Source organism: Gilliamella sp. wkB7, from assembly GCF_001693435.1.
GTDB lineage: Bacteria > Pseudomonadota > Gammaproteobacteria > Enterobacterales > Orbaceae > Gilliamella > Gilliamella apicola_N.
This window is the reverse complement of sequence record NZ_CM004509.1, coordinates 2,249,185-2,306,855: the sequence shown is the minus strand read 5'-3', so window position 1 is coordinate 2,306,855 and position 57,671 is coordinate 2,249,185. Positions and strand designations below refer to the sequence as shown.

Sequence of the window (57,671 nt, the reverse complement as noted above, 5' to 3'; positions counted from 1 at the left end):
TAGGGTTTGTTAAAACCGTTGATAAAGTTTCTCTGGCTGGTTCAGCAACAATTGCCCCTAAATAAAAGAGTGCAATTAGTGTTAAAAGCATGGATAAATGTGCAGTAAAACCGATAATGATAAAAGCAAATGACATCAAGAACAGACCGAATTTAAGACGTTGATCCAATCTAAAATATTTTTCACTTAAACGCGCAAGTGGATAAAGTAATACCAGTGAAATACCAGCTTGAATTGCATACATCCATTTTACATAACTAGGGCTACCAGATACTTGGGTTATAGTGAGCGGTAACATCAACATTATCTGTACCCATAACACATAATAACCAGTTAAAGTAAGCACATAACGGGTAAATTTTTTATCTTTAACAACCATTTTCATACCATTGATAATTGGCGTTTTACCTATGGCTATGTGGTAAGCAGGCAAAAAGAAAATATTAAAAATACCACACAAGAAGAAAATAAAAGCCCCACACCAACAGACTAAATGGAAGTCATAATCAATTAAAATCCCACCAATAAGCGCACCAATAACTGCACCTGCATTATCTTGTATCATTAATAGCGAAATAAATTTACCTCGCTCATGTGGACGAGTGAATTTAATGGTCAATCCCATACGAGGAGGATCAAAAAGTAATCCTCCTAATGCAGAAAGCAAACAAGAAAGTAACAATAGCCAAGGTTCACTAGCAACCGCCATCGAAATAAATCCGACGCAACGCAAAAACATTCCAGTAACAATCATCGGTTTTGCACCAAAACGATCAGCTATCGCGCCACCAATAATTCCAAAACCTTGTTGCACAAATTGTCGAAAACCTAAAGCAAAACCGACAAATAGAGCACTCCATCCGACTTGACTTACAAAATGAGTCGAAACCAGAGGAAAAACGACGTAAAAACCTAAGACAATAAACAAATTATCCAACAACAGTATTTGTCTGCCAGTCTTGCGAATTTGGGATGGTATTGGCATTTACTCAACTCTTTCGGCTAAATAACTTTGATAATCAGGAATTTCGATATCAACTTCTTGCTTAAAAATCGCCGATTGAATTAATGCATTGGCAGTAGCTTGGTTGGTTGCAACTGGAATATTCCAAACTGTTGATAACCGTAATAACGCTTTAACATCTGGATCGTGTGGGACAGCGTTAAGTGGATCCCAAAAGAAGATAAGAATATCAATTTTACCTTCCGCAATTAATGCGCCTATTTGCTGATCACCTCCCATCGGACCACTAAGCATTGGGGTAATATTTAATCCTGTTTCTTTTTTAATTAAGGTGCCCGTTGTCCCTGTTCCACATAAATTATGATGGGCAAGTTCTTCTCGGTTTTTTTGACACCAATTTAATAGTGATTCTTTCAAGTGATCATGCGCAACTAATGCAATATTTTTTTTTGCTGGTAATTTACGAATGGTATAACGCATTTTTGTTGTCCTAATTCTTTATAATTTTTTTAATTTTTTAACAGAGTATGAATTAAAGTGCAAGGGATATTTATTGATCAATTGATAATAAAAAAGGCACCGAAGTGCCTTTTTAGAATTTAACAAGTTACAACCAATTAGAATTGATAGATTAAACCAAGTGCAACGGTATCTTTAGTTGTAGCTTTAATTTGTGATTTAGTAAATGCACCGTCTTCGTAAAGAGCACGACGTGCACCAATATCATCTTTATCTAACAAGTTGATTTTGTAATCAATGATAGCTTGTAGGTTTTTGTTGAAATCATAAGTTAGACCAACATCAACATATTTAGCTAGGTCATTACCTTTAAGGCCTGCATCACTTGTTAAGCTAGATGCATCTTTAACTTTATGTTGGATATAAGCTAAAGATGGAGTTAAACGACCAACTTCAAAGTCGATACCATATTGTGCTACAAACTCAAAACCTTTAGTTTTTAAATCATCCGCACGACGCTCTGTTGTAGCATTGTCCCAACCATATTTTTGTTTGCCTTCAATATATAGTGCAGCTAAATAAACATTATTGTTGTCGTATTTAACACCTGCTGACCATGATTTAGCATCTCTATGACCGCCTGTTTGTGCATAACCAGCACCAACAGATAGACCAGTGTCAAGCACATCCCAATCTACTACAGAACCCCATGCTTCGGCACTGTTGTGACCATTTCGAGCATGTTCATTGAAATGACTAGTTGAACTATTATCACCATTGTCAGCATATTGGACAGCAAAGCGTAAACCATTAACTAGACCGAAGAAATCTGAGTTACGGTAAGTTGCTACAGCTTTAGTACGTGCAGTTAAAGCATAAAGATCATTATCTGATGCATCGCCACCAAATTCAGGTAAAACATCGGTATATGAAGTTAAGGTTTTTAACACGCCATCATTACGACCATAATCGAATGAACCGAAATCACCAAAGTTCAAACCTGCAAATGCATAACGAGTTTCGTTATCTGCATTTTTGCCAGTTTTTGCTTCATATTCCCAACGACCATAACCCGTTAAACTATCAGTAACTTGAGTTTGTCCTGACATGCCTAAACGAGCGGTAGTTTTGTCACCTTCGCCTGTTTGGTTGTCGCGATCAGTAATATAGTTTAAAGCATAAACTCGACCATAGAAGTCAACTTTATTACCATCTTTGTTCCATACTTCAATAGAAGCGTTAGCTGTACCTGCAATTAAAAGCGCAGGGATTGCGATTGCTAATAGATTACGTTTCATTTTGTTACCCTCGTAGGTATATTTTATTATTAAAGAAGCAAACTACTTTGCTCTGGATTTAATAATTAACTACTAAAAATAGCAATTATATTATTAAGGTGATATCTATTTTAATTTTTATAAAATAGATTTTAATCGTATACACTATCTATTTAACAATGTTCTTAAGATTAAATCTGAGTTTTTGCGATTATTTTAATATTTAATATTAAATTTTTTAAACATTAAATGTTTTTTGCTCAAAAAGAAATTTTTTAGGTATTAAAAAAGGCACCTAAGTGCCTTTTTATAAGAGGTAAGAGATTAGAATTGGTAAATTAAACCAACGCCTAACACATCTTTTGTACCTGGTTTGTTCCCGTGTTTACCACGTGGAGTTTCAGTATTCCAATCCGCACCGATATCTTTATGATCTAATAAATTGAATTTATATTCAACAATTGCACTAAAGTTTTTGTTTAAATCGTAAGTTGCACCTAAAGACACATATTTAGCTACAGGTGAATTAAATCCTGATTCATAATCATGGATATTACCAGTATAGTCATGCACAGAATCTGCTTTAAGTTTATGTTGAACATAAGCTAAAGATGGAGTTAAACGACCCACTTCTAAATCGATACCATATTGAGCAACTAATTCAAAGCCTCTGAGTTTAAGATCACGATCTTTATCAATACCATTTACTGTTACAGTATCGCCTCTTTTTAATTTACTTTGGAAGTAGTTAGCACCTAAATATAAATCATAGTTTTCATATTTAAGACCAGCCGCCCAAGTATTATGACGAGTATTGCTCTGAGTCGATTGAGCATAACCTGCTCCAGCAGTCAAACCTGTATCAAAAATACGCCATTGCAAGTTTGCGCCGTAAGCTTCTCTTGAATTACCTTTGATACCGTCTACAGTAGTAGAATTATCACCATTATCTGCATATTGTAAAGCAAAGCTGATGTCATCAGTTAAACCAAAGAAGTTGTTGTTACGATAAGTTGCTACCGCTTTAGTACGTGAAGAAAGTACGTTCCAAGCGTTATTTGCTGCGTCACCACCAAATTGTGGTAATACGTCAGTATAAGCAGTGATTGCTTTTAACACACCATCGTTACGACCATAATCGAATGAACCTAAGTCACCAAAATTTAAACCTGCAAATGCATAACGAACTTCATTATCAGAATTTTTACCTGCTTTCGCTTCATACTCCCAACGACCGTAGCCTACTAGGCTATCAGTGATTTGAGTTTGACCAGACATACCTAGACGAGCTGAAGTATCATCACCTTCATCTTTTTGACCACGGTCAGTGATGTTGTTCGCTGCTTTTACTCGACCATAAAAGTCAACTTTGTTGCCGTCTTTGTTCCATACTTCAATAGAAGCGTTTGCACCAGCTGCAACTAAAAGTGCAGGGATTGCGATTGCTAATAGATTACGTTTCATTTTTTACCCTCATGGTTATTTTAATACTGACACAGTCCATAGGATTTGAGTCAATTTCAACTACAATGATTATTCATCCAAAAATAATATTTTTATCTATTATTTTTATCTAATTTTCATAGTAGTGTAAATTATGTATAAATTTTACTTAAAATCAAGTGAACTTTTCGTTAAACAGGATGTCTAAGACTAAAAGAGGGTTCGTTTGGATAATTTTTGTACTTTTTTTGAATTTCGATTAAGCTTTATTCATCTAAACCAACTTAATATCGGTTTAGATGAATAAAATACAATCAGTTTAGAAATTTGCGTTACGCGGTGTTCTTGGGAATGGAATAACATCTCGGACATTTTGTACACCGGTGACATAGACAATTAAGCGTTCAAACCCCAGACCAAAACCAGAGTGAGGGACTGTGCCATAGCGACGTAAATCACGATACCACCAGTAATCTTCTTTTTTAAGGCCCATTTCGTCCATTCGTTTATCTAGCATATCTAAGCGTTCTTCACGTTGTGAACCACCAATAATTTCGCCAATGCCTGGGGCTAACACATCCATTGCTGCCACAGTTTTACCATCGTCATTCATACGCATATAAAATGCTTTGATATCTTTAGGGTAGTTTTTAACAACAACAGGCGCTTTAAAATGTTGCTCAGCTAAATAACGTTCATGTTCTGAAGCTAAATCAATACCCCAACTCACTGGATTTTCAAATTTGGCATCACAATTTTGTAAAATAGTAATTGCATCAGTATAATCAACTTGTGCAAAATCGGCACTTATAAAATTTTCTAGCCGAGTAATCGCATCTTTATCAATATGCTGAGCAAAAAATTGCATATCGTCAGCACGTTTTTCAAGTACTGTCTTAAATACATATTTCAGCATGTCTTCAGCTAGCTTGGCGTTGTCATCAAGATCAGCAAATGCAACTTCAGGCTCCATCATCCAGAATTCGGCTAAATGACGCGTAGTATTTGAGTTTTCAGCTCTAAACGTTGGACCAAAAGTATAGACTTTAGAAAGCGCACATGCATAAGTTTCAGCATTTAATTGACCTGATACTGTTAAAAACGCTTCTTTACCAAAAAAGTCTTTATCGTAATCAATTTTATCATTATCGTTTTTTGGCAGATTCAGCATATCAAGCGTTGAAACTCGAAACATCTCGCCTGCACCTTCAGTATCCGATGCCGTAATAATTGGCGTAGAAAGCCAAAAAAAGCCACGTTCATCAAAAAATTGATGAATAGCTTGAGCAAGCGTATGACGAACACGTGTAATTGCACCCACAATATTGGTTCTTGCACGTAAGTGGGCAACTTCACGCAGATATTCTATTGAGTGACGTTTAGCCGCCATAGGATAAGTTTCAGGATCATCCACAAAGCCATACACATCAACCTGTGTTGCTTGTAATTCGTATTTTTGCCCCTGTCCTGGTGATTCGACAACTTTACCTGTAACTTTAACCGAACAACCAGCAGTTAAGCGCAAAATATCTTGTTCATAATTAGGTAAATTATTTTCGATAACAGCTTGAATCGGCGAAAAGCAAGAGCCATCATAAACTGCTAGAAATGAAATACCTGCTTTAGAATCACGGCGAGTTCTCACCCAACCTTGAACGGAAATGGTGCTTCCAACGGCGATTTTGCCTTGTAACACATCAACAATAGGTGCAACTGAATTCATTTTAATTATCCATCTCTACATTAATTTGTTTAAATAAATTTTAAGTAATACTGATATATTTTAATGATTTCCCATAATAAAATGGAATCAATACCCAATTAAAAAATTTTTATACGGATTTACTTTTATAAGATTAATAATAATTTATTATTAATATTTAACATTGAAAGTTCGTTTTAACTCATCAATAAAATCTAAATCTTGAGATATTGTTTTACCTGGACTATCAGATAATTTAGCCACTGATTGATTATTGCATTGCGTTAATTTAATCACAATATTCAAAGCTTTGGTATTCGCTTCAGTTGAAGGAATATCACACGCCAAAAAGCCACCAATACCGAATGACAGTTTTACTCGATGATTAAAATGGTTATAAATTTTAATAGCCTTATCAAAATTTAAACTATCAGAAAAAACGAGTAATTTAGTTTTAGGATCTATTCCTAACTGCTGATAATGCGCTATAGCTTTTTCACCCCATTCAATAGAATCACCTGAATCATGGCGAAGTCCTTGATAACAAGAAGCAAAATGATGATCGAAATCACGCAAAAAAGCATCCATGGTAATACAATCAGTTAATGCAATATCTAAATCATGAGGGTACTCGTCTAACCAAACTCGAAGCGCATCTTTTTGACAATCTTTCAAAATTGGACTTAATCGTTGATGCGCTTGGAACCATTCATGAGCTTGTGTGCCAACGGGATTTAATCCCAAACGATAAGCAAGTAAATAGTTGCTAGTGCTATTAAAATTTTGAAAATTATCTTTCAAATAGCTGACAACAGCTTCTTGTACCGCAAACGAATAACGCCGACGCGTACCAAAATCCATTAAATTAAAACCAGACATATCCATATTAGCCGTTTTTTCATTAAATAGAGCTAATTTATCTTTTAGCCTAGCGATTGCTTCTGGCACACCGATTTGTGGTGAACGATCCTTATGTACAATTTCACTGATTACCGCAAGCAGAGGGACTTCCCATAAGATAACATCTAACCATTTACCTTCAATCGAAATTTCAAGTACACCATCTTCGTTTTTAATGGTGAGTAAATCACTATTGAAGCGCCAATCTTTAAGCCAATTTAAATAGTCGGATTTAAAAAATGGAATACCAGATAAATAGTTAAATTCATCATCTGTAAGCGATAACGATTCCATTAATTTAACTTGATACAATATTTCATCAGCATAATGCCCTAATAAATCATCACTTCGACAACGGAACTGCGCAACAACGGTTGCATCTGGGTAATGATGAAAAACGGCTTGTTGCATATGCAATTTATATGCATCAGTATCTAAAATTGATGTAATTATTGCTGGTAACATATGTATCTATTATTACTACTATAAAGAAAATTCCTCAGATTATAGCAGAATAATAGTGAAGATATAGATTAATTATGTAATAAGATTATTTTTAATCAGCTATAATACTATCTAAATAGGATAAAGATTGAATACCAACTAAAAAGGTTACGACAAAAATGAATACCAAAACAGCTGAATTACAACCCATTGCTAAATATCGTCTCGATTATAAAACACCAGATTTTACCATTACAGACATTGATCTTGATTTTGATTTGGCGCCAGAAACAACTACAGTCACTGCTCGTAGCCGTGTTGTGCAAAAAAACCAGCAAGCAAACGATCTCATTTTAGATGGCGAAGACCTTAAGCTCATTTCGATCAACATTAATGAACAACCTTGGCAAGATTATCAAATCACTGAAACAGGTCTAATCATTCAGAATGTTCCAAGCGAATTCACCCTTACCATTGTTAACGAAATTAAGCCAATTGATAATACAGCGCTAGAAGGATTATACGTTTCAGGTGAAGCACTATGCACTCAATGCGAAGCAGAAGGATTTAGACATATCACCTATTATCTTGATCGTCCAGATGTTCTTGCTCGCTTTTCAACTCGAATCACTGCCAATAAACAACAATATCCTTATCTACTTTCTAATGGTAACCGTATTGCACAAGGTGAACTTGCTGACGGTCGTCATTGGGTTCAATGGCAAGACCCTTTCCCTAAACCAGCCTATCTATTTGCATTAGTTGCAGGTGATTTTGACATATTGAGAGATCAATTTACCACTCTATCTAATCGTAAAGTTGATTTAGAAATTTATGTTGATAAAGGTAATTTAGACCGTTCACATTGGGCTATGACGAGCTTAAAAAATTCAATGCGCTGGGATGAAACACGCTTTGGTTTAGAATACGATTTAGATATCTTCATGATTGTTGCGGTTGATTTTTTCAATATGGGCGCAATGGAAAATAAAGGTCTGAATATCTTTAACTCCAAATATGTATTAGCCAAACCAGAAACCGCAACCGATACAGACTATTTGGGTATTGAGGGAGTAATTGGTCACGAATATTTTCACAATTGGACTGGCGATCGGGTCACTTGTCGAGATTGGTTCCAACTTAGCTTAAAAGAAGGATTAACGGTGTTTCGAGATCAAGAATTCAGTTCTGACATGGGTTCAAGAGCCGTTAAACGTATTGATGACGTTAAATTAATGCGCACTGTACAGTTTGCCGAAGATGCAAGTCCGATGTCACACCCTATTCGCCCTGACCAAGTTATTGAGATGAATAATTTTTACACGGTAACCGTGTATGAGAAAGGCGCAGAAGTGATTCGTATGATGCATACTCTATTAGGCGAAGACAAATTCCAAGCGGGTATGAAGCTCTATTTTGAACGTCATGACGGTAGCGCAGCAACATGTGATGATTTTGTAGCAGCAATGCAAGATGCATCAGGAATCGATTTAACTCAATTCAAATTATGGTATAGTCAATCAGGAACACCAGAATTAACTGTTACTGATAGTTATGACTCCAAAAATCAGCAATATACTTTAACAGTCGAGCAACATACTCCTGCAACTCAAGATCAAGCGAAAAAACAAGCACTGCATATTCCGCTAAATATTGAATTATATCAACACAATGGTCAAGTGATTACACTACAATATCAAGGTAAACCTATTCACCATGTTTTAAATTTAACTCAGTCTAAACAGCAATTTATTTTTGACCATGTTAATGAAAAACCAATTATTTCACTGTTACGGGATTTTTCAGCACCTGTTAAATTAACTTATGATTATCAAGATGATGATCTTATTTTCTTGATGCAACATGCGACTAATGCTTTTAGTCGTTATGATGCCGCACAAATGTTGTTAGCAAAATATGTACGCTTAAATGTAGCAAATTTCCAAGAAAATCGTGAATTAACACTGCCAGAATCAGTATTAGATGCCTTTAGAGCAGTATTATTATCAGAAACAGCTGATCCAGCTTTAATTGCACAAATTTTGACTTTACCGTCTGAAAACGAATTAGCCAATTTATTTAAGGTCATCGATCCAACAGCTATTTATCAAGTTCGTCAGTTTTTACTAAGTCGTTTTGCCAATGAACTGAACGACGAATTAAATGCTGTTTATTTTAATAATAAAGTCGTTGACTATCATATTGAACATAAAGATATCGCTAAGCGATCACTTAAAAACTGCTGTTTAACTTTATTAGCCTATGCAGATAATAAATCCCATGCCAACACATTAGTAAGTCAGCAATACTATCACGCTAATAACATGACGGATTGCTTAGCTGCTCTAACTGCAGCAGTTAAAGCGCAACTTGATTGTTACAATGAATTGTTAACTGATTTTGATAATAAATGGCATCAAGATGGCTTGGTAATGGATAAATGGTTATCCCTTAATGCAACAAGTCCAGATACCCATGTGCTATCAACCGTGAAGAAATTATTAACTCACCGTTCATTCTCAATGAGTAATCCAAATCGCATTCGTGCATTAATTGGAGCTTTTGTAAATAATAACCCTGTTGCTTTTCATGCTGAAGATGGAAGTGGTTATCATTTCTTAGTTGAAATCTTGACTGAGTTGAACCAAAAAAATCCACAAGTTGCTGCTAGATTAATCGATCCACTGATTCGGTTGAAACGTTATGATGAAAAACGTCAACAACTGATGCGAACAGCGCTTGAAAGATTACTAAAACTTGATAATCTCTCTAAAGATTTATATGAAAAAATTAGTAAAGCTTTAGCAGCATAATCAATAAAACATATCATCCTACATAATTATAGTAGGATGATATGACTTTATTATTCGATGTTTTTTACTAAAACGTATAGGTAACCTCAAACTTTTTGACATTTCTACCTTTTAAAAAATAAGATAACGGACTTTAAATGACAATTACCATAAAAGAAATAACACCTGCTGAGCTAGCACAAAAAATAGAGGCATCTGATAAGTTATTCTTACTTGATGTCCGTGAACCTAATGAAGTTGCCATTTGTAGTATTAATGGATCAACACATATTCCAATGAATCTTATCCCATTATATTTAGATGAAATTCCAGATGGAATTGATATCGTTATTTACTGCCACCGCGGTGTTAGAAGCTTAAATGTGGCTAACTATTTAGCCGAAAATGGTTTTGATAGCGAATATTTATATAATCTCACGGGTGGAATAGACGCTTGGGCGCTCACTATTGATGAACAGATGACAAGGTATTAAAAAGCCCATGACTACATGGGCTGTATGCAACTATATATACTTTATCCTAATGAGAATTTTGATCTATTCCTGAGGCATTACCCAATAACCATTTTGATTATGCTCTTTCATATAATCTTTAAACTGCTGGGATTGATAAATGCGCTTAATATCTTGAGCCCACTGACTGTTTTCATTACCGCCATTCACAACAACCATAATTTCTAAATCAGGAATAATGGTTTCTAAAAGTAACGCTTTATTTGAGTCAATGTTAGCTGAGTAAACGATACTTCCTGGTATCACCGCAAAATCTACTTCGTTCATGACACGAGGTATATTAGCTGAATCCATTTCAACAATATCAATGCCTGCAATATTTTGAGCGATATCATTTTTACTAACGATGATTGGATTAGCATTTTCTTTCAATTTTATCCAACCTGCTTTTTCGAGTAAGTTATAAGAACGGGCTGCATTTGACGCATCTTGTGGAATCGCGACTTTAGCCCCCGCAAACACTTGCTGCAATGAGGTATATTTATTCGAAAATATGGCTGCTGGTACAGACGGCACATGAACCACTGGCTTTAAATTAGCTTTGCGTTGACTATTAAAAACATCCATATAAGCAGTATGCTGAGCGACAGTTAAATCAATACTACCTTCACTTAAAGCCACATCTGATTCAAGTAAATGAGGAAAATTAACTAACTTAACCTTATATCCTTCTGATTCTAATATTGGCTTAACAGCATCTTTAAAAAGATCATTATAGGGACCAGGTGACACACCCATACTAATCTCTTTTTTGGTTTGATTATTAGCTTGCTTGGATGAATCGTTACAAGCATTTATAAAAAATGCAGAACATACGATTAATGCTAATGATAGGTATTTAAATAATTTTTGTTTGATAAAACATATTTTCATGTGAGCTACCCTTTGTAAGCTAGAAACATTAGATACACTCTAACATAGAAAAAATAGTTCATTTATTCCATGTAATTCTATCTTATAACTTTTTGGAATAAGATATAAAAAACGATTATTAGAGAGATAAATATGCCTATGTTACCGTTAATAGTATCAATCATTATTAATCGTTGGATATATTATGAGTCAAACTATCGCAGATACTATTCATCGACTCTTTGTCGAGTTACACCAAAATCCTGAACTTTCTAATCAGGAATTTGAAACAACAAAACGATTAAAATCTTATTTACAACAAGCCAATATACGCATTTTGGAATTAGGCGCTAAAACAGGTGTGATAGCAGAAATAGGCTCCGGTTCACCAGTACTAGCATTACGTGCTGATATTGATGCATTGCCTATCCAAGAACAAACCACGTGTGAATATCGTTCAAAAAATCCAAATGTAATGCATGCCTGTGGGCACGACGTACATACTGCTATTTTAATGGGAGCAGCATACTTACTAAAAGCACATGAAAAAGATTTAAAAGGGACAATTCGTCTACTATTTCAGCCTGCTGAAGAAAATTTTAGTGGTGCATTACACTTTATTGAAATTGGTGCATTAAAGGGAGTTGATGCAATATTAGGGCAACATAATAATCCCAATTTAAGCATAAATCAGATGGCATCATGTGCTGGGCCGTTTTCTGCTAATGTTGACCGTATTGAAATTACTGTTAAAGGTGTAGGTGCGCATGCAGCAAGACCAGAAACAGGGGTTGATCCTATCGTTGTTGGCGCTCAAATAGTTAATGCAGTTCAAACAATATCAAGTCGAAGTGTGAGCGGATTAGATGCGGTTATCGTCAGTATTACCAAATTTCAAGGAGGAAATACTTGGAATGTAATTCCCGAAACGGTAGAAATGGAGGGAACAGTTAGAACGCTCGCACCTGAAATTAGAGCTAAAGTTAAACAGCAGCTAAAAAATATTACTGAAAATATTGCTTCTGCCTTAGGTGCGCAAGCTGAGCTACGCTGGTTTGATGGTCCACCATCCATTATTAATGATGCTAAATGGGTTGACTTTGCCAAACAAATTGCTAAACATGCAAATTATGAAATCGTCGACTTTAAACCTCAACTTGGTGGCGAAGATTTTGCTCATTACTTACATCACGTTCCCGGCGCTTTTATTAACCTTGGTTCACAAAGTCCTTACGCTGTGCATCATCCAAAATTTCAGCTTAATCGAGATATGATAATGCCTGCCGTTAACTAGTTATCTGAACTTGCCAAGCAAGCACTAATTCAATTAGCACAAGATAAAAAAGTAGGTGGTAACTAATGATTAAATTTGAAAATGTATCAAAGCAATATGAGCGCAATGGCATTACTACCCAAGCATTAAATAATATCAATTTAACCATAGCAAAGGGGGATATTTATGGCATTATCGGTTATAGTGGAGCAGGAAAAAGCACACTTGTTCGTTTAATTAACTTTCTTGAAAGACCGACTCAAGGCAGTGTCACAATTCAAAATCAATTACTCAATCAATTATCTAGTCAAGAGTTACGTCAAGTTCGTCGAAAAATCGGCATGATCTTCCAGCACTTTAATTTACTTGAATCAAAAACCGTATTTGAAAATGTTGCTATTCCATTAGTCCTAATCAAAAAAGATAAACAAACGATTAAACAAAAAGTGTATGAATTATTGAAGTTTGTGGGATTAAGAGATAAAGCTAATAGCTATCCTAAAGAGCTATCGGGTGGGCAAAAACAGCGCATAGGTATTGCGCGAGCTTTAGCAAACAATCCAGATATACTGCTGTGCGACGAAGCCACATCAGCGCTTGATCCACAAACGACTCAATCCATTTTAGACTTAATAAAACAAATCAATGAAAAATATAAAATAACCGTTGTATTAATCACTCATGAAATGAGTGTTATTGAACGAATTTGTCACAAAGTTGCCGTCATGGAAAAAGGTAACATCATTGAGCATGGTAATGTGCTTGATGTATTTGGTCACCCGAAACATCACACGACACAAAATTTTGTCAGCTCTGTGATAAACGATCAAATTCCAAGTGGTGTAGTTGAAAATCTATTAAAAATAGAAGGAGACAAAAATAATATCAAATTATTTAAATTGGAGTTTTTAGGACGTTCAGCCTCTGAGCCCGTCATTAATTCACTCATTTTACAACAAAAAGTTATCGTGAATATTTTATTTGCCCATATGTCAGAAATCGAAAAAACGGTTTTAGGCAGTATGTTTGTTCAATTAAAAGGTGAGGATAGTAACATTGACGAAGCGGTGCACTATCTACGTGAACGTGGTGTACAAGTTACCAAAATAAAACAATGGGAGATTAATTAAATGCAAATATTTAATAATATACTTAGTTATTTAAGTACGAATTTTGCCACTACTGTCACCTCTGATCAGTTCATACAAGCATCTTACGAAACCTTGATTATGGTCGTTTTTTCTTTAATATTGGGATCTCTGATTGGCATTCCGCTGGGTATCTGTTTAGTAACCACTCGCCCATCTGGGCTACTTGAAAATAGACGAGTCTATCGCATTATCAACCCAATCATTAATTTAGTGCGTTCATTGCCATTCATTATTTTACTTGTCGCAATTTTGCCTTTAACAAAGTTTATTGTCGGCAGCTCAATTGGTACTACAGCAGCAATTGTTCCACTCACTTTTTATGTTGCCCCTTACATAGCTCGATTAGTGGAAAACTCGTTATTAGACGTAAAAAGCGGTATTATTGAAGCTGCTGAAGCTATGGGCGCAACGCCAATCCAAATAATTTGGCATTTTATGTTACCAGAAGCTTTTAGCTCATTACTTTTAACACTTACAACCGCCACAATTGGCTTAATTGGAGCTACCGCCATGGCAGGTGCTATTGGTGCCGGTGGTATCGGTGATTTAGCTGTCTCATATGGTTATCAACGTTTTGACACGACGGTAACTTACATCTGTGTATTTATTTTGGTTATTGTCATTCAATTTGTACAAAGTACGGGTAACTACTTAGCCCGCAAGGCACGGCATGAATAGCTTAACTAAGCGATAATATATAGAGTAAATTACTTTCATTATTATCTATATTTATTAAACGTCTTTATTATTTAAGTTCTATTACCTAAGTTTAAATACTACTTTATTGCAGATTAATAAACAGTAATGTATGTAAAAAAGTTTCAGGTTAACTATACGTTTGAGTATAAAACAAACAAATAAATTCGTTATAACAGGTTTAAATTAGTAAAAACAGACTCATTGATAATATGTTTAATAGATTTCATTATTAATAAATATCAAGTAAAATAGGCGAAATTTTAATTCTGGTAGTGTAGGAAATCATTGTGACTGACGCATTACAGCAAAATTTGGTCGAAATACACGATATGTCTTTCTATCGTGGAACACGGCCTATTTATAAAAATATGAGTTTGACTGTTCAAAAAGGCAAGATAACCGCTATTATGGGGCCTTCTGGAATTGGTAAAACTACACTATTAAGACTGATTGGTGGACAATTAAAACCACAAACAGGACAAATTTTATTTGATGGTGAAGACATACCAAGCATGTCTCGCTCAAGACTATATGAAGTACGTAAGCGCATGAGTATGCTATTCCAATCAGGCGCGTTATTTACTGACCTATCTGTATTTGATAATGTCGCTTATCCTCTACGCGAACACCTTAAATTACCTGAACCAGTATTACATAACTTGGTATTGATGAAATTACAATCCGTAGGACTTCGCGGTGCAGCAAATATGATGCCCTCTGAATTATCTGGAGGGATGGCTAGACGAGCGGCATTAGCGAGAGCAATTGCGCTTGATCCTGATTTAATCATGTTTGACGAACCTTTTGCTGGACAAGATCCAATTTCAATGGGCGTAATTGTTAAGCTTATTTCTGAAATTAATCAATCGTTAGGATTAACATGCATAGTGGTTAGTCATGATGTAAACGAAGTGTTGAGTATTGCTGATTACGCCTACATTGTAGCAGAACAGCATATTATCGCTGGCGGTACTTCAGAGCAACTACGTGACAATGATGATTTACGAGTTAAACAATTCTTGGAAGGACTTGCAGATGGACCAGTACCTTTTCATTATCCTGCTAATGATTACAAATTGGACCTAAGCAGAGGTATAAAATAATGTTGAATTTACTCGCAAAAATGGGGCAATGGTTTATTAATGTGATCGCCATGATTGGGCGCTCAGGAATGATGCTATTTGGCGCATTGATTGGTCAACCACAATTTAAAAAACAATTCCCATTACTGGTCAAACAATTCTACTTTGTTGGTGTACAATCATTATCCATTATTATCGTGTCAGGTCTGTTTATCGGCATGGTACTAGCGCTACAAGGCTACTTTATTTTAACAACATTTGGGGCTGAAGCCAGTTTAGGGATGTTGGTTGCACTTGCATTGTTACGAGAGTTAGGACCTGTTGTTGCTGGATTACTATTTGCTGGTCGTGCAGGCTCTGCTTTAACAGCTGAAATCGGTCTTATGAAAGCTACCGAGCAGCTATCAAGTATGGAAATGATGGCCGTTGATCCTTTACGCCGCATTATAGCTCCACGGTTCTGGGCAGGATTTTTTAGCATGCCATTTTTAACAGCGATTTTTGTTGCGGTCGGAATCATAGGTGGCGTATTAGTTGGTGTAGATTGGAAAGGGATTGACTCAGGGTTCTTTTGGTCATCCATCCAAAGTAATGTCGATTGGTGGCATGATTTAGGTAACTGTTTTATTAAAAGTTTTGCATTTGCTATTGCCAGTACTTGGATTGCACTTTTTAATGGATACGATTGTGTACCAACATCAGAAGGAATTAGTCGGGCAACAACTAATACAGTTGTTTATTCATCATTAGTTATTTTGGGGTTAGATTTTATTTTAACCGCATTAATGTTTAGTAATTGAGGTCATTAAACATGAGTCGTAAAGTAGAAATTACAGTAGGATTATTTATGGTGCTGGTTATTGTCTCAGTACTATTTTTATGCTTTAGAGTAACTGACCCAACATCTTTTGTTAGTCATAACTCTTATCGAGTCTATGCGCAATTTGATAATATTGGTGGTTTGAAAGTACGTTCACCAATTAAAATTGGTGGGGTTGTTATTGGTCGTGTCAGTAATATTAGCTTAAAAACTACGAACAGTGAAGATTATAAACCATGGGTAACTATGGATTTAGATACTCAATATAATAAAATTCCAAAATTAAGTTCACTTTCAATTAAAACATCAGGTTTATTAGGTGAACAATTTATTGATATCAACTTTGGATTAGATCAAGGCACAATAAATGATATTGATGCTTTAGATGCACCGACATCTACAGCAAATACGGATAGTCATAATCAAGAAGATAATTATCCTTATCTTAAAGATGGTTCTATTATATATAACACAAAACCAGCAGTGGTTATTGAAGATTTAATTGGACAATTTTTATATAGTGCGGGTGGATCATCAGATAAAGACAAAAAACAAGATACTAATGACAGTAAGGAGTAACTATGTTAACCAAATTTAAACAAACCTTTTTTTTAGTACTTACTTTAATGATAAGTGCTACGGCATTTGCAAACGATCCATATCAAGATATGCAAGTTGCAGCAGACAAAATTTTTAACACAATGAAAGCAGAGTCTTCAACACTTAAATCCGATCCGAACAAACTTAAAGATATTGTAAGAACGGATTTACTGCCTTACGTACAAGTTAAATATGCAGGAGCATTAATCTTAGGTAATGCATATAAATCAGCAACTGATGCACAGCGTACAGCTTATTTCAATGCATTTGAAAACTATTTAGTACAAGCATTTGCTCAAGCACTTTCGATGTACAACGGACAAACTTATCAAGTTGAAAAATCAAAAGATTTAGGTGATAAATCACTTGTTTCAATCCGCATATTATTAAATCAGCCAGACAAAAATCAACAACCTATTCGTATTGATTTCCAATGGCGAAAAAATACTGTAACAGGTGAATGGAAAGCCTATGACCTAACTGCGGAAGGGGTAAGCATGGTTACCACTAAACAAAACGAATGGGCAACTGTTCTGCGCCAAAAAGGTATTGATGAATTAACCAAACAATTAAATGATCTATCAAATCGCAATATTGATCCTAACGCTAAATAAAAAGGCTATTTTATAATGTCGCGAATCAAAACAGATAAACAACAAGATGTATTGTACTTACAGGGTGAACTTGATGTTCACTCTTTAAATGATTTATGGACAACGCAAAGCTCTATATTAAATGGTGTTAAATACATTAATTTAGGTGAGCTCACTCGAGTTGATTCTTCAGGACTCGCGACTTTAGTCTATTTTTGTATTAAATATTGTGTAAAGCTAAAAAATATTAATCCACAATTACAAACATTAATCACTTTATATGACTTACAACATGTCATAGATGATTAATATATTGGATTTTTATACTGAAACACCCCCATAACCTGAAACTTTTTTACAAAAATTAAAACGTATAATTTATATTAATGATGAGTATAACTAATGGATAAACAAGAAATTATAAATAAATTAAGAAATTCACTTGAACTTGACGATATTCATGTAATGACTGATGATGGAAGTCATTTTCAAGTTATTGCTGTCGGAGAATTATTTGCCGATCTTAGCCGTGTAAAAAAACAACAAGCTATTTACGCCCCTTTAGCAGAATTTATTAATGATAATCGTATCCATGCGCTATCCATAAAAACTTATACTCCCACTGAATGGCAACGTGAGCGCAAACTAATAGGATTATAAGAATGATTCTTATTAACCCTTGAATAAACGTTTTTTGCCTCAATATTATTTTCTATTAATAGAAAATATCAATGTACATAAGGTATTGCAACATGACTAACCCATTATTAACAAATGCACCATTACCCCTATTTTCGAAGATTAGGCCAGAACATGTTTTACCAGCCATACAAGAAACATTAAAAAATAGCCGAAATACGATCGAAACAGTATTAAAACAAAACAGCCAATATACTTGGGAAAATTTAATTCAACCAATTGATGAAGTGGACGAAAAATTTAGTCGTGCATGGTCACCTGTTAGTCATCTAAACTCGGTCAAAAATAGCCCTAAATTACGTGAAGCTTATGAAGCATGTTTACCATTGCTTTCAGAATTCAGCACTTGGGTTGGTCAACATAAACCTTTATATCAGGCATATAAACAACTCAAAGAAAGTGAACAATACGCCAAACTAACCAAAGCTCAGAAAAAAGTTATTAATAATGCCCTACGTGATTTTGAATTATCAGGCATTGGCCTGCCAGATGAAAAACAGAAACGTTATGGTGAAATTGTTGCGAAACTATCGGAATTATCATCAACCTATAGTAATAACGTATTAGATGCAACGATGGGATGGTCAAAATTAATTACGGATGTTAAAGCCTTATCGGGTCTACCTGAAAGTGCCCTTGCCGCAGCCCAAGAACAGGCTAAAGCTAAAGGTGAAGAAGGATGGTTACTTACTTTAGATATCCCAAGTTATCTTCCCGTGATGACCTATTGTGATAACCGTGATCTACGATTTGAACTCTATCAAGCTTATAATACCCGAGCATCTGATCAAGGTCCAAATGCTGGCAAATGGGATAATACTAAAATCATTCAACAAATTTTGACATTACGCGATGAGCTTGCTCAATTATTAGGATTTAAGACCTATGCAGATCAATCACTTGCGACCAAAATGGCAAAATCCACCACGCAAGTAATGGAATTTCTTACCGACCTAGCTTCTAAAGCCAAACCACAAGGCGAAAAAGAACTTGCTGAACTTAAACGTTACGCTTACGAATTTTTCGGTGCCAGTGATATACAACCATGGGACATCGCTTATTACAGCGAAAAACAAAAACAGCATCTCTACACCATCAATGATGAAGAGTTACGACCATATTTCCCAGAGCAACGTGTAATTAGCGGTTTGTTTGAAGTCGTACATCGAATCTTTGGCATTACCGCGAAAGAGCGCAAAGGTGTTGATGTTTGGGACCCTGAAGTTAAATTCTACGATCTGTATACTGCTAATGGTGAATTAAAAGGTAGCTTCTATCTTGATTTATATGCTCGCGAACATAAACGTGGTGGAGCTTGGATGGATGATTGTATTGGTCGTATGCACTTTGCGGATGGTCATACACAAAATCCTGTTGCTTATTTAACGTGTAATTTTAACCGTCCTATTGGTGATAAACCTGCGTTATTTACCCATAACGAAGTCACTACCCTATTTCATGAATTTGGGCATGGTTTACACCACATGTTAACTGAAATTGAAGTACCGGGTGTTGCAGGTATTAATGGCGTGCCATGGGATGCAGTAGAATTACCAAGTCAATTTTTAGAAAACTGGTGCTGGGAGCCTGAAGCACTTTCGTTTATATCTGGACATTATCAAACTGGTGAGCCATTACCAAAAGAGATGCTAGATAAAATGTTGGATGCTAAAAACTATCAAGCAGCATTATTTATTTTACGTCAATTAGAGTTTGGCTTGTTTGACTTTACGTTACACAGTCAAAAAGATCCGGATATTTTAGAAACACTTAAAAAAGTCCGACAACAAGTAGCAGTGGTTCCAACGGTTGAATGGGGTCGATTTCCACACGCTTTCAGTCATATTTTTGCAGGTGGCTATGCTGCTGGTTACTATAGTTATTTATGGGCAGAAGTATTGTCGGCTGATGCATTTTCACGTTTTGAAGAAGAAGGTATCTTCAATACTAACACGGGTAATGCTTTTCTTGACAATATCTTGTCACAAGGTGGCAGCGATGAACCAATGACGTTATTTAAAAATTTCCGTGGTCGTGAACCACAACTTGAGGCATTGCTTCGTCACTATGGAATTAAGTAATACAGATACTGCTCAGCTAAAGTTATTTGCTGAGCAGTGGTTAGCCACGCATACCGAACTGCCGTTCACTCTTGTAAATCAAAATAATCAACTCGAATTACAAAAAAACGACGAACCCAAATTAGGCTCAATATGCGTCAATTTTGTATCTGGCGCTATGGCACATCGTCGTCAATTTGGCGGAGGACGAGGTGAAGCTATTGCCAAAGCGGTTGGCGTCAAAGGTGAGTATTTACCAACGGTTGTAGATGCTACCGCTGGACTGGGTCGCGACGCATTTGTACTTGCCGCTATTGGTTGTCATGTCACTATGTTTGAACGTCATCCTGTTGTTGCTGCACTGTTAGAAGATGGTCTACAGCGTGCTTATTTAGATGAAAATATTGGTGCTTGGTTACAGCAACATCTACGTCTGATTTATCACTCAAGTATTGATGGGTTATGCACTTACACTCAAAAACCAGATGTGGTCTATCTTGATCCTATGTTTCCTCATCGAACCAAAAGTGCACTAGTCAAAAAAGAGATGCGCATATTTCAACAATTAGTTGGCAGCGATGATGATTCAGACAGTTTACTTGAGCCAGCAAGACAGTTAGCCAACAAAAGAGTGGTGGTTAAACGTCCTAGTTACGCACCTTTTTTAGCTAACCAAAAACCAACAGCAGAAATTAAAACGAAAAATCACCGTTTTGATATTTATACCCCTTTAAAGTAATATAGGAATATTCATAATTTATGCGATTAGATAAGTTTCTTGCTCATCATCTCGGCATCAGTCGAACGATTGTTAATAAAGAATTAAAAGCGAAAAAAGTCACGGTCGACGGTGAAATTATTAAATCAGGTGCTTATCAATTGTCACCCGAACAGATAGTTGAATATGATGGTTATGAGATTACACCTGTGACCAAGAACCGCTATTTTATGCTAAATAAGCCCCAAGGTTATGTGTGTTCAACTGATGATCCTGATCATCCAACAATTCTTTATTTTATTGATGAGCCTATGCCTGAAAAACTTCACGCCGCGGGTCGATTGGATCTTGATACAACCGGATTGGTATTATTGACTGATGATGGTAAGTGGTCACATCGCATTACTTCTCCTAAACATCATTGTGAAAAAATCTATTTGGTGACAGTTGAACGCCCATTGACCACAGATCTCATTGAAATTTTTAACAATGGCATTCAATTAAAAAGTGAAAAATCACTAACTAAACCAGCTAAATTAAATATTATTGATGATTTCCATGCGGAGCTTACCATTAGCGAAGGACGATATCATCAAGTTAAACGTATGTTTGCGGCTGTAGATAATCATGTGGTTGCATTACATCGTAAACAAATAGGTAATATTAAGGTCGATATTCCTGAGGGTGAATACCGTCCCCTTACCCAAGATGAAATCAATTCGTTTAACCAGAATTATGATATTTAACAACTTTAAATATTTTTACTGTGTTAAACGGATAATTAATATTTCAAAATCGCTTACAAAATTGCATGTAACGTTATCGTTTTTTAAATAACATTTTAATTAACTTACAGGTTAAAACAGGTACAGGACTTAATAGGTGCAAGATCAACATTTACAGTTAGGAATCAATATTTCCAAAAAAAAACTGATTTTAATTCTTGGATTATTATCTATGTTAATGCCATTATCCATAGATATGTATCTACCCAGCATGCCAACCATTGCGCAAGATTTTAATGTAGCCGATGCAACAGTACAACTTACTATTAGCTGTTATTTATTAGGATTTTCTTTTGGACAACTTTTATTTGGCCCTATTACTGATAGCTACGGACGGCGTTACGTTTTAATTGTGGGTCTAATTATTTTTATAGTTGCCGCATTAATTTGTGGTATTGCATCGAATATTAATCAATTAATTACCGCTCGCTTTTTTCACGGTATTGCTGCCGCTGCAACATCAATAGTAATTAATGCATTAATGAAAGATATTTATCGTGATCGCGATGAATTTTCTAAAATGATGTCATTTGTCATGTTGATATCCAATGTTGCTCCACTCCTTGCACCGATCATTGGTGGATTTATTCTATATTGGTTTAATTGGCAGGCTAATTTTTACACTATCAGTCTGACGGCACTAATAGGGCTGGCTTTAGTTATCATCTTTATTCCAGAAACATTATCAAAGGCAAAACGATCTAAATTTAGTTTTACCCGTATTTTGAGTAATTTCATTACGTTGTTCCGTCATGGACAAGTATTGGCGTATATGATGATAGGCGCCTTTGCCGGTGCAGGTTTATTCTCATTTTTAAGTTTGGGACCTTTTGTTTACATGAACCTGCATGGTGTTGCATCCACACATTTTGGTTATTACTTTGCACTTAATATTGTTGTTATGGTGTTTATGAATACCCTAAATAGTCGTTTGGTTAAACATGTAGGCTCATTTAAAATGATGCAGTTAGGTCTTTTTATCCAATTTGTCATGGCAATTGGACTTATGATCGTGACATTATTTAATTTAGGTTTCATCTATTTAGTTATCTGTATTGCTGGATATATAGGATGTATGTCAACCATAGGCGGAAATAGCATGGCTATTATTTTAGATTTTTACCCGCATATCGCAGGAACGGCCTCTTCACTTGCTGGCACAATTCGATTTGCAGTAGCGGGAGCCGTTGGTATATCACTATCATTCTTGGTCTCAAATCTTACAACAGTAACGACAGTTTCAGACAATAGTTCTGAATGGCTAATGACAGGCTCCATGGTTTTATGTAATTTTTTGGCTGTCGGTTTATTTTTAAAAATCAGAAATATTAAAAGGAAATAACGATGATCTATCGATTAGGGGATTTATGTCCACAAATTCATGAACATTGTTTTATTGCCAAATCGGCTGATATTATTGGTCATGTAGTTGTAGAGCAAGGAGTATCGATTTGGTTTAATGCTGTCTTACGAGGTGATATTGCACCAATCTATATAGGCAAAAATAGCAATGTGCAAGATAATTGTACGGTGCATATTGAAACCGATATCCCCTGTATTGTGGGTGAAAATGTAACGATTGGTCATAACGTTATTCTTCATAGTTGTCACATCGAGGATAATGTTTTAATCGGTATGGGAAGTACTATCTTGAATAATGCGAGAATTGCTAAAAATTGTTTAGTTGGCGCGAATTCATTAGTGACACATTCATTACCTTATGAAGAAGGATGTTTAATTATGGGGTCACCAGCCAAAATTATTCGCAAACTCACTGAAGCTGAAATTGCTGCTAATAAACAAAATGCTCTAAATTATGTACAAAATGGACAAAAATTTAGCAAAACTCTATCACCGATTGATTAATACCAACAAGAATAATGATGCTTTAGAGCTTATTCACTCTGTGAGAGGGTGCAATTTATGATAAAATGCTAACAATTTTAACTGTTGCAATTGTTTAGGTACGTACTTGAAAAAGTCAAAAACAACAAGAAAACAGATAATCACTCAATTCATTTTACTGGCAATTATAGGATTATCTGTTGGTCTATTTTTATCCTTATATTCTTATAATCCATCTGATCCTGGATGGTCTCGTACTGCATGGCACAATCCAATCAGTAATTATTGTGGTATCATTGGCGCCTATGTTTCAGATATTTTATTCCAATTCCTAGGTTTTATTGCTTTCAGTATCCCTTTTATCTCGATATTCTTTAGCTCACAAATGGTGGTCTACTATTATCGTACCCCCAATGCACCTATCAATTACTTTAGTTTGTCATTTCGAATTATTGGTATTTTAGCGTTTATTTTCAGCAGCACAGGTTTCTTTGCTTTAAATATTCGTGATGCAGAACAATTCAATGCCGGAGGATATTTAGGTGCAATTGTAATTGAAAGTCTTTTACCGGTAATGAATGCCCTAACCACTTCATTGGCATTATTAATTACCAGTCTTGCCTGCATCACTTTATTAACTGGATTCTCTTGGTTTTACTTAATGGAAAAATTAGGTGCTCTGGTTATGTGGCTCATTACGCCATTTTCAAAGTTAATTTTATCACGTAAAACCAACCAAATAATAAATACCAACCAACAATCCGATAAAGCGTCATCCGTTGTTGGCAAAGAACAAGAACCAAAATTAACTATGCCTCTTGATAGCGAGACGGTAAATACAGATACTGCTCAATCAACATCAATCATAGCAAGTGAAGAAAAAATACAGCATGATATCAATACTGATAAAGCTGAACAACGTGTCGAATCCAACAACCTTAAAGATGATGAGAAACTCATCAAAACGGCTGAACAATTATTACAAGAACTTGAAAAAACAACCACAGATCAAGTCAATTCAACCAATCAAGCAACTCGTGATGAGTCTAAAAAAGAGGCTGACTCTAATGATATTTTAGCTCGTATGGAAGTAATCATAAAAAATATGAATGAGCGAAAAACATCATCTGACATGCAATCAGATAAATCTGAAGAAGTGAAAGCTTTGGAAGAAAATAAATATACAATTTCTGATGCACCGAGCAAACCTTTATTCACATCAGGCTATCAAGCGCCTAAAATAGAGCAAACCCAAGAAGTTGAGTTAACACCGTTTGAGCCTATCAGTGAAATAACACCACCAAAAGTTAATCTTTCAACAACAATTAATGATCAAAATGAGCATGAAGAACTTAAAGAAAAAGTCATTGAAAGAGAACAACCTTATGATGTTGATATTGAATCGCTAAAAAAAGCGAACCCTGTTATTGATGATATCTATCTAAATGAAGAAGAGATTGACCAGATTGAAGAAATACCGCAATCTCCTACTTTTGCTGTTGAAGCAGAGCCTGTCAATGAAGTTCAGGTTAATGAAGATAACGATGAAAATAATGAAGAAGAAAGCGAAGAAGATGGCTTAATCCACCCTTTATTAAGACGTAATGATAAACCTTTGCCAAAACCAACAACCCCTTTACCATCGTTAAATTTGCTGACGGCACCGCCTACTACGCGAATAGAAATCGATCATTCAGCGTTAAATGCAACGGCCAATCTTTTAGAAAAAAGTTTATCTGATTATCGAGTGAAAGCGAGAGTCGTTGACTATTTACCGGGACCTGTTATTACTCGCTTTGAAATTGAACTTGCACCAGGTATCAAAGCGGCACGCATCTCAACATTAGATCGTGATTTAGCTCGCTCATTATCCATGCCATCTGTACGTGTGGTGGAAGTGATTCCGGGTAAACCTTATGTGGGAATTGAGTTACCCAATAAAAATCGCCAAACAGTCTATTTTAGAGATGTGCTTGATAGCCCTCAATTTAGAAATGCACAATCACCACTTACCGTTGTTCTTGGTAAAGATATTTCGGGGCAATCTGTGGTTGCTGATTTAGCTAAAATGCCTCACCTACTTGTTGCAGGTACTACGGGGTCAGGTAAATCGGTTGGTGTTAATGCGATGATCTTAAGTATTTTATATAAATCAAAACCTGAAGATGTAAGATTTATCATGATAGATCCAAAAATGCTTGAGTTATCCATTTATGAAGGTATTCCACATCTATTAACCCAAGTTGTTACTGATATGAAAGATGCAGCTAATGCACTTAATTGGTGTGTCAATGAAATGGAACGCCGTTATCGCCTTATGTCAGCGTTTGGTGTACGCAATATTGCAGGCTATAATGATAAAATTAAAGAAGCAGAAAATATGGGTAAACCAATCCCAGATCCACTTTGGAAACCTACTGACAGTATGGATCTAGACAGACCAATGCTGGAAAAACTGCCTTACATTGTCGTTATGGTCGATGAATTTGCTGATCTTATTATGGCGGTTGGAAAAAAGGTGGAAGAGTTAATCGCTAGATTAGCACAAAAAGCAAGAGCTGCAGGTATCCACTTGGTATTAGCCACCCAGCGACCATCGGTAGATGTGATTACGGGTTTAATTAAAGCTAACATCCCTACCCGTATTGCTTTTACTGTATCAAGTAAAATTGATTCGCGCACCATTTTAGATCAGATGGGAGCGGAATCATTGCTTGGTATGGGTGATATGCTTTATTTAGCGCCGAATAGTTCTATTCCAATTCGTGTTCATGGCGCATTTGTCCGTGATGAAGAAGTACACGCTGTGGTGCAAGATTGGAAAGCGCGCGGTACACCAAAATATATTGAAAATGTGACCGTAGCAACCGATGACGGTGAAAATAGTAGTTCGGATATGTTTCAGGAAGAACTCGATCCACTATTTGACCAAGTGGTGGATTTTGTCGTTGAAACACAAAGAGCATCAATATCTAGCGTACAACGAAAATTCCGTATTGGTTATAATAGAGCAGCCCGAATTGTTGAACAAATGGAAGCGGAAGGCATTATTAGTCCTCCTAGCCATAATGGGAATCGTGAAGTACTTGCAGCACCATCCCACAATAATTATTGACTTTAATAAATAAAAAGTACGCCAACCATTTTGTTCAATGAGTTGGCGATATCCAAACATTACATCACAAACAAATGATTTTACATCATTGCCTATAGGTAATAATTGATAATGAGTGATTATTCACAGCAAATAGCACTATTAGAACTTGAACTTAACAGTGATAATAATCAATGTATACCCGCACAATTAGCGACAAAAGCATTAATAAAAGAGGTCTGTTTATCGCCGAAACCTGGATTGGTTGATATGAATAATAGCGGTGCACATCGTGATATGGACTTCCAAACTTTTGTTCAAAGTATCAAAGCAATCAGTGTCTGGTTCGAACGTTTTTATCAATATGGTAAAGCATCGGCTTTGCAAGATAACCAACAATTTTTAGCAGGCATTAGACCGATTGGTATTGAGTGCGAGCAAGCAATGTACCAAGCGACAAATCAAGTCAATACTCACAAAGGTGGTATTTTTGCTTTTGGACTGCTACTAGGTGCAATCGGCAAATTAGAACAACTAGGCTTAACAATTAATACACAAAATATTTGTGATCAAGTTTCTGCTATTTGCCAAGGAATCGTTACCAATGAACTTAAACAAAATAATTCAACCCGTTCAATAGGTGAAAAACTTTTTAAACTTCACAATTTACCCGGAGCCAGAGGTGAAGCAGAATCAGGCTATGCAACGGTTCGCACTATCTCACTGCCTATCTATCGAGCAATGAAACATAATGGCTACAACGAAGAAACATGTTTACTGCAAGCAATGCTACATCTACTTGCCTATAATCAAGATACTAATTTAGTATCTAGAGGTGGCTTAGACGGATTAACTTTTGCTCAACAGGAAGCGAGAAAACTCATTGAACAAGGTGGAATGACTGATGCTAATGGTCTTGAACGGTTAAATCAGTTAGATAAAGAATTTATAAAACGCAATCTAAGTCCCGGTGGTACAGCCGATTTAATTGCGATTACTTGGTTTTTAGCACAATATTAATTGAATGTTATTTATATTTAGAGCTAAGTATTAGACTAATTCATAGCATTCAATTTTCCATTCCGAAAAACATAATATGGCTATTAAAAGATATTTATTATCACTATGATTTTATTGTTCTGTTTGAGCAATAAAAGCAATAAAAAATTGCCCCCAAAACCGCTATAATCGCTAAACAAAAATATGCCGTCGTCATTGAATATATCAGACTAACATAACCGACAATGATTGGAAAAACCGTCATACCTAATGCATAAATAGCTTGAAACAGACCCATCGCTGTTGAACGAGCATAAGAAGGAATATCAGAAATCGCTTCAAAAGTTAATAGTGAAAATAGTATACCGGTCCCCATCCCTGGAATAATTTGCAACAGTAATATGAGATAACTTGATGATAATTGTGGTATTAAAACACAATAAAGGGCAAGCATAAGAAAAGAGAGGATGATCCAAGATGAGGTGCTTAATTTGGTTATCCAGCTACTTGCTCCAACTTTTGCAAACAATACAGATGACAGCATATATACAATTGAAGATAGACCAATTAAAGCAGAGTTGGCACCAAGCTCACTGAGTATTTGGTTTGTAAAAGACATGGTTGTGGACATTTGTATGCCCTGCTGAATTAAGGCCAACAGAGAAAAAAATAGCAGTTTGGGATCTAAAAAAACCTTAAATAAGTTTTGAAAGCTAAACTGATGATGAATTCTTTCAGGATATTTAAGCCTAATCGCCAAAATAAAAGCGATAAATCCACTTAAACAACTTAAAAGACAAATAAACCTCATTCCAAAAGATTCAAAGAGTAACGTACTGGATAAAAATGCTAAAAATACGCCTATATTATTTACCATAATAATAAGACTTGTTGCATAACTTTTTTTGGATTTAGGATAAAAGCCTAAAAATAACACCATAAATGAGATCCATGTTGAACTAGCAATACCCGAAATAATATTACCAATAAAAAATCCCCATCCATCAGGTTGGATTATGCGAATAACAGATGCAAAACCAGCTAAAAAAGATCCCAACACTATAAATACTTTATGCTTTTCTTTCACATTAGCAATTAAACCAACGGGTAAACGTAACAGTAATTGTGAAATACCATAAGCACTCACAACCATACCAATAAAATTAGTTGAAAGATTTATGGCTGCAAGATAAGGTGTTTGATAAGGGATATAAACGTATTGTGCATACCAAAAGAAAAACACAATACAAAGTAATAAATACGATTTTTTTTTCGCTGTTTTCATTAATTATAATTTTAATCCTTACAAGCCTTAAGGTTAAAAATATATCTAAATAAAATATTTAGCAACAATTCAAATCAATCTTGTTTAACTTTTTAAACTGTGTTAGCTTGAGAAAAGTTAACCCAATGGTAAAAAAAGTGTTATCAACAAAAATAATACGATCAAATATGCATGATGATTGTTGTTTTAGTATTAACAACAACTCTAGTATGTTTGATCTTTTTTTTACCGAAAATTAACCACTGTTAACGTAATGGAGAAAATAATGGACTATGAGAAAATTGCACAGCAAATATTACAATTGGTCGGAAATAAGCAAAATATTATCAGTGTAAACCATTGCTTTACTCGATTACGGTTCCAACTAAAAAATAATAACAAAGCTAATCGTGAAAAATTATTACAAACTGAGGGGGTCATTTCTGTTGTAGAAAGCAGTGGGCAATATCAGGTAGTATTAGGTAATAAAGTCACAAAAATTTATGACGCACTTTTACCACTTATTGGTGAAATAAACTCAATAAAACAAGAACAACCAAAAGTTTCAATAGGCATTAAAATACTCAATGCTTTTGCCGCCATTTTTACCCCGATTATTCCAGCGATAGCCGCATCCGGTATGCTAAAAGGGATCTTAGCAATTGCGGTTATAATTGGTAATTACTACTCAACGGATATTAAAACTTATAATACTTATATTATTTTACATGCTGCATCGGATGCAGTGTTTTACTTTATGCCTATAATTTTAGGTTATACCGCAGCCAAAGTATTTAAAGCGCATGAATTTATCTCAATGATTATTGGCGCAACCCTATGTTATCCCTCCATTGTGAGTTTAATGACAAGTAAAAGTGAAGTCACCTTCTTTGCGATTGAACTAACCAAAGCCAATTATACATCAAGTGTTATTCCCATCATTATTGCCGTTTTTATTTTAAGTTATATACAAAGATTTTTAGAAAAAATCATTCCTGAAGTATTAAAAATTATCATGGTGCCTACATTTTCACTACTCATCATGATCCCCGCCACATTACTTATTTTCGGACCAATTGGAATCTACATTGGCGAATTTATAAACTGGATCTATTACTACATTATGGGGGTTAGCCCTATCTTATTAGGTGCTTTTATTGGCGGTGTATGGTGCATTTTAGTTATATTTGGCGCTCACCGAGCGATTGTGCCAATTGGAATCAATGATGTAGCGCAAACAGGCAGGCAAAATCTTTTGGCATTTGCTGGTGCGGCTAACTTTGCGCAAGCTGGTGCGGCTTTTGGCGTATTTTTTAAAACTAAAAATAAAAATCTTAAAACGGTGGCCGCATCGGCAACGGTTACTGCGCTGTTTGGCATTACTGAGCCAGCAATTTATGGTGCCAATTTAAGATTAAAAAGACCGATGATCTGTGCCGTAATTTGTGGCGCAATCGCAGGGGGCTTAATGGGTTGGGGAGGCTCCTATGGTAACGCATTTGCTAATCAAGGAGTATTAACAATACCGGTGTACGCAGAAGCAGGTACAAAAGCATTCTTATGTTATTTAATTGGCATAGGTTTTGCCTTTTTTGGTTCATGCATTATGACGATGATTGTTGGATTTAATGATATACCAAATGAGGAAGCGTCAAAAACAGTTCAAACAACGTCCAGTACACAATTAACTTCAGATACCGCTATTGTGTCACCGGTTGCTGGTGAGGTGATTGCTTTAGCTCAAGTCAAAGATGAAGCATTCGCCACAGGAGCCATGGGAAAAGGAATCGCAGTTTATCCTAAAGTGGGTGAAATCGTTGCCCCTGAAGATTGTACCGTTACGGCACTCTACCCTACTTTACATGCAATAGGAATAAAATTAGATAATGGTATTGAACTGTTAATTCATATTGGTATTGATACGGTTAACTTACAAGGTCAATACTTCCAATCTTATGTCCATGCTGGTCAACATATTACTAAAGGTACCAAATTAGTTTCATTTGATATTGATAAAATAAAACAACAATTTGATTTAACCACATCAATTATTGTGGTTAATTCCGAACAATATAAAAATATAGAATATTGTCAACAAACTCAAGTGAGTGTTACGGACAATTTATTAGTTATTCACGTTTAGAGGTTTAGATATGAAAGCTTTTGCTAAGGATTTCTGGTGGGGAGCATCATCGTCTGCTTTTCAAATTGAAGGGGGATGGGATGCAGATGGCAAAGGAATGACTGTTGCCGATTATAATTCATTTCAACGCTCTGCTATACAAGCCGACAGTAAAGTCGCCAGTGATTTTTATCATCATGTTGAAAGTGATATTGCGTTATTTAAAGAGTTAGGACTAAAAACCTATCGCTTTTCTATATCATGGGCTCGTATTATTCCCGATGGTGATGGTGAAATAAATCAAGCAGGAATCGATTTTTACAATCGAGTTATTAACGAATTAATTAAAAACGATATTATACCTTTTATTACGCTCTATCATTTTGACTTACCCTTTGCCTTGGTTGATAAATATAATGGTTGGCAAGATCGTCGCTGTGTTGATGCATTTAGACGTTATGCTCAAGTCTGTTATAAAGCATTTGGCGATCGAGTTAAGCATTGGCAGATTAATAATGAACAAAATCTGATGATTCGTGTCAATGAAAGAATGAATATGTATCAAGTTGCGCCAGAAGATATTGAAAAAGTTCGTGCACAAATGGATTATCATATGTTTGTTGCCCATGCAATGGCAACCAACGATTGTCATGCTTTAATATCCGACAGTAAAGTTGGGCCTGCAGTTTCATCCACGATGACCTATCCTGCAAGTAACAAACCAATGGATGTATGGGCTGCGAAAATGAACGATAATTTCAAAACGAATTATGCGCTGGAAATGTACTGTTTTGGTGATTATCCTAACTATTATAAAAGCTATCTAACTCGGTGCGGAATCTATCCTAATACCCATCCTGAAGATGCTGAAATATTAAAACAAGCAAAACCTGATTTTATTGCTGTAAATTATTATCGAACTTTGGTTGCTAGTTATTTACCAGAGGATGATGCACATCCATTTGGTACCAAAGAAAAAGATATCGATTTTGACCTTTACGGTTACTTCAAAATCGAGAAAAATCCAAATTTAGTTGCCTCAACTTATGGTGCACAAATTGACCCTATGGGATTACGCCTTGTACTAAATGAATATTATCGCCAATATCGTTTACCATTAATTATTACTGAAAATGGCTTAGGTACTCCCGATACATTAACTGCTGACAATAAAGTACATGATGATTATCGAATCGATTATATCAAATCCCATATTTCAGCTTGTCATGATGCAATTGAAGATGGTGTTGAACTATTTGGATACTGTCCATGGTCAGTTATTGATTTATTAAGCTCACATCAAGGTTTTAAAAAGCGTTATGGCTTTGTTTATATTGATCGTGATGACCATGACTTAAAAACCCTTAATCGAATAAAAAAAGATAGTTTTTATTGGTATCAGCAAGTCATCAAAGACAATGGCATTAAAGAATAGTTAATACACAATATAAAGATGGGCTTTAAAAAAGCCCATCATAACTCATATTAAATATCATTAACTTACTAAATATGTCACTTTATGCGCCTCCGTCGGTAATGGCACTTGCCATTTAGAAAGCATTTGTGTAATTTTCTTATTTGGTAAGCTAGTATCTCGGCTTGAATTGCGTTGATATAATGTTTTTTCTGGCTGCTCAAGATAAACAATTTCAACTTCTGCATGATAAGCATAAAGCAAATCCAATGCTTTTTGGCGCATATCTCGTGATAAATGAGTAGCATTCCAGATGAATGGTTGATTGTCTCTTAAATATTGTTTCACTTTAGCTAATACAAATTGGATCACTAATCCTTCATTTTGGCCATGCTTTAATTTCAGTTCACTCCTTGCGTCATCATATGAGGCAACCGGTAATTGCGGATAATGTTTACTTATCCAACTATTTTTACCTGATGCAGGTAAACCCGACAATAATATGACTTTAGGTCCTTTCTGAGGATACAAAGCATAATCAGGCAAAACATTGCCTCCTCGAAAATAGTGTACTCTGGTGTAATCATCTATAAATTGCCGAGATTGATATAAACATCCTTCTTCCAAAGCTAATTGTTTAAAGAGTTCAACTTCATCAACCATTCGAGCTTTATCAGCACTAATACGACCAAGTATATCGGCTTTAGCTTGCATGCATAACATCCAGACAGGTAATTCCCATGAAAGCCGATGAATTAACCATTGCGGTGATTTATTATTACTATCATCACTTAATGCATAAAATGGTACCTGATGCACATCAATAATCCGACAAATCTTTTCTCTTAACTCAAAATCAATGCCCAATCGCCATAATAGTATTCGACTACTAATCGATCCTTTTTGGGAATGTCTTGGTTGTGAAATTCGACCACTTAACTCATCAATGATGGTCGTTTCTGGTTTGGCAATATCATGTAACAAAGCAGTCATAAATAGCACAAACTTTTCATCATCGGAAGATTTTGCAAACTCATCTTCACCTATTAAGGATCTTAATACCATTTGAGTATGAATCCAGACATTTCCCTCACCATGATAAGTAGGATCTTGTGGTGTCGTCATCAATTTATTCAACGCAGGTATACATTCCAACCACTGGTCAAAGTTATCTTTGCTGATACTGTAGGCGATCTCTTGTTGTAACTGCGAATAACTCATAAACCACTTCCAAATATTATGCCATCATTCCAATTTATCGTTATTTGTGGCGTATAAAGCTCGGCATTTTTAGCTAATTGATTAGGAATAAACGGTTGCTGTAAATGGTGTTGACCCGCATCTAAAATAGATTGAACAAAATCTTGTCTTACCCATTTTAAACGTCCCGTTGTGGTATACTCTGATTCAATTTTCAAATATAAACCTTCCATCAAATCCGAGTTATCACACTGTTGCCAAGCCTTATTCAAATCAATTTTTTCTTGAGCAACAATTTTCTCAAAACAACTTTTCCAATCGTTTGTTTTAGCTAAAGAATATTTAACTAATGCTAATAAGTCACCCAATTTTTTCGGTGCGATTCCCGAATACAATACGGGAACAGATAAAATAGGACCATTAGCCAATAATTGATGACGCTTTTGGGTTGATAAAAAACAGTTATTATGTCTATCCCAAATATCAAATTCACAAAAATAGTGTGGTAATGCATCATAAAAAATAGAGTGTTTTTTATGTAACCATTCACCATACATAATATAGCGATCTTCTAAACGTTCAATTAACCAGCTTTCATGGATGGTTGCCCAATGTTTAAATAGATTAAACTGACGTTCTCGACTGCCCCCTATTAAGTAATGACCGCGTGATTGTAATAATAGCTCACCACTTTCTGAAAAACTGATTGCACAATTAGCGCCATCGAGTTTTTCTTCAACCACAATATATTGCCCTATTAATTGATTATAGGGTAGCTGGCCATGCTCACTATCACCCAATTGCAAGCGCGAACTTTCCAAATGTGGAGTACGTGGGTATTTAATTAATTCTAAGTTTTGAATATAAGTTTCCATTGTCATTTTGTTTTCTCCGAAAAATTAGGGAAAACCGACAAGGTGAAGATCTATAGATTGAACTGCAACGTAGGAGCTTTAGAAAAAGCTAAAAGACAATGTAATAGAAGATACCATGTCGGCATTAAGATAAAGTATTGAATACAGGCATTTTGCCACCTCACAAAAAAATTAAATATTAGACTAAAAAAACGGCGCCATTATCATTTTAAGTAAATATATTGTCAAGTAAAATTAGATTTTTTATACACGCAATAAGTGTTAAGATTCAAAAAGATGATTACCATTGATAAATTGTGGAGGGTTATATGAAGGTCGAAATCGTAATATTCCCAATGACGTATTTAGCCATTATTGAACATTATGGCGCGCCCGAGTTAGAACATGAATCAATAAACAAACTCATAAAATGGCGACAAGAAAATCAGCTTTTAGATAATAAATATAGAAACTACGGCATTCATTATACTAACCCTAAAACAACGCCACCTGAAAAACATCATGTCGATTTCGGTATCTCTTTTGATGAACCTATTACTAAAAACATTTATGGAGTAATAAATAAAACGATTCCACAACTTCGCTGTGCAAAAACCAGAGATATAGGTTCAAGATATGATAATCAAGCAATTATTTATTTACTTGAAAAATGGTTACCAAACAGTGGAGAAAACTTGGGAGATTTTCCCCCAATTTTTCATTATGTTAATGTCGGTCCAACTGTAAAATCTGAACAGATGATAACGGATGTTTATTTACCTTTGTTAGATAAATAATACTTATAAAGTATTAATTATTTAGGTGAATAATCTGCACCAAAATAACGTTGACTAATTTGTGAAAGTTCACCACTGCTAATAATTTTTTGAATACCGTCATTAATATCCTGAGTCAATTGTTCGCCTTTTGCACTTTTACTAATTAAAAGATAACTAAACGGTGAAGCAATGCGATCTTCATCTTCTTTACTGAGTTCAATTATTTTAAGATTAAGATGATGTTCACTAATAAATTGAGAAAGCATCACTTTATCAATTAATTGAAAATCATATTGGCCACTTTCAACATGCTGTAAAACAGGTAATAGGTCGGCTTCACTGTAAACGATTTTTACAGGATTATTTGCGTTTTGCTGATTATAAGTTTCTAAAGCAGTGGCATAATTTAGTCCTGGTGTTACCTCTGTCGACATTCCATTTAGATCATGAAAACTATTGATGTTATTATTGTTTTTAGCTACAGCGATAACATATTGATTTTTAAAAATGGGAGCTGAATAAAAATACTTTTCCTTACGTTTCTCATTCATTGCATAATTATTGGCACCAACTTGATAACGTTGTGAATCAAGTCCAGCAAGCACCGATGGAAACTCAGTTATTTCGAAATTAATTTCATATTGTGGTAATTTTGCAAATATAGCCTTAACAACATCTATATCATAACCCGTTAAATCACCCTCATCATTTATTGTTGTAAAAGGACTTGGTGCGCCTGATGTTGCAATAGTTATCTGTTGTTTTTTAGAACTTTCAGTATTGTTATTTTGATCATCACAACCCGTTAAACACAAAGTTGCTAAAAACAAAAAACCATACCATTTTTTTAAATTCATAACACAAATCCTCTTTAGTTTGATATTGTTAAACCTATAGTTAAGTGGGTTATATTAAATAAATCCCATTTCTTTCATTTCATGACGATGATCTTTTTGATATATCGCCATGCCTGTTTTCATCAGGTCAAAACCTAAATTTTTATAAAACTCAACTGTTTGAGGATGGGTATAAAGAATAATATTACAATCCTTAACTTGCTCAATAAGTTTATCGACAATTAACCTACCATATTGCTGTCCATGTAAGTATTTAGCTAAGGCAATGTTATATATTGCCGCCTGACAAATACCGTCTGATAATGCTCGCCCCACACCGACAACACGATTATTATCTAATAAAAATACCACTGCATAACTATTTCGAAATACCTGTTCTTGTGTTTTAGCATCTAAGGTGCTTAATCCATAAAATTTCAGTAAATCAGCAACTTCCTGCCAATTTATATCCTCACAGTGTTGTTGAATAGTAATATCCATTACGACCTCTTAACTGATTAAATTTCATAATCCATTTGCATAGCAGAATAATATCTGGATAGAAAATCTCTTGTTCTTTGTTGAACAGGATTTAGAAATACTTTATCAGGCGAACCATCTTCAATAATCTGTCCTTTATCTAAAAATAAAACTCGTGTTGCAATATCATGTACAAAACTCATTTCATGAGAAACTAGAATCATCGTTATACCTGATTTAGCAGCCATTTTTATTGTTGCTAATACCTCACCAACTAGCTCAGGATCTAATGCAGAAGTCGGTTCATCAAGTAATAAAACTTTAGGGTTCATCGCTAATGCCCTAGCAATAGCCACTCGTTGTTGTTGGCCGCCTGAAAGTTGTTTAGGATAGTGATCAATTCTATCAGCAAGACCAACTTCAACTAATTTTTCATACGCAATCTGTTTGGCTTTTTCTTTAGGATATTTTTTTACAATTACTAATCCTTCCATCACATTTTCTAATGCATTTTTTTGAGGAAAAAGGTTAAATTGCTGAAAAACCATAGCGGTTTGCTGGCGAAATTTAACAATTTGATCTCGTTTAAATTTGCTTACATCAAACGATAGCTTATCAATACTAATATTACCTGATTGTGGTTTCTCTAATAAATTAAGACAACGTAGAAATGTTGATTTTCCCGCTCCTGATGCTCCTATAATGGCAACAATTTCATGAGGTTGAATATGAAGATTGATGCTGTCCAAAATACAATTACCGTGAAAAGATAACGTTAAATTATTAACATGAATCATAACCATTTTCCTTTTCGGTAACTGGGCGTATTTTTATCGTCGCTTATCGTCAATCGCTTTTCTAAATATTTAACAAGTAACTCAATTAATATGGTTAATGCCCAATAAATTAATGCAAGTGAGATATAAACCTCAAAATAGCGATAGCTATGACCCGCCAATGTTTTACCCCTCCCGGTCATTTCGGTAACGGAACAAACAAAAGCAAGTGAAGTACCTTTGAGTAAGCCAATTAAAGTATTTCCTAAATTAGGTAGCGCCACAATGAAAGCTTCTGGAATAACAATTCGACGTAATAACTGACCATAGGTCATTCCTAATGACTGTGCTGCTTCAATTTGCCCTTTATTTACCGATTGTAATGCCGCGCGAATTGTTTCAGAATTATAGGCAGCTTCGTTAAAAGAGAAAGCAATCAATACAAATAACATGGGTGGTAATCCATTCATATTGAAATTTGTATCATAAAAATAATTAATATAACGTAATAAAATTGGAATTCCATAAAAGCTCAGATAAAGCTGTACCAACAATGGCGTTCCTCTTATAAATGAAACAAATACCGCAGCAATTTGTGTTAAAACCGGTATTTTATTCATTTTAATTACTGCAATAATTAAACCCAATATTACGCCAAGTAACATCGAAAAAATCGTAATAAAAAGCGTTACTGGCAAATAAGCGAGCAATGTGGGTATTTGGGTAAAAATCAATCCAAAATCAATTATATTTGGCATCCGCATCTATCCCAATAATAAAGTTAGTTAACTGAGCTAAATTGTTTATCTCGATTATGTGGCGTTTTCCAATTACTCGTATCTGGCCCTAAAGGCAAGATATCATAAGGATTGTGAGCATTATTACCTAAGAAATAACCTTTTTTTATCGCATCAAAATCAGTGGTCTCACCAAATGCAGGTATTTGATAGAGATCTCGCGCATATCCCCATAAATTAGGATAGTCGATAATTCTATTTCGATTGGTATTAAAAGCAGAATAATAGGCAACATCAAATCGGGCTAGCGTAACATATAAGCGAATATCGGAATCGGTAATTTTATCGCCAAAAAGATAACGGGATTGACTTAATCGTTGTTCTAATTGATCTAATTGATTAAAAACAAGATGATAAGCATGTTCATAGGCTTTTTGTGTCCGGGCAAATCCAGCTTTATATACACCATTATTTACTTCATGAAATATGACATCATTCAATTCATCAATTTCAGTACGTAAATGTTCAGGATAAAGATCAGGTGCACCAGCTTTGTGAAAAGGTTTAAATACGGTTTCCCAATAGTTGGTCAATCTAAAATAATCATTGTTAACCACTTTGCCGGTTTTTACATCAACTACGGTAGGAACGGTTGCTCGTCCACTGTATTCTGGATCTGTTTTAGCGTAAATCTCTGGTAAATAGCGAATACCTAAAACAGGATCAACACCATTAGGATCGAGCGAAAATTCCCAGCCATGGGGTGTGCGGATAGGGGAAACTTTACCAACACTAATGACATCCTCTAAACCCAATAATTTAATCGCGATCATCTGACGATGAGCCCAAGGACAAATTGCCGCCCAAATTAAACGATAACGACCTGATTCTACCGGTAATAAACCTGGTTCACTACCAAATGGAGTGTCGAATCGGTTAGTTTGACGTACAAAGGCGCCATCTTGGTTTATTTCATTATTTTCTGTAGTGACTACTTTTCCTATAGACATACGCTTACTCCTAATATTTGGTGCTGCAGTTGAAACTTTCCAACAGTTGGATTTATTCAATCTAGCATCAAATATTTAGCGGTTAAAATAACGAATAAGCATATTTATATAATCATAAATTATATAAAACAGGATTAACGTATTAACTGTGCAGAAATAATTACTTTCCTAATCGTTTATAGAGTCTTTCAGGACGACCTATTTTACCGTGATTAAGTTCAACGATTAATAATTTAGTTTGGACACAATATTCTAAATATCGTCTGGCAGTAGTTTTGCTAATATTTGCTTTTTCTACTATTTGATCGACCGTTTGCGGTTCATCTGTCTGCATAAATAGATCTTTAACTTTTTGTAAAGTAATCTCTTCAATTCCTTTAGAATGGCGATTGATATCAACAAAATCCTTAGTTTGCAAATTAAACAGTTCATCAATGCGTCTTTGATTGACATGTTTTTGTAAACTTTGACGATATAAGAAAAGTTCAAAACGCTCAAGTGAATGTTTTAAACGTTGGTAAGATACAGGTTTAATTAAATAATCAAAAGCACCAAAACGTATAGCTTTACTGCACGTATCCATATCACTTGCTGCAGTGATAAAAATAACATAAGAATCTAGTTTGTTATTAATAATGTATTCAAATAATTCAATACCTTTACCATCAGGTAAATAATTATCAAGTAAAATTAATGTTGGTTTTAACTTTTCAACCATTATTTTAGCTTCTTCTAAATTTGACGCGATCCCAACGACTTTTACTTTTGTATCTCTTTGAATAAACTCAGCATTTAATTCTGCTAAAATAGGTTCATCTTCTACAATAAGAACTTTTATAGCATCTTCTTTATACTCGTTAAGCTCACTCATGCATTTACCTCTTTTTATTATTTAGGTATAAAAACTGAAAAAATTGTTCCATATGGTGTATTATCTTCAAATGTAATATAACCATTGGCCTTTTTTATGTAGGTTGAAACAAGATGCAAACCAATACCATGCTCTTTAGCATCTTGAGAGGTTACGCCGGGTTCGAATATTGATTCTCGAATACTTGCATCTATACCACATCCTTGATCGCTTACTTCTAATACAATTTCATCCGTTGCATCACTCAGATACAAATAAATCGTTTTATCACCCTGATTGTTTTTTAAGCACGCATTGAAAGCGTTATCAAGTAAATTACCCAGCACTGACATAAATTCGGTTTCAGTAATCAATGCTGGTAATGCACTTAATTGACATGCAGGGTCAAAGACTAAATTCAAGCCAATTTCATGTGACTTTGAATATTTACCTATTAATAATCCACATATAGCCGGTATTTTGAAATGCTCAGAAATAAAATCTAAACAATTTTGATTATCCGCCGAATGTAGGGTGATAAAAGATTGTGCTTCTTCATAACGTTTCATATAGATGAGCCCTGACAAAGTCGCCATCCAATTAAGGTGCTCATGTCGTAAAGCTCGCAAATTATCAATGTATTGAGTTACTTGCGTTAATTTCATACTTAATAAATTGATATCATCATAATTACGAAAAGTGATCACCCAACCTTGAATTTGATCATCCACAATCACACGAATCCGGTTTGCAATAACAATAATATTATTAAAGTAACAAATATGATCGTGTACATCTTTTGTCTGATTTTCATTTCCGTAAAGAAAATCAGTTGATTTGATAAAATAACGTAAATCATGGTTAAGCAATTCTTGATCACTTGCAATAATGTCTAACATGTTTCGAGCCGATTGATTGATATTGATAATTTTATAATTAAGATCAATGGCAATAATGCCCTCAAAAATAGATTCCATTATTGATTTTTGACTTTTAACCAACAAAGCAATCGCTTTTGGCTCTAAGTTAAACATCTGTTTTTTTACTGCTTTTGAAAAAAAGAACGAAAATACAAACAAAGCAAAAAAGAGTAAGGAACAAAAAATGATAATGGGTATAAATTGGTTAATATGTAATACATATATATCATCAATCATATAACCAACAGAGACAATACCTATTATTTTACCTTGATCCATAATAGGAGCTTTGCCTCGTAGTGCTAAACCTAGCGAACCTTCGCTAATAGAAATACTGCTATTTCCGCTCAGTACTTCTTGATTATCTCCACCTACCATTGGGGAATGTAACTTATCATTCGAGGTATGATATAAACGATAAGCTTGTTCATCGCCAATAACGATGTAACTGGCATCACTTTGTTCAAAAATATCGTTAACTAAATTAGCTAAATTGACGGTATCTTTTTCTTTAACATATTTTATTAAACTCGGAATAACGGACAATTCTTTCGCTTGAACTTGCGCCTTTTCACCCAAACTTCGATACAATGTAGTTTTAGTTGCATTCCATATATAGCTTTGTAAAAGCGCGAGTATTATTAACGAAAAAAGCAAAAGAGACAGAAATAATTTCGTCGCAAAAGATAATTGTACTTTTTTTCGCATAATAACGCTCACATTGAAAATTGACTATTGACATTGAGTTTATCACAGCATTAAAAAACATAGAGCCTTTAAAACCATAAAAACCACACTTAAAGTATGATTTAAATCACAAAATTAGGGTTAAAATTTTGTAACCATATGCGCCAATCTAACAAATTCAAATTTTTTTGGAGAAATATAAAATATGGCGGATCTTAATTCAATCGGAAAAACGCGGACTGAAGAAGAATCAGTATCAAGTTCTGATGAAAAAAAACATGATAAATGGCCTTACAATGTAAAACAACAACAAACAGGATGGCCGTACAATTGGTGGCGGCTTATGGACAATTATAAAATTGGTGTAATCCCGCTTCCATTATTTATAATTGCTGGTATCCTAATTTTCGCCGAAGTGTTAGTAACTGGTAAATTACCTAGCGAAATTGTTGTGATGGTGGTAACTTGTGCTTTCTTTGGTTTCCTATGTGGTGAAATCGGTAAACGATTACCAATCGTTGGAAAAATGGGTGCAGCAGCGATCTGTGCAACCTTTATTCCATCAGCGCTAGTTTATTATGGTATTTTACCTACTCCGGTCGTCCAAGCAACAACAAAATTCTATAAAGATACACACATTTTGTATCTATACATTTGTTGTATTATCGTTGGTAGTATTATGAATATGGATAAGAGAACACTTATTCAAGGATTCTTAAAAATATTCGGACCGATGGTATGTGGTGAAATCGTTGGAATGTTAGTTGGTGTTGGTGTTGGTTATTTACTAGGTTTATCTCCATTTGAAACATTCTTCTTCTTAGTATTACCTATCATGGCAGGTGGTGTTGGTGAAGGTGCGATTCCTCTTTCAATCGGATATGCATCAATATTAGGTATGGAACAAGGTGAAGCACTTGGTCGTGTATTACCAATTGTTATGCTAGGTGGATTAACAGGTATTATTTGTGGTGGTGTTCTTAACCGTCTTGGTAAAGCTTACCCGCATTTAACTGGTAATGGTCGATTACTGCCAGCTTCAGAAGATGATGAGTTAATGGGTGATAAAAAAGCAGCTAAAGCTGAACCAGTTATCGACGTAACAACATTTGCTTCAGGTGTATTATTAGCAGCAATTCTTTATATGATTGGTATGATTGGTCATAAATTAACAGGTATTCCAGCTCCGGTAGGAATGTTATTTGCTGCAGTTTTTGTTAAGTTAGTATCAGGTGTTTCACCGAAAGTATTAAGTGGTTCACAAGTCGTTTATAAATTTTTCCAAACGTCTGTTACCTATCCAATTCTATTTGCGGTAGGTGTAGCAATCACTCCATGGGATAAAATCGTTGCAGCTTTCACCATTACAAATTTAATTGTTATTGTTTGTACTGTTGTTAGTTTAGTCACCACTGGTTTCTTTGTCGCTAAAAAATTAGGTATGTATCCGATTGATGCTGCTGTTATTTCATGCTGTCAAAGTGGTCAAGGCGGAACAGGTGACGTGGCAATCTTAACTGCCGCAGAACGTATGGAGTTAATGCCATTTGCTCAAATTGCAACCCGTATAGGTGGTGCAATAAATGTATCAGTGTCATTACTCATTCTCGGCAATTTCTTAGTTTAGATTAAAATTTTAAAGAACAACCTTAGTTTAACTAAGGTTGTTCGCTTTTGTTTATAGTTAAATTTAGCATAAAACAGCTTTTAAGGAGTTTTCATGAAGCTTGTCAGTTATCTTGTCTCTGGTCGAGCAAGTTTTGGTCTTCTTACTCAAAATGGTATTGTTGATTTAAAAGAAAAATTAGGTAATAAATATGCCGATTTAAAATCTCTACTTGCTGATTCTGAAGGACTTGCTGTCGCCAAAACTTATCTTGATGCACCAAGTGACATTGATGAACAAGACATTACTTATCTACCTGTTATTCCAAATCCAAACAAAATTTTATGTGTTGGTATGAATTATGCTGAAAAACGCGCGGAATTTAACGAAACTAGCTCAGCGCCAACGTTATTCGTTCGTTTTCCAGATTCACAAACAGGTCACAAAACTAATATTATCAAACCTGCTATCACTAACGAGTTAGATTACGAAGGTGAATTAGCGATCATTATTGGTAAAGAAGGATTTCGTATTAAACCAGAAGAGGCATTATCACATGTAGCTGGCTACAGCTGCTATATGGATGGGTCTATTCGTGACTGGCAATATACTTGGTTTACAGCAGGTAAAAACTGGCCAAGTACTGGCGCATTTGGTCCATGTATTACAACCAGTGATGAAATCCCTGATCCAACAGTTTTATCTTTAACCACTTATCTAAATGGTCAGGAGATGCAACACGACTGTATTAAAAATCTTGTGCACACTGTACCAGAACTTATTTCTTACATTAGTACATTTACTCGTTTATCGCCTGGAGATGTCATCCTTACTGGTTCACCTGGTGGCGTTGGTAAAAAACGTAACCCTCCAGTATTTATGAAAGATGGCGATAAGATTGAAGTCGAAATTACAGGAATTGGTCGTTTAACCAATTATGTAGTAGCAGAAAGAGGGTAATTTTATGTATGATTTAGTTGATTATACCATCGTTAATATTTCTAAATCAGAACAAGACTATCAAGAAATTAAGCTATTATTGTCTCGATCTGATCTTGATTTAGACTCGCAAGTTAATCTTTTTATGGTAGCGAAAATTAACGATAAAATTATTGCTTGTGCTGGTATGGATCGAAATATTATTAAATGTGTTGCTATTGATCCTCAATATCGCGGTAATCAACTAAATCTGACTTTAATGGATCAAACCATAAAATATGCCAATGAAAACGGCTATTTTCACCTTTTTTTATACACTAAGCCTGAAAATATAGATTTCTTCAAAGGATGCGGTTTTTACCCTATTGTTGAAATAACTGATTTAGTTGTTCTAATGGAAAACAATCCAGTCGGAATAAAGCAATATTGTAAACAACTTAATGCACAGAAAAAAGAAGGAAAAAAAATTGGCAGCATTGTTATGAATGCCAATCCTTTTACTAAGGGTCATCAATATTTAGTACAATATGCAGCAAGTCAATGTGACTGGTTACATGTATTTGTTGTCAATGAAAATGCCTCGCAATTTTCATTTGATACACGCTTAAAACTAGTTAAAGATGGCACAAATCAGATAAAGAATGTCACTGTGCATGCAAGCTCACCCTATATTATTTCTAGAGCAACATTTCCGACTTATTTCCTAAAAGATAAGACAAAAATTGATCAAGCCTATATGGGTATCGATCTGTTAATTTTCCGAAATTATATTGCACCAGCTCTCAATATCACTCACCGATTTGTAGGGACTGAACCTATTGATGAAGTGACCAAAGCTTATAACGAAGCGATGCGTTATTGGCTTGAAGATAATACGGTAAGTAGTCTACCAGCCATTACGGTTGTTGAAGTTGAACGTATAACCGAAAGCAATTGTGTTGTCTCGGCTTCATTAGTAAGAAAGCTACTGGCTACTGGGCAATATGAACAGGTTAAAACGTTGGTTCCCCCAACAACATGGGATTATCTTTCGGCTAATTTGGATAACTTTAAAATTTAATACGTTTTAAAAGGTAAAAAAATGAAAATACAAAAAGAAGCTATGGCTGGGACTCTCGAATCGAGCGATTTGTTAGTTAAAGTCATGCCAAATACGGGGATTGAAATTGTTATTAATAGTGATGTTAATAAGCAATTTGGCGATCAAATACGTGCAGTTGTTAATCAGACCTTAAATGATCTGAATGTAACTGATGGTTTAATTATTATTGATGATAAAGGCGCTTTAGATTGTGCTATCAGAGCAAGAATTCAATGTGCAGTATTACGCGGTGCAGAAGAAGAGAACTTAGATTGGAGTAAATTACTATGAAAAAATTACGTCGCAGCATGTTATTTCTTCCAGGCGCCAATGCCGCAATGTTATCAACATCGTTTGTATACAAACCTGATTCAATCATGTTTGACCTTGAAGATGCGGTTTCAATTAAAGAGAAAGATTCAGCACGACTTTTAGTCGCTCAAACATTAAAAATGCCTGTTTATAAAGAACATAATATTGAAACAGTTGTTAGAATTAACGCGCTAAATACACCATTTGGACTTAAAGATTTAGAAGCCGTAGTTCGAGCAGGCGTTGATGTTGTTCGTTTACCAATGACAAATAGTGCCGAAGATATTCATGAACTTGAAGCTCACGTTGAACGTATTGAAAAAGAATGTGGTCGTGAAGTCGGTAGTACTAAATTAATGGCAGCAATTGAATCGGCTCAAGCTGTGGTTAATGCGGTATCGATTGCTAAATCATCTCCTCGTTTAATAGGTATTGCTCTTGCCGCATTTGACTATCTTGTCGATATGCAAACAGAAAGAGGCGATGGTACCGAACTATTTTATGCTCGTTGCGCTGTTTTACATGCAGCTCGTGTAGCGGGTATTGATGCTTTTGATGTTGTCTATTCAAATGTTAATGACGACGAAGGTTTCTTAAAAGAAGTCAGCCTAATCAAAAAATTAGGATACAACGGAAAATCATTGATTAATCCAAGACAAATTGAGCTATTACACAATGCTTATGCACCTACTGCTAGTGAAGTAGAAAATGCTAAAAAAATAGTTGAAGCAGCTGAAGAAGGTGAAAGAAAGGGGCTTGGAGTTGTTTCTTTGAATGGCAAAATGATTGATGCACCAATTATTACTCGTGCTCAAAAAATCATTGAACTAGCAAAATACTCCGGTGTACGTAAAGAAATTTGATAGGATTGAAATATGACAACTTCTATAAACCAAAAAATTGATGATTTATTAAAACAGCATCCTGATCTTAAAAATATCACACCATTTATTGATGCTAATGCAACAACACCATATTTAAAAGATGAGTCTAAATATACTCGTAAATTATGTGATTCGATTGAACAAGCCATTAAAAAGTGTGAATTACGTGACGGTATGACCATATCTTTCCATCATGCATTCCGTGAAGGTGATAAGGTTATTAATAAAGTTGTAGAGACAATTAGTAAATTAGGCATTAAAAATCTAACTTTAGCATCAAGTTCATTGTTAAGTTGTAATGCAGCATTAATCCCACATATTGAAGCTGGTGTGATCACTAAAATTTACACCTCTGGATTACGTGGAAAATTAGCTGATGCGATTTCACACGGTTTAATGGATAATCCTGTGCACATTCATTCTCATGGTGGACGTGTAAAACTCATCCAAAGTGGTGAAATTAATATTGATATCGCATTTTTAGCCGTATCAACAGCTGATGAACAAGGTAATGCTAATGGTGTATCAGGTAAATCACAATGTGGTGCACTTGGTTATGCAATGGTTGATGCCCAGTTTGCCAAAAAAGTAGTTTTACTAACAGAAGATATCGTCGGTTATCCAAATAACCCTGCAAGTATTCGTCAAGATCAAGTTGACTATATCGTTAAAGTTGATGAAGTCGGTGACCCAACTAAAATCAGTGTGGGTGCGGCACGTATCACAAGCAATCCTCGTGAACTTATGATTGCTCGTTATGCGGCTGATGTCATTGAACATTCTGGCTATTTTGAAGATGGTTTCTCAATTCAAACGGGTTCTGGTGCTTCTTCAACAGCTGCAACGCGTTTCCTTGAAAATCGTATGCGTGCTAAAAATATCACTGCCTCATTTGCCTTAGGTGGCATTACAGCAAGTATTGTTGATTTACACGAAAAAGGGTTGGTTAAACGTTTATTAGATACTCAAAGCTTTGACGGTACTGCAGGACAATCCTTAAGCAGAAACAAAGATCACATTGAAGTCTCAACCAATGTTTATGCGAACCCTGCGTCTAAAGGAGCCAGTGTTGATGAATTGGACATTGTGATTTTAAGTGCCTTAGAAATTGACCTTGATTTCAATGTTAACGTATTAACGGGTTCTGATGGCGTAATGCGCGGAGCATCTGGAGGTCACTGTGATACAGCTGCGGGAGCAAACTTAACAATTATTGTTGCTCCATTAATTCGTAGCCGTATCCCAACTGTAATTAAAAATGTAACCACGCTGGTAACTCCAGGCGAAAGCGTTGATGTATTAGTTACTGATCATGGTATTGCAGTAAATCCAAATCGTCCAGAAATTGCTGAACGTTTAAAAGCAGCTAATTTACCAATAATGAGCATTGAAGAACTTTATCAACGTGCCGTTTCTTTAACTGGTGAACCAAAACCAATCGAATTTGAAGATAAAATCGTAGGTATCGTTCATTTCCGTGATGGTTCAGTAATTGATGTAGTACGTCAAGTTAAAGATTAATTACTCAAGAATCTGTCATAACAAAACTTAGCATGGCATTAATAAATGCCATGCTCTTATTCCTGTATTATGAATAAAATGTTAATTAAATTTGATGATGGCACCCCGATTAGTCTTGAGCAAATGCTACTAGCTAAAGAAAAACGAGTAGAAAACCAACTATTAGCTATTTCACTCTATAAAAAGCCCCTCGTATCGTTGACGTTAGTTATCCCTGGTCCAATAAAAAATAGTAGTGGAGCTAATTATATATTTCAAGAAGCAATCACCGCGTTACATCAGTTTTTTATTAAAAATGATATACCGTTAATTAAAAAACAGCACTATCATGAGTTAACAGGTTACGAAGCGATTCTTGTGGTAGATTGCGCGATTGAAAAACTCAAACAATACTGCATTGACATTGAAAGCCAACATCCATTGGGCCGTCTATGGGATATAGATGTGATTGATCCAATAACTCAAAAAAGTGTTTCTCGCTCACAATTTGAATATGCACCACGACAATGTTTAGTTTGTGAAGATATTGCTAAAATATGTGGTCGGTCAAAACGACATTCATTAGATGAGATTTTTGTTGCTATTAAAGAAAAAATAGAAAATTTTCAAAAAAATAAATCTTAATATAATGATAAAGTTGAAAAAACAGAATTGATCCGAAAGATCATATTAATTGTTAATTAAACTTTATCATTACTATAAAATTTTAAATAACAGCTAAAGCTTGCTCTAAATCACCCAATAAATCATCGATATCCTCTAAACCAACAGAAATACGAAGTAGTTGATCTGAAATACCGGCTGTTTTACGTGCTTGAGCAGTGATACCTGAGTGAGTCATCGTTGCTGGATGACAGATTAGACTTTCTACCCCCCCTAGAGATTGAGCTAACGTAATAATATTAAGTGCTTTTAAGAATTTAGGCATTACCTCGGGGTCTCCAGCTAATTCAAAACTTAGCAATGAACCAAAACCTTTTTGTTGTTTTTTGGCAATCTCATGCCCAAGATTAGACGATAATGATGGATGATACACATGAGCAATTTTCGGATGGTTAACTAAAAACTCAACGACTTTTTGCGCATTGGCTTGTTGTAAAGTTACTCGTGCTGCAAGCGTTCTTAATCCACGTAATAATAAATAACTATCAAATGATGAAGTGAGCGTACCAATATTATTGGCCCACCATAAAACATCTGTAGCAAGTTGTTGGTCTTTAAATACTAAAATACCCGCTAAAAGATCGGAATGCCCATTAAGAAATTTAGTACATGAATGAGTTACAATATCCGCCCCTAACTCTATAGGTTTTTGCAATATAGGAGTCATAAATGTGTTATCGACTAACACCAGTGCCCCGACATCGTGTGCTTGTTGAGATATTTCTTGAATATCAACAACTCGAAGTAATGGATTACTTGGCGTTTCAATCAATACTAATTTTGGACGTAAACTTAAAGCTTCTTTTAATGCAATTGGATCGGATTGATCAACAAATTTTGCTTTGAAATAACCACGTTGACTTAAACTATTAAAAAGACGATAGCTACCACCATAACAATCATGGGGAGCAACCACCAAGTCATCGGGTGTTAATAGTGCGACACTGACAAGATGAATTGCAGACATACCACAGTTAGTAAGAATGGCATCCGCCCCTCCTTCCAACTTGGCGACCGTTTCCTCAACGAATCGTCTGCTTGGATTTGCTTTGCGCGCATAATCAAACTCTCTTGCTGTTGCAAATTCTTTATAACGGTAACACGTTGACGGGGTAATGACCGGGACGACACTCCCATATTGATCATCAGTATTAATTCCACCTCGGACAGCAATAGTGCCTTGGCTTAAATTTTTAGATTGGCTAGCCATAATAACATCCCTAGATTGTATTTTATTTATTACAAATAACTTTCATGTACAAGAATAGCACAACCATTTAAGACGTCAATATGTCTAGACGTCTAACTATCTCGATGTATAGATTGCAGCAAAATAAAAAAAAAGTTAAAATTAACCCTATAAATTGTGATGTGATTTGGTGAAGAATATGATGGAATGGAACGGCCAATACATAAGCCCCTATGCTGAGCATGGTAAAAAAAGTGAGCAAGTAAAAAAAATTACTGTATCAATTCCTTTAAAAGTATTAAAAATATTGACTGATGAACGTACGCGTCGACAAGTGCATAATTTACGCCATGCAACGAATAGTGAGCTATTATGTGAAGCGTTTCTTCATGCTTACACTGGTCAACCGCTACCTTGCGATGAAGACTTACAAAAAGATCGTGAAGATGGTATCCCTAGCCAAGCTAAGGAAATAATGCGTAATTTAGGTATCAATCCCGACTTAATTGATGAATAGGTGTTATTTATATTTTTTATTGACGAATAACATCATTCATTAAGACAAAAAACAAAAAAGGCGCATAATGCGCCTTTTTTAATATTGACTGTATAATTTACGGAAAATTATTTTTTACCGCCAACCATAGCAAAACGTTGTTTAAATTTATCTACGCGTCCGCCAGTTGCAACATCACGTTGTTTACCTGTATAGAACGGGTGACACTCACCACATACGTCAAGATGAATATCATGACCAATTGTTGAATGAGTATTAATAACATTACCGCAAGAACAAGTTGCTTTAATTGCTTTATATTCTGGGTGGATACCTTCTTTCATAATAAACCTCTAAAGTTTGTTCGTATCGCTATATAAACGGCCATAAAAGCAAAATCTATACACCATACGAGTGTTAAAAAACATGATAAGGTCGCGAATTATACGCCTTAACCAGTAAATAATCAAGTTATAAAAAAGACCTATTAAACAGGCAATTGCCCTATTACCACTTGCAATTCAACCTTTTCTCCATTTCGTAACACTACAATGGGGACGGTTATCCCTGGTTTCAACTCTGCAATCTGATCCATTGTTTCAACAATTGATTTAACCGGTTTACCATCAACCATAATTAAAATATCATTAGGTTGCACACCCGCTTGTAACGAAGGTCCTTCAGCGTTGGTCACTAAAATCCCTAACACAACTGGTAAATCACTTGGATTTTGTGTTGGCGCAAACTCTAACCCATCAATACCAATATAACCACGAATAACCTTACCGTCCTGTATCAATTTATTCATAATTTTAACGGCCAAAGATGTCGGAATTGCAAATCCAATGCCTTCTGGAATTTCATTTCCCATATTTTTTGCAAAAGTGAGGGTATTAATACCCATTAATTCGCCTTTTGTATTAACCAAAGCGCCACCTGAATTACCATGATTAATTGAAGCATCTGTTTGAATAAAATTCTGTCTTCTATATGGGCTTAATCCATCTCGACCCGTTGCACTAATGATACCTTGAGTGATAGTTTGCCCAATATTATAAGGATTACCAATTGCTAAAACGACATCGCCAATATTCGGTTCGCGTTGAGGATTAATGTGAATTGTTGGGATATTCTTTGCATCAATTTTTAAAACAGCAATATCAACTAATTTATCAGAACCAACAGACAAAGCTTCAAAAATTCGTCCATCTTGCAAAGCAACAATGATTTGTTCAGCTCCATCTACCACATGATAATTAGTAATAATATAACCATGTTTGCTCATTATAACCCCTGAACCTAATGGCGTTATTGCACTATCTTGTGAGCGATTTGGCACAGAACTAATTGAACGACTGTATATATTCACTACTGCTGGAGCTGCAGTTTTAACCGCAAATGAATAACTCATAGGGTCATTATTAAAAATGGAGTTTGCAAAATTTGATTGAGTTCCATTACGTAATGATGGAAAAATAATCAATAATACGATAGCTAAAACAGTACCAATCAATATTGGCCATAGAATTTTTTTAAGCATTAGTATAAGTACTATGGTAGCAGTAGAATAGATATGATTTTAACATATCTAATTAGAGGTTAACATTTAAGTTTTTCGCCGATAAAAATTATCGGCGAAATCAAATTAAACAATCAATTAACGTAAAATAAGATAGAGTTGACTATCGCCACGTACAATATTTAACGCAATCGCTGATGGTTTACTATCGATAATTTTACGCAAATCAGCAATATTATTTATTCTTTGTTTATTTACACCCGTAATTAAATCACCTTTTTGTAAACTTAATCGAGATGCTGGCGAATTTTTTGTAATGCTTTCAATTAAAACGCCCTTTTGGCCTTTGGCATTACCATTACTCAATGTTGCGCCTTCAAGAGCTGGATGTAGTGATTTTGCTTCTGAAGCAGATTCATCACTATTTTTTAATTTGACATTAACGGTCATTGTTTTACCGTCACGTATTATACCTAATTGTACAGTTCTACCCGCACCAGTAGTTGCAATTTTAGCTCGCAATTCAGCAAAACTATCAACTGGCTTACCATCCATTGAAACAATCACGTCACCAGATTTAATACCTGCTGCTTTAGCGGCAGAATCATCAAGAACTTCACTAACAAAAGCACCTTTTTGCACTTCTAAATCAAATGCTTTGGCAATATCTGAAGTTAACTCATTTCCTTTAATACCAAGTACACCACGTTTAACTTCTCCGTATTCAATTAGTTGTGAAGTTAAATTTTTCACCATATTACTCGGTATAGCAAAACCGATACCAACGTTACCACCGCTAGGTGCAATAATGGCGGTATTAATTCCGACTAATTCACCATTCAAATTAACTAAAGCCCCACCCGAATTACCTCGATTGATTGAAGCATCAGTTTGAATAAAATTCTCAAAACCATTCATATTAAGTCCACTACGAGCGAGTGCAGAAATAATACCAGATGTAACCGTTTGGCCAATTCCAAATGGATTACCAATTGCAACAACATAATCACCAACACGTAATTTATCTGAATCGGCTAAAGTAATCGCCGTTAATTTTTTGGCCTCTTCAACTTTAAGCAATGCGATATCACTTTGAGGGTCTTTCCCTATTAATTTAGCATTATATTCTCGTCCATCGTTTAAAGACACAGTAATTTTATCTGCATTTTCTATAACATGATTATTAGTAACAATATAACCTTTTTCACCGTCAATAATGACACCAGAACCTTGTCCAGAAAAAGTTCTTGATTGACTATCAGGATACCCAAAAAATCGTCTAAACTCTTCAGGGATATTAGTTTGCATTTGAGCGGTTCCTTCAACCTTAATACTTACAACCGAAGGTAATACTGTCTCTAACATTGGCGCCAAGCTAGGTTGCTGAGTATCTTCACCTGTTGGTAATGAAGGGAAAACAGCAAAAGCATTTGGTAAGGTAGCTAAAGAAAGACTTAAACCTAACACAATTAAACTAAGTAATTTTTTTGGTTTTAGTAAAGAATTATTAATCATAAAACTCTCTCGTTCTTAAAAATTTAATATTTACTATAATGTTTCACAAAATAATTCTAGCGAAAAAAACTAAAATTAATTAGGATTTATTTTCGTCAGTTTTGAATAAACCAGAAGGATCATCTGAGTAGTCTTTTGGTTGTTTTTTTAGAGTGAATTGTTTTTTCATAGTAGTATCACTATTCGCATCTAACGCCATAACTGGCATATCATTTTCTGAAGTAAATTTTCCTGAACTTTCAGCCATATGTTGATAAAGACGACGAAAATCATTAGCCATGTTATCTAATATTTCAGCGCTATGTGAAAAATATTTAACAATTGTCTGTTTTTGAACTTTTAACTGCTCTTCAGTTTCCTCAAGTTGACGTTTTACTTGTGCAAATTTACGCCCTTTCGAACTAAAAATATTCGTTAAAATAATACCTAAAACAAAACCAATTACTAAGCCAATAACCAGATAAATCATCATCTGTTTATCCATATTTCACTCCTTGTATCTTTTCGTTATAAAACTTTACACACTATTGTTCAATTATTTTACTTATTTTGCATGGTTAGCAAGTTTAATCAATTGCTTTTTTAGTTTATCGGGTGCACTTTCTGCCAAAGCAGACAAATAAGTGGCACTTTGGGGACTTAAAGCTCGCCTAATTGTAACACTTTTTGATGAATCATTAATCATTTTTGCATGTTGGCTAGAAATGTCTGGATTAATTTTATATTGAATTGAAGATAAGGATGGTAATATTTGCTTTCGGATTCCAGATAACAAATTACTTTGTTCGTATCTTAATCTGGTTAACCAACTGGCTGAACTTACTTCAAGGATTAGAACACCCTGACGATAATTAGCAATTCTATATTGCTGCCTTAAGAAAGATGGCAATAACTCATTAATCACATCAGCCAATTTATTCAATGCAAATGTTTTCTCTTTTATCTCGGATAAACAAGTTTGTTGAGACAAAATTGATGTTAACATCTGTGGCTCATTATAACGCATATTTGATACTTACCTTTATTTCCGAATAAAATAATAGTCAACGAATTACACATCATGCAAAATAAGTAGCATTAATTTACCTTATTTAAATAAAAAAGTCTTACTTAAAAAAGATATTTACAGTTTATTATTTTTTTATTGAAAAACAATAGTATCTCACTACGATATTTTGTCCAAATATCAAATGATATGAGATCCAATAAATTAATTATCCAATTGAATATAAAAGTATTTTTATATGGATTATTTACTCATATAAAGTATCTATCACGCAACTTAATAAAGCCACAAGCTTATTTCAAGATTGTTGTCACTTTGCTCTTACTTATGTTTATTTTTACTTATAAATAAAAATCGTTGTATTTACTGAATTTTGTATTAACAGAAAAGCATAAACAAATATAAGTTTTATCACCCTACACTTTGAACTCAGTATTGTCATTCCATATTAATGTTGCAATTTTAACAATTTCTCAGTGACACTTTGTTTATAAAAATTGAAAGTTTTAGGATGAGTCAATCTAAACTAGAATGTTCATCATCCAAAAAAAATTACGAATTTTGGTTTACCGCTCTAAAAATCGTTAATAATAAAATTTCATAATTTATATATAGTTATAATGAAGATGTACCAATTGATCTCTATCTTACTTCAGTATCAAAAAAATTATTTAATCTGATTTTTATCACGTTAAAAGTAATCGAAAAGTGATCAATTGGTTTGTTTAATATCTATACTGCTTAAACATTCATTCATTTGTTAAAAATTATCATTTAAACAGTTTGTTATGATCGTTATACAACTTTAAATCACTAAATCACAGATTGTCTGTTTTGCCCCTTTTTGCATTAAAGAAAGATAATGATTGGTGACGTGTTCTTTGAACTGCAAATTATTCGATAAATCATCACCAAACACTGCATTCAAACTCAATAAAGCGGTTACTCTTTCTTGACCATCTTGACTTGAGTCAACAAGTGTTTTTAATTCACTAAACATTGGATCGCGTATATCAATATCATTTTGATTGTCATCCATGCCGCCTACATAACGCATCCAACCGGCTACGCCTAATGCAAGTAATGAAAAATCAGAATTGTTTTGAATATGCCAACGCACAGAATCAAGCATACGTTGTGGTAATTTTTGAGTACCATCCATGGCAATCTGCCAAGTTCTATGTTTCAGTGAAGGGTTACTAAATCTTTCAATAAGTTGCTCAGCATATTGTGATAGATTTACCTGTGAAGGAACATGCAGTGTAGGTGCTTGTTGTTGCATCATCAGTGCTAGTGTTGCTTTTTTATAATTGTGGTCATTCATACAATCATTAATATGTTCATACCCTGCTAAGTAACCTAGATAAGCTAAAAAAGAATGACTGCCATTTAGCATACGTAATTTCATCTCTTCATAGGGAACCACATTATCGACAAACTCAGCCCCAACTTCATCCCAATTAGGGCGACCAGTAACAAAATTATCTTCAATAACCCATTGAATAAAAGGTTCACAGGCAATACCACATGGATCAGTCATGCCTGCCAACGTATTTGTGATCTCTGCTAAAGTTTCAGATGTTGCTGCAGGCACAATACGATCGACCATTGTACATGGAAACGTTGTATTGACCTCAATCCATTGTGCTAATTTCGCATCTCGCGCTTTTGCTAAACCTAATATCGCTTTTTTCAAAACAACTCCATTTTCTGGGATATTATCGCAGGATAATGCCGTAAATGGTTTTATTCCTCTTTGCATTCTTCTATAAAGTGCTTCAACAATAACGCCTGGGGCAGACATAGGTTTAGATGGATTGGCTAAATCCGCTTTAATCAGAGGATTATCTAAATCTAAGTCACCACCACCTGGTCGCATACAGTAACCTTTTTCGGTTACGGTTAAAGACACAATTTCTACCACACTATCGGCCATTTTTTCTAAAATTGCCTCAATGCCGTCGGTAGATGCCAAAAGCGACTCTTTTACACTACCAATAATAAATGCTTGTTTTGTTGTAGCTCCTTTTTCTAATACGGTATACAAATGATCTTGCTGACGAATATCATGAATTAACTCTTCACCACCAACAATATTAACCTCACAAATTCCCCAATCACTTGTTCCTTTATTCAATAAGCGATCCATAAACAATGCTTGATGTGCACGATGAAACGCACCAAAGCCTAAATGGACTATGCGTGAAATCATTTTTTTTCTGTCATAGGAAGGTTTATGTTCGATTGATTGTGGGATATTTGATAAATTTAACATTCTACTCACCATAATTAACAAATTAAATACTTTATTGGTTAGACATATTTTCACTTGTAGATAAACTTTTCATCTCCAATTTTCATTTTTTGTGATCAAAATCACATTTTTTGGTTTATTTAATATGCAGTATTTTGAAAATATTTAATAATACCAAAACATATTGGCATACCAATTATTGAAATAAACGTAGTTAAATCATAATTGACTTATAGTACTCATAACAATTAACTTATAGTTGACGCAATATAACCAAAATTAGAATGGGGATTAAAAATAATGCCAACGATTAATCGGCTCTATCAAGAAATTGGTAATGAGCTGAAATCATTATTAAAAAATGGTACTTATAAAATTGGTGATCGGTTACCACCCGAGCGCGATATCGCTGACGCATTTAATGTAAGTAGAACGGTTGTGCGCGAAGCACTCATTATGCTAGAACTTGAAAATTTAGTTACAGTAAAAAAAGGCTCTGGTGTATATGTAATTGGTTTACCAAATGAAACTTTGTCAGAACAAGATAAAAAAATAGAAGAAAATGATTTTGGACCATTTGAATTATTACAAGCAAGACAACTAATTGAAAGTAATATTGCCGCTTTTGCAGCTTCACAAATATTGAAATCCGATATCATAGAGCTTAGAGCTATTTTAGAACAAGAACGTCAAATGTTAGAACAAGGCATTCTGGATGATTACAGTGCTGATGAGATGTTTCATATTGCAATAGCCAAAGCAACAAAAAACTCAATACTTGAAAGTTTATTAAATGATTTATGGCAAAAACGTTCTACCAGCAAAATGTGGGACCAATTACACAGTCGCATTACCGATCATAGTTATCGAAAAAAGTGGCTTTACGATCATGAAAAAATTCTGCAAGCATTGCAGATAAAAGATGCAATAGGTGCACGCCATGCTATGTGGCAACATTTAGAAAATGTTAAAC

53 protein-coding genes and 1 pseudogene (2 of these 54 only partly in view) are annotated in these 57,671 nt (G+C 34.9%); 30 read left to right on the top strand and 24 right to left on the bottom strand.

The features are described from left to right. The 6 genes from mdtH to pncB form a co-directional block, all read right to left on the bottom strand. Positions 1 to 985, bottom strand: the 5' portion of a protein-coding gene (gene mdtH / locus A9G17_RS10165; protein WP_065738604.1) for a multidrug efflux MFS transporter MdtH. Its footprint begins 227 nt before the window's first position; only the first 985 of its 1,212 coding nucleotides appear in the window; the start codon lies at positions 983 to 985; the stop codon falls past the left edge of the window. Then, positions 986 to 1,444, bottom strand: a complete 459-nt coding sequence (locus tag A9G17_RS10160; RefSeq protein ID WP_065738603.1) for a methylglyoxal synthase — start codon at positions 1,442 to 1,444, stop codon at positions 986 to 988. It lies immediately after the preceding gene. A 137-nt stretch (positions 1,445 to 1,581) separates the two neighbouring features. Beyond that, entirely contained in the window at positions 1,582 to 2,721 is a 1,140-nt protein-coding gene (locus A9G17_RS10155) for a porin (RefSeq protein WP_065738602.1), read from the bottom strand. 303 nt (positions 2,722 to 3,024) lie between these two features. After that, positions 3,025 to 4,164: a porin gene (locus tag A9G17_RS10150; protein ID WP_065738601.1), complete on the bottom strand. Its 1,140-nt coding sequence runs from the start codon at positions 4,162 to 4,164 to the stop codon at positions 3,025 to 3,027. Between the two features lie 298 nt (positions 4,165 to 4,462). Then, complete coding sequence (gene asnS, locus A9G17_RS10145; protein ID WP_065738600.1) at positions 4,463 to 5,866, bottom strand: asparagine--tRNA ligase; 1,404 nt, start codon at positions 5,864 to 5,866, stop codon at positions 4,463 to 4,465. Positions 5,867 to 6,016: 150 nt separating this feature from the next. Further along, entirely contained in the window at positions 6,017 to 7,210 is a 1,194-nt protein-coding gene (gene pncB / locus A9G17_RS10140; protein WP_065738599.1) for a nicotinate phosphoribosyltransferase, read from the bottom strand. 158 nt (positions 7,211 to 7,368) lie between these two features. Between pncB and pepN the strand changes: the two genes are divergently transcribed. Next, positions 7,369 to 10,002 carry an aminopeptidase N gene (gene pepN / locus A9G17_RS10135; protein WP_065738598.1) on the top strand — a complete coding sequence of 878 codons (2,634 nt, stop codon included), beginning with the start codon at positions 7,369 to 7,371 and terminating at the stop codon, positions 10,000 to 10,002. 137 nt (positions 10,003 to 10,139) lie between these two features. Beyond that, positions 10,140 to 10,475: a rhodanese-like domain-containing protein gene (locus A9G17_RS10130; RefSeq protein ID WP_086308374.1), complete on the top strand. Its 336-nt coding sequence runs from the start codon at positions 10,140 to 10,142 to the stop codon at positions 10,473 to 10,475. A gap of 63 nt (positions 10,476 to 10,538) precedes the next feature. Here A9G17_RS10130 and A9G17_RS10125 read toward each other — a convergent pair whose 3' ends face one another. After that, positions 10,539 to 11,387, bottom strand: coding sequence for a MetQ/NlpA family ABC transporter substrate-binding protein (locus A9G17_RS10125; RefSeq protein ID WP_065738597.1), 849 nt, complete (start codon positions 11,385 to 11,387; stop codon positions 10,539 to 10,541). A 184-nt stretch (positions 11,388 to 11,571) separates the two neighbouring features. Between A9G17_RS10125 and A9G17_RS10120 the strand changes: the two genes are divergently transcribed. The 16 genes from A9G17_RS10120 (at position 11,572) to citG (ending at position 27,805) form a co-directional block, all read left to right on the top strand. Next, positions 11,572 to 12,660 carry an amidohydrolase gene (locus A9G17_RS10120; RefSeq protein WP_065738596.1) on the top strand — a complete coding sequence of 363 codons (1,089 nt, stop codon included), beginning with the start codon at positions 11,572 to 11,574 and terminating at the stop codon, positions 12,658 to 12,660. 65 nt (positions 12,661 to 12,725) lie between these two features. Then, on the top strand, positions 12,726 to 13,769 hold the full coding sequence (locus A9G17_RS10115) for a methionine ABC transporter ATP-binding protein (RefSeq protein ID WP_065738595.1): 1,044 nt from the start codon (positions 12,726 to 12,728) through the stop codon (positions 13,767 to 13,769). After that, a complete protein-coding gene (locus A9G17_RS10110) occupies positions 13,770 to 14,468 on the top strand; it encodes a methionine ABC transporter permease (protein ID WP_065738594.1) in 699 nt (232 codons plus the stop codon). 350 nt (positions 14,469 to 14,818) lie between these two features. Next, positions 14,819 to 15,592, top strand: a complete 774-nt coding sequence (gene mlaF / locus A9G17_RS10105) for a phospholipid ABC transporter ATP-binding protein MlaF (protein WP_065739146.1) — start codon at positions 14,819 to 14,821, stop codon at positions 15,590 to 15,592. Beyond that, complete coding sequence (gene mlaE / locus A9G17_RS10100) at positions 15,592 to 16,371, top strand: lipid asymmetry maintenance ABC transporter permease subunit MlaE (RefSeq protein WP_141677584.1); 780 nt, start codon at positions 15,592 to 15,594, stop codon at positions 16,369 to 16,371. Before mlaF ends, mlaE begins: the two co-directional genes overlap by 1 nt. Before the next feature lie 11 nt (positions 16,372 to 16,382). Further along, positions 16,383 to 16,970 (top strand): outer membrane lipid asymmetry maintenance protein MlaD, encoded by a 588-nt coding sequence (gene mlaD, locus A9G17_RS10095; protein ID WP_065738592.1) that lies wholly within the window; start codon positions 16,383 to 16,385, stop codon positions 16,968 to 16,970. Between the two features lie 2 nt (positions 16,971 to 16,972). Then, entirely contained in the window at positions 16,973 to 17,605 is a 633-nt protein-coding gene (gene mlaC, locus A9G17_RS10090) for a phospholipid-binding protein MlaC (RefSeq protein WP_065738591.1), read from the top strand. Positions 17,606 to 17,620: 15 nt separating this feature from the next. After that, entirely contained in the window at positions 17,621 to 17,893 is a 273-nt protein-coding gene (locus A9G17_RS10085; RefSeq protein ID WP_025316248.1) for an STAS domain-containing protein, read from the top strand. A gap of 93 nt (positions 17,894 to 17,986) precedes the next feature. Next, positions 17,987 to 18,244, top strand: coding sequence for a BolA family protein (locus A9G17_RS10080; protein ID WP_065738590.1), 258 nt, complete (start codon positions 17,987 to 17,989; stop codon positions 18,242 to 18,244). 92 nt (positions 18,245 to 18,336) lie between these two features. After that, positions 18,337 to 20,364, top strand: a complete 2,028-nt coding sequence (prlC, locus tag A9G17_RS10075; protein WP_065738589.1) for an oligopeptidase A — start codon at positions 18,337 to 18,339, stop codon at positions 20,362 to 20,364. After that, complete coding sequence (locus tag A9G17_RS10070; RefSeq protein WP_065738588.1) at positions 20,351 to 21,082, top strand: class I SAM-dependent methyltransferase; 732 nt, start codon at positions 20,351 to 20,353, stop codon at positions 21,080 to 21,082. Before prlC ends, A9G17_RS10070 begins: the two co-directional genes overlap by 14 nt. Before the next feature lie 20 nt (positions 21,083 to 21,102). Next, a complete protein-coding gene (gene rsuA / locus A9G17_RS10065) occupies positions 21,103 to 21,807 on the top strand; it encodes a 16S rRNA pseudouridine(516) synthase RsuA (protein ID WP_065738587.1) in 705 nt (234 codons plus the stop codon). A 211-nt stretch (positions 21,808 to 22,018) separates the two neighbouring features. Then, positions 22,019 to 23,188: a Bcr/CflA family multidrug efflux MFS transporter gene (locus A9G17_RS10060; RefSeq protein ID WP_081301797.1), complete on the top strand. Its 1,170-nt coding sequence runs from the start codon at positions 22,019 to 22,021 to the stop codon at positions 23,186 to 23,188. Between the two features lie 2 nt (positions 23,189 to 23,190). Next, complete coding sequence (locus A9G17_RS10055; RefSeq protein ID WP_065738585.1) at positions 23,191 to 23,712, top strand: gamma carbonic anhydrase family protein; 522 nt, start codon at positions 23,191 to 23,193, stop codon at positions 23,710 to 23,712. A gap of 106 nt (positions 23,713 to 23,818) precedes the next feature. Then, complete coding sequence (locus tag A9G17_RS13495; RefSeq protein ID WP_218059723.1) at positions 23,819 to 26,806, top strand: DNA translocase FtsK 4TM domain-containing protein; 2,988 nt, start codon at positions 23,819 to 23,821, stop codon at positions 26,804 to 26,806. A 111-nt stretch (positions 26,807 to 26,917) separates the two neighbouring features. Beyond that, positions 26,918 to 27,805 (top strand): triphosphoribosyl-dephospho-CoA synthase CitG, encoded by an 888-nt coding sequence (citG, locus tag A9G17_RS10045; RefSeq protein ID WP_081301736.1) that lies wholly within the window; start codon positions 26,918 to 26,920, stop codon positions 27,803 to 27,805. 103 nt (positions 27,806 to 27,908) lie between these two features. Here citG and A9G17_RS10040 read toward each other — a convergent pair whose 3' ends face one another. Continuing rightward, on the bottom strand, positions 27,909 to 29,069 hold the full coding sequence (locus tag A9G17_RS10040; protein WP_065738584.1) for an MFS transporter: 1,161 nt from the start codon (positions 29,067 to 29,069) through the stop codon (positions 27,909 to 27,911). Positions 29,070 to 29,334: 265 nt separating this feature from the next. Between A9G17_RS10040 and A9G17_RS10035 the strand changes: the two genes are divergently transcribed. After that, a complete protein-coding gene (locus tag A9G17_RS10035) occupies positions 29,335 to 31,191 on the top strand; it encodes a beta-glucoside-specific PTS transporter subunit IIABC (RefSeq protein ID WP_065738583.1) in 1,857 nt (618 codons plus the stop codon). 10 nt (positions 31,192 to 31,201) lie between these two features. Next, positions 31,202 to 32,605 (top strand): glycoside hydrolase family 1 protein, encoded by a 1,404-nt coding sequence (locus A9G17_RS10030; RefSeq protein WP_065738582.1) that lies wholly within the window; start codon positions 31,202 to 31,204, stop codon positions 32,603 to 32,605. A 60-nt stretch (positions 32,606 to 32,665) separates the two neighbouring features. Here the strand turns inward: A9G17_RS10030 and A9G17_RS10025 are convergent, their stop codons facing one another. Both A9G17_RS10025 and A9G17_RS10020 read right to left on the bottom strand, forming a co-directional pair. Next, positions 32,666 to 33,805 (bottom strand): AAA family ATPase, encoded by a 1,140-nt coding sequence (locus A9G17_RS10025; protein WP_065738581.1) that lies wholly within the window; start codon positions 33,803 to 33,805, stop codon positions 32,666 to 32,668. Then, positions 33,802 to 34,665 carry an RNA ligase family protein gene (locus A9G17_RS10020; protein WP_176714267.1) on the bottom strand — a complete coding sequence of 288 codons (864 nt, stop codon included), beginning with the start codon at positions 34,663 to 34,665 and terminating at the stop codon, positions 33,802 to 33,804. The genes A9G17_RS10025 and A9G17_RS10020 overlap by 4 nt, the downstream gene beginning before the upstream one ends. 302 nt (positions 34,666 to 34,967) lie before the next feature. Between A9G17_RS10020 and A9G17_RS10015 the strand changes: the two genes are divergently transcribed. Beyond that, the gene (locus A9G17_RS10015; RefSeq protein ID WP_065738580.1) at positions 34,968 to 35,435 is read left to right on the top strand and encodes an AraC family transcriptional regulator; all 468 of its coding nucleotides are present in this window, start codon (positions 34,968 to 34,970) and stop codon (positions 35,433 to 35,435) included. 17 nt (positions 35,436 to 35,452) lie between these two features. Here A9G17_RS10015 and A9G17_RS10010 read toward each other — a convergent pair whose 3' ends face one another. The 7 genes from A9G17_RS10010 to A9G17_RS09980 form a co-directional block, all read right to left on the bottom strand. Beyond that, entirely contained in the window at positions 35,453 to 36,274 is an 822-nt protein-coding gene (locus A9G17_RS10010) for a transporter substrate-binding domain-containing protein (protein WP_065738579.1), read from the bottom strand. Positions 36,275 to 36,328: 54 nt separating this feature from the next. After that, positions 36,329 to 36,754 carry a GNAT family N-acetyltransferase gene (locus tag A9G17_RS10005; RefSeq protein ID WP_065738578.1) on the bottom strand — a complete coding sequence of 142 codons (426 nt, stop codon included), beginning with the start codon at positions 36,752 to 36,754 and terminating at the stop codon, positions 36,329 to 36,331. Positions 36,755 to 36,771: 17 nt separating this feature from the next. Next, positions 36,772 to 37,530, bottom strand: a complete 759-nt coding sequence (locus A9G17_RS10000; RefSeq protein ID WP_065738577.1) for an amino acid ABC transporter ATP-binding protein — start codon at positions 37,528 to 37,530, stop codon at positions 36,772 to 36,774. After that, positions 37,527 to 38,267, bottom strand: coding sequence for an amino acid ABC transporter permease (locus A9G17_RS09995; RefSeq protein WP_065738576.1), 741 nt, complete (start codon positions 38,265 to 38,267; stop codon positions 37,527 to 37,529). The genes A9G17_RS10000 and A9G17_RS09995 overlap by 4 nt, the downstream gene beginning before the upstream one ends. A gap of 23 nt (positions 38,268 to 38,290) precedes the next feature. Further along, on the bottom strand, positions 38,291 to 39,256 hold the full coding sequence (locus tag A9G17_RS09990; protein WP_065738575.1) for a glutathione S-transferase family protein: 966 nt from the start codon (positions 39,254 to 39,256) through the stop codon (positions 38,291 to 38,293). A gap of 160 nt (positions 39,257 to 39,416) precedes the next feature. Next, positions 39,417 to 40,127, bottom strand: a complete 711-nt coding sequence (locus A9G17_RS09985) for a response regulator (protein ID WP_065738574.1) — start codon at positions 40,125 to 40,127, stop codon at positions 39,417 to 39,419. 17 nt (positions 40,128 to 40,144) lie between these two features. Further along, positions 40,145 to 41,734 carry an ATP-binding protein gene (locus tag A9G17_RS09980; protein WP_065738573.1) on the bottom strand — a complete coding sequence of 530 codons (1,590 nt, stop codon included), beginning with the start codon at positions 41,732 to 41,734 and terminating at the stop codon, positions 40,145 to 40,147. 310 nt (positions 41,735 to 42,044) lie between these two features. Between A9G17_RS09980 and A9G17_RS09975 the strand changes: the two are divergent. The 7 genes and pseudogenes from A9G17_RS09975 to citX form a co-directional block, all read left to right on the top strand. Beyond that, a pseudogene (locus tag A9G17_RS09975) lies at positions 42,045 to 43,340 on the top strand (2-hydroxycarboxylate transporter family protein); the annotation flags it as partial. 93 nt (positions 43,341 to 43,433) lie between these two features. Beyond that, positions 43,434 to 44,279 carry a fumarylacetoacetate hydrolase family protein gene (locus A9G17_RS09970; protein ID WP_065738571.1) on the top strand — a complete coding sequence of 282 codons (846 nt, stop codon included), beginning with the start codon at positions 43,434 to 43,436 and terminating at the stop codon, positions 44,277 to 44,279. Positions 44,280 to 44,283: 4 nt separating this feature from the next. Then, complete coding sequence (gene citC / locus A9G17_RS09965) at positions 44,284 to 45,318, top strand: [citrate (pro-3S)-lyase] ligase (RefSeq protein ID WP_065738570.1); 1,035 nt, start codon at positions 44,284 to 44,286, stop codon at positions 45,316 to 45,318. Between the two features lie 21 nt (positions 45,319 to 45,339). Further along, positions 45,340 to 45,630 carry a citrate lyase acyl carrier protein gene (gene citD / locus A9G17_RS09960; protein ID WP_025316271.1) on the top strand — a complete coding sequence of 97 codons (291 nt, stop codon included), beginning with the start codon at positions 45,340 to 45,342 and terminating at the stop codon, positions 45,628 to 45,630. Then, complete coding sequence (citE, locus tag A9G17_RS09955) at positions 45,627 to 46,514, top strand: citrate (pro-3S)-lyase subunit beta (RefSeq protein WP_065738569.1); 888 nt, start codon at positions 45,627 to 45,629, stop codon at positions 46,512 to 46,514. Before citD ends, citE begins: the two co-directional genes overlap by 4 nt. Positions 46,515 to 46,526: 12 nt before the next feature. Continuing rightward, positions 46,527 to 48,056, top strand: a complete 1,530-nt coding sequence (citF, locus tag A9G17_RS09950) for a citrate lyase subunit alpha (protein WP_081301735.1) — start codon at positions 46,527 to 46,529, stop codon at positions 48,054 to 48,056. Between the two features lie 78 nt (positions 48,057 to 48,134). Beyond that, complete coding sequence (citX, locus tag A9G17_RS09945; RefSeq protein WP_065738568.1) at positions 48,135 to 48,680, top strand: citrate lyase holo-[acyl-carrier protein] synthase; 546 nt, start codon at positions 48,135 to 48,137, stop codon at positions 48,678 to 48,680. An 82-nt stretch (positions 48,681 to 48,762) separates the two neighbouring features. On the opposite strand, the gene metB is transcribed toward citX, so the two are convergent. Beyond that, on the bottom strand, positions 48,763 to 49,929 hold the full coding sequence (gene metB / locus A9G17_RS09940; protein ID WP_065738567.1) for a cystathionine gamma-synthase: 1,167 nt from the start codon (positions 49,927 to 49,929) through the stop codon (positions 48,763 to 48,765). 178 nt (positions 49,930 to 50,107) lie between these two features. On the opposite strand from metB, the gene metJ reads away from it, so the two are divergent. Continuing rightward, a complete protein-coding gene (metJ, locus tag A9G17_RS09935; RefSeq protein ID WP_065738566.1) occupies positions 50,108 to 50,425 on the top strand; it encodes a met regulon transcriptional regulator MetJ in 318 nt (105 codons plus the stop codon). Positions 50,426 to 50,532: 107 nt separating this feature from the next. Here metJ and rpmE read toward each other — a convergent pair whose 3' ends face one another. The 6 genes from rpmE to A9G17_RS09905 all read right to left on the bottom strand — a co-directional run bounded on the left by rpmE (position 50,533) and on the right by A9G17_RS09905 (position 56,719). Further along, positions 50,533 to 50,748, bottom strand: coding sequence for a 50S ribosomal protein L31 (gene rpmE / locus A9G17_RS09930; protein ID WP_034883381.1), 216 nt, complete (start codon positions 50,746 to 50,748; stop codon positions 50,533 to 50,535). A gap of 143 nt (positions 50,749 to 50,891) precedes the next feature. After that, the gene (degS, locus tag A9G17_RS09925; protein WP_065738565.1) at positions 50,892 to 51,944 is read right to left on the bottom strand and encodes an outer membrane-stress sensor serine endopeptidase DegS; all 1,053 of its coding nucleotides are present in this window, start codon (positions 51,942 to 51,944) and stop codon (positions 50,892 to 50,894) included. Positions 51,945 to 52,061: 117 nt separating this feature from the next. Next, positions 52,062 to 53,438 (bottom strand): Do family serine endopeptidase, encoded by a 1,377-nt coding sequence (locus A9G17_RS09920; protein WP_065738564.1) that lies wholly within the window; start codon positions 53,436 to 53,438, stop codon positions 52,062 to 52,064. 79 nt (positions 53,439 to 53,517) lie between these two features. Then, entirely contained in the window at positions 53,518 to 53,922 is a 405-nt protein-coding gene (locus A9G17_RS09915) for a Z-ring associated ZapG family protein (protein WP_065738563.1), read from the bottom strand. A gap of 60 nt (positions 53,923 to 53,982) precedes the next feature. Then, positions 53,983 to 54,423, bottom strand: coding sequence for a DUF721 domain-containing protein (locus A9G17_RS09910; RefSeq protein ID WP_172397820.1), 441 nt, complete (start codon positions 54,421 to 54,423; stop codon positions 53,983 to 53,985). 826 nt (positions 54,424 to 55,249) lie between these two features. Then, on the bottom strand, positions 55,250 to 56,719 hold the full coding sequence (locus tag A9G17_RS09905) for a mannitol dehydrogenase family protein (RefSeq protein WP_065738561.1): 1,470 nt from the start codon (positions 56,717 to 56,719) through the stop codon (positions 55,250 to 55,252). A 279-nt stretch (positions 56,720 to 56,998) separates the two neighbouring features. Between A9G17_RS09905 and A9G17_RS09900 the strand changes: the two genes are divergently transcribed. Beyond that, positions 56,999 to 57,671 carry the 5' portion of a GntR family transcriptional regulator gene (locus A9G17_RS09900; RefSeq protein WP_065738560.1) on the top strand. The gene runs 89 nt beyond the window's last position, so the window shows 673 of its 762 coding nt (coding positions 1-673); the start codon lies at positions 56,999 to 57,001; its stop codon lies off the right edge, out of view.

Excerpts from the sequence above, each read along its gene's own strand:
- A9G17_RS10160 (WP_065738603.1), bottom strand. The coding sequence starts at position 1,444 with ATGCGTTATACCATTCGTAAATTACCAGCAAAAAAAAATATTGCATTA.
- A9G17_RS10155 (WP_065738602.1), bottom strand. The coding sequence starts at position 2,721 with ATGAAACGTAATCTATTAGCAATCGCAATCCCTGCGCTTTTAATTGCA.
- A9G17_RS10150 (WP_065738601.1), bottom strand. The coding sequence starts at position 4,164 with ATGAAACGTAATCTATTAGCAATCGCAATCCCTGCACTTTTAGTTGCA.
- asnS (WP_065738600.1), bottom strand. The coding sequence starts at position 5,866 with ATGAATTCAGTTGCACCTATTGTTGATGTGTTACAAGGCAAAATCGCC.
- pncB (WP_065738599.1), bottom strand. The coding sequence starts at position 7,210 with ATGTTACCAGCAATAATTACATCAATTTTAGATACTGATGCATATAAA.
- pepN (WP_065738598.1), top strand. The coding sequence starts at position 7,369 with ATGAATACCAAAACAGCTGAATTACAACCCATTGCTAAATATCGTCTC.
- A9G17_RS10130 (WP_086308374.1), top strand. The coding sequence starts at position 10,140 with ATGACAATTACCATAAAAGAAATAACACCTGCTGAGCTAGCACAAAAA.
- A9G17_RS10125 (WP_065738597.1), bottom strand. The coding sequence starts at position 11,387 with ATGAAAATATGTTTTATCAAACAAAAATTATTTAAATACCTATCATTA.
- A9G17_RS10120 (WP_065738596.1), top strand. The coding sequence starts at position 11,572 with ATGAGTCAAACTATCGCAGATACTATTCATCGACTCTTTGTCGAGTTA.
- A9G17_RS10115 (WP_065738595.1), top strand. The coding sequence starts at position 12,726 with ATGATTAAATTTGAAAATGTATCAAAGCAATATGAGCGCAATGGCATT.
- A9G17_RS10110 (WP_065738594.1), top strand. The coding sequence starts at position 13,770 with ATGCAAATATTTAATAATATACTTAGTTATTTAAGTACGAATTTTGCC.
- mlaF (WP_065739146.1), top strand. The coding sequence starts at position 14,819 with ATGTCTTTCTATCGTGGAACACGGCCTATTTATAAAAATATGAGTTTG.
- mlaE (WP_141677584.1), top strand. The coding sequence starts at position 15,592 with ATGTTGAATTTACTCGCAAAAATGGGGCAATGGTTTATTAATGTGATC.
- mlaD (WP_065738592.1), top strand. The coding sequence starts at position 16,383 with ATGAGTCGTAAAGTAGAAATTACAGTAGGATTATTTATGGTGCTGGTT.
- mlaC (WP_065738591.1), top strand. The coding sequence starts at position 16,973 with ATGTTAACCAAATTTAAACAAACCTTTTTTTTAGTACTTACTTTAATG.
- A9G17_RS10085 (WP_025316248.1), top strand. The coding sequence starts at position 17,621 with ATGTCGCGAATCAAAACAGATAAACAACAAGATGTATTGTACTTACAG.
- A9G17_RS10080 (WP_065738590.1), top strand. The coding sequence starts at position 17,987 with ATGGATAAACAAGAAATTATAAATAAATTAAGAAATTCACTTGAACTT.
- prlC (WP_065738589.1), top strand. The coding sequence starts at position 18,337 with ATGACTAACCCATTATTAACAAATGCACCATTACCCCTATTTTCGAAG.
- A9G17_RS10070 (WP_065738588.1), top strand. The coding sequence starts at position 20,351 with ATGGAATTAAGTAATACAGATACTGCTCAGCTAAAGTTATTTGCTGAG.
- rsuA (WP_065738587.1), top strand. The coding sequence starts at position 21,103 with ATGCGATTAGATAAGTTTCTTGCTCATCATCTCGGCATCAGTCGAACG.
- A9G17_RS10060 (WP_081301797.1), top strand. The coding sequence starts at position 22,019 with ATGTTAATGCCATTATCCATAGATATGTATCTACCCAGCATGCCAACC.
- A9G17_RS10055 (WP_065738585.1), top strand. The coding sequence starts at position 23,191 with ATGATCTATCGATTAGGGGATTTATGTCCACAAATTCATGAACATTGT.
- citG (WP_081301736.1), top strand. The coding sequence starts at position 26,918 with ATGAGTGATTATTCACAGCAAATAGCACTATTAGAACTTGAACTTAAC.
- A9G17_RS10040 (WP_065738584.1), bottom strand. The coding sequence starts at position 29,069 with ATGAAAACAGCGAAAAAAAAATCGTATTTATTACTTTGTATTGTGTTT.
- A9G17_RS10035 (WP_065738583.1), top strand. The coding sequence starts at position 29,335 with ATGGACTATGAGAAAATTGCACAGCAAATATTACAATTGGTCGGAAAT.
- A9G17_RS10030 (WP_065738582.1), top strand. The coding sequence starts at position 31,202 with ATGAAAGCTTTTGCTAAGGATTTCTGGTGGGGAGCATCATCGTCTGCT.
- A9G17_RS10025 (WP_065738581.1), bottom strand. The coding sequence starts at position 33,805 with ATGAGTTATTCGCAGTTACAACAAGAGATCGCCTACAGTATCAGCAAA.
- A9G17_RS10020 (WP_176714267.1), bottom strand. The coding sequence starts at position 34,665 with ATGACAATGGAAACTTATATTCAAAACTTAGAATTAATTAAATACCCA.
- A9G17_RS10015 (WP_065738580.1), top strand. The coding sequence starts at position 34,968 with ATGAAGGTCGAAATCGTAATATTCCCAATGACGTATTTAGCCATTATT.
- A9G17_RS10010 (WP_065738579.1), bottom strand. The coding sequence starts at position 36,274 with ATGAATTTAAAAAAATGGTATGGTTTTTTGTTTTTAGCAACTTTGTGT.
- A9G17_RS10005 (WP_065738578.1), bottom strand. The coding sequence starts at position 36,754 with ATGGATATTACTATTCAACAACACTGTGAGGATATAAATTGGCAGGAA.
- A9G17_RS10000 (WP_065738577.1), bottom strand. The coding sequence starts at position 37,530 with ATGATTCATGTTAATAATTTAACGTTATCTTTTCACGGTAATTGTATT.
- A9G17_RS09995 (WP_065738576.1), bottom strand. The coding sequence starts at position 38,267 with ATGCCAAATATAATTGATTTTGGATTGATTTTTACCCAAATACCCACA.
- A9G17_RS09990 (WP_065738575.1), bottom strand. The coding sequence starts at position 39,256 with ATGTCTATAGGAAAAGTAGTCACTACAGAAAATAATGAAATAAACCAA.
- A9G17_RS09985 (WP_065738574.1), bottom strand. The coding sequence starts at position 40,127 with ATGAGTGAGCTTAACGAGTATAAAGAAGATGCTATAAAAGTTCTTATT.
- A9G17_RS09980 (WP_065738573.1), bottom strand. The coding sequence starts at position 41,734 with ATGCGAAAAAAAGTACAATTATCTTTTGCGACGAAATTATTTCTGTCT.
- A9G17_RS09970 (WP_065738571.1), top strand. The coding sequence starts at position 43,434 with ATGAAGCTTGTCAGTTATCTTGTCTCTGGTCGAGCAAGTTTTGGTCTT.
- citC (WP_065738570.1), top strand. The coding sequence starts at position 44,284 with ATGTATGATTTAGTTGATTATACCATCGTTAATATTTCTAAATCAGAA.
- citD (WP_025316271.1), top strand. The coding sequence starts at position 45,340 with ATGAAAATACAAAAAGAAGCTATGGCTGGGACTCTCGAATCGAGCGAT.
- citE (WP_065738569.1), top strand. The coding sequence starts at position 45,627 with ATGAAAAAATTACGTCGCAGCATGTTATTTCTTCCAGGCGCCAATGCC.
- citF (WP_081301735.1), top strand. The coding sequence starts at position 46,527 with ATGACAACTTCTATAAACCAAAAAATTGATGATTTATTAAAACAGCAT.
- citX (WP_065738568.1), top strand. The coding sequence starts at position 48,135 with ATGTTAATTAAATTTGATGATGGCACCCCGATTAGTCTTGAGCAAATG.
- metB (WP_065738567.1), bottom strand. The coding sequence starts at position 49,929 with ATGGCTAGCCAATCTAAAAATTTAAGCCAAGGCACTATTGCTGTCCGA.
- metJ (WP_065738566.1), top strand. The coding sequence starts at position 50,108 with ATGATGGAATGGAACGGCCAATACATAAGCCCCTATGCTGAGCATGGT.
- rpmE (WP_034883381.1), bottom strand. The coding sequence starts at position 50,748 with ATGAAAGAAGGTATCCACCCAGAATATAAAGCAATTAAAGCAACTTGT.
- degS (WP_065738565.1), bottom strand. The coding sequence starts at position 51,944 with ATGCTTAAAAAAATTCTATGGCCAATATTGATTGGTACTGTTTTAGCT.
- A9G17_RS09920 (WP_065738564.1), bottom strand. The coding sequence starts at position 53,438 with ATGATTAATAATTCTTTACTAAAACCAAAAAAATTACTTAGTTTAATT.
- A9G17_RS09915 (WP_065738563.1), bottom strand. The coding sequence starts at position 53,922 with ATGGATAAACAGATGATGATTTATCTGGTTATTGGCTTAGTAATTGGT.
- A9G17_RS09910 (WP_172397820.1), bottom strand. The coding sequence starts at position 54,423 with ATGTTAACATCAATTTTGTCTCAACAAACTTGTTTATCCGAGATAAAA.
- A9G17_RS09905 (WP_065738561.1), bottom strand. The coding sequence starts at position 56,719 with ATGTTAAATTTATCAAATATCCCACAATCAATCGAACATAAACCTTCC.